This window comes from Paenibacillus sp. NPDC057934 (genome assembly GCF_042887565.1).
In the GTDB taxonomy this organism is placed as follows: domain Bacteria; phylum Bacillota; class Bacilli; order Paenibacillales; family Paenibacillaceae; genus Paenibacillus_AQ.
In genome coordinates, this window is the sequence record NZ_JBHVPB010000021.1 from 1 (window position 1) to 50,780 (window position 50,780).

A 50,780-nucleotide genomic window follows, 5' to 3' on the forward strand; every position below is an offset into this window, starting at 1 on the left:
TGTCCCTTAACCGCTGGCATAAAAATGCACCCCCTAGAATTTCATCGGTTAAACCAGGGGTTTAATCCAATGTCTATTCTAAGGGGTGCACTTCAGCCGGATTTAAGGCAAAAGGGGGTTTTTTGAGTTATCTCTCTATTGAGAGTTCACCGATAAGGATTTACATTAACTCCGAACCTATTGCTTAAACACATGATCCAGAAGCACTTTCATAAAATCAGGGTTAAATCCTTTTTCCTTAGCAATAAAATCACAAAATCTTGGTTCATCTGAATAATCATTTCTTTTAAAGAATGGATATGGATCATCTCGTGTATTCAAATCCTTGCCTTCCTCACACCCAGCAATTCCGGGGACATCCAAGTAATCCTGGACCCAGCGTATAGCTCTAATGTCATTTCCGAACAGCTGAACAATATTAGGATGCTGATTTTCCAATAATAATTCAACATTCCGAGCTACTTTCTTGTTATACATTAAGCATATTTTCAAAATGTAAATGAGTCGTATCAGCTGTATAGTCTTCGGCTCTTCTATGAGTATGCCTTTCCAAGAAGGAAATCTTCGAGTTGTCAGGACCTCATGATCTTTTTTATAACTTGCAAGTCGTTTAAAACTCTTACTATACATCCGGTTATAATAGTTGTCCAATGCGGTGCGGCCAATACTTGATATATCGAGGGTTACTCCAGGAATAGCTAATCCATTAAATGATCTTTGTAATCTAAATAGAATGACAATTCTTCATCATAAACATGTTTAGACATTTTCTCGTGTGTTTAATACTGTCATTTCTCTGAAGCTGTCGTACTCATGTAATACTTCTCGATAAGTTCTTGAATATAGGGATCTTTTCGGACTGTCGACGTGCTAACTCTTAATTTTTTTGCAATCGCTTGATTAGTGATCTTTTTTCCCGCGGCAATCAAATCGTCAATTATTAAACTTGTTTGTTCTGCACGGCGCATCGTTATATGTTCGATATACTTTATTTTATGAATTTTTAAATGTTCTTCTTCCCAACCCTTATACTCAGGATAATATTTCACAATCCATTCCCTACTCTTTCCAATTGTTTTAAAAAATTCATCCATACATAATCCTCTACTTTGATATCTTTGCTTTACATAATTCTCAGCTTTTTGATAAAACTCCTCACGGAATTCCATGTTTTGCTTATACCTATGTTCTTTTACAATTTCACTAAAGCTATTCATTCCAACCCATTGCAAATTAACATTAAGTAAGTTAGCAAGAGATGTGTTATTTATCACAGTTTTATTCTTTTTCAACTCATTAAGAGCAGCATTAACTACAGAAGTTTGTAATTGCAACTTAGCAGATGAAAAAGCAATATGTTCCATGACCTCCTTACTACCATAGTAATAAAAAAAGTCCCTCCTTGCCCATCCATAGTTTTTATTTGCTTCCCACTCTATCTTCTTGTTAAGGGCGATCAATTTTACAGAAAACTTCGGATCTGAAAATTTTGGTTTAAATTCATTTATATATGACTTTGAAATAAGTCCTCTATTAGCAAAGTACCCCAACCATCTTAGTACTTTCCGCTTTGGTATACCTTCTTCTTTTTCTATTTTATTGATACTATACCCGTCTTCCAAAAGGGGAAGTACAGTATGGTATCCTTTGGATATGTAACAATCTATTTCACTCCAAACCTTTCCTCCAATTATCCCATAAGACATGCTACAATCAAGACATATAGCAGGGTCAAAAAATGCTATACCGTTTCGATTTATTTTATTATTACATTTTTGCAAATCGACCATTGAATCATTATATTGATATGATTTACACCATGGTGCCAAACATACTTTTATACTTTCCCCTATGCGTTTTGGAACAAAGTTAGTAGAAAAATTTTGTAAGTATTCAGGTGGTATAACAAGATTTGAGAATTTATCCAGCGATATATTTTTTAACTTGATAATTTTAAATGTACGTTTTAATGATGCTACATAATTGACCAGATTTTGTTTTAATTGTTGTAGCATTAGTTTTTTTTCTTCTTCTATTAGAGATATTCCGTTCTGATTAGAAACCTCACCTTCATTTTCAATTACGTATATGAGCCTTAAGCAATATGCAAATCTGTCCTCAATGAATGCTGGAGTAGAGGAAATATCTTCTCCAAATAGATATCTCCAGGATTCATATAGATTCAATTGTTCTTCAATAGTATCTGATGATAATTTTTCACTTAGTTTTTGATTCTTAGAAGATAAGTCTTCCTCACATCTTTCACAATATCTACGCGATAATTCTTTTTGATTTATATAAGGCTGGATATGCTTACAATTATCACATTGTTTTTTTAAATTAATATGATGAACATGGCATATTTTTATATCACGTACTTGCCATATAAGAAGATGAGTAACTCCTTCAGATAAACACATTGGGCAAAAAAAACGATTTTTAGAATTTAAAAGCTTCGCAATTGAAATATCGCGAGAAAATTCTTTGAAAAGATTATAGATTGGTTGCATAGTCATTTTCATTATAACTTTTAAAGGTTGATCAACTATCTTAGAGAAAAGGCCTAAATTGGCATAAGATTTTGAAGAGAAGTCGTATGTACATAACCCCCTCCCGCGACTTAATTCCTTACGGATTAATTTCACCAACCTAAAAAATGGAACACCGTTCATATATGCAACTCTCTCTAAATATCCAGTCAGCGATTCAAACTCTATAGGCTTTGGTCGAATACCAAATTTCATTATTACACCTCTTAAATCTGATTGTTAAAATCACATAAAAAAGTTGCAGTAAGCTAAACAGCTTCGCTGCAACTTCAATACTTTATTCTTAATTCCAGCTCATCAATCTATCAGAATCATTTTCTCTAGTTCCTCTTCCCCAACCTCACCGATAACATTGATATAAGCCTCCTCCAAAACTAACCCCAGATCTAACACAGCTGTCTCCTCGTCAAAATCAGGTTCAAACACTCCCAAAAGAAGAAAAGCTTCCTGTAGAATCGGTGTAAGATATCCGACTAACCCGTAACTAATCTTGTGAAGAACTTGTGGGAGGGGCATATCTGCAGACAAATCCGATAAAAATAATGGTTTTGGTGGCATTAGTTGTTCCTCTATCGAATTTAGCAAATGAAGAAATTCATCATCACACTCTTTAAATCGCTCCAGTTTTGTAGGAGGGTTTCTGCGGAAGTACTGTGAGTCCAATTTTCTCAACTTTTCAATTTCCGGTGTACCTACACAAATAACGGATACTCCCCCGTAGTTAGAAAGATGCTTTATCGCACTCATTGCCTCTTCATTTTTAACATAGCGCGATGCCAGTATATGATCCATTTCATCCAAAACAACCATTTCAACCTTTTGTTTATCCAGTAAGGTAAAAACCTGTCTTTTAACGTCACCCATAGATGGCCGACCTGGAATTTGTGGCGCATTCAAGCTATATACAATGCTTTGGTAAAATTCCATTATGGTAAATGGATCAGGTAAATCCACGTACAAGACAGGCCGAATATCTACTTCATCCCCTATCTCATCAATATGGGTATACCCTTCATATTTCTCTGCATATCGCTCCATCATTTGAGTCTTTCCCACCCCAGAAAGTCCAATTATAAAACGATGCCTAGGAGAACTTTTTCCTCCTTGAAACGAATTGTGAAGACGTATAGAATCCAGTAGTGACCAAATTTTCTTTACCTTTGGATGCAGGATATGAAGATTTGCAACCCGTTCTGCAAAACTTGTCTGAGATTCAAAAATTGTTGATTGTTTATCCAATGTGTTCATCTCCCTTGTTTTTGAATTGCGCTAACATCTCTTTAACTGATATTTTCTTAGGTGATTTTACCGGAGCTGGCGGCCTTGAGTTTGGAAGATCCATGTTCATCCGTGCTGCCTGTGCTCTTTCTTTTCTTCTAGTTTTCGCCTTCTGCAGCACTCTTTCTGCCAGCATTTCTTTAGCTTTCTTAATACTTTTAACTCCAGGAATCTTCCGGGCTTCCAACAGTCCTTTTTCTTTCAATATTTCTAGGGCTTTTAAGAACGTGTATCGATTCATGCCCTCCGTTTCTTCTAACAGTTCCCGTTGTGGTCTTAACTCTAAATATTCTCCGGTCTCTGAATCTAGTAAATATAAAATCGATACATCGCTATGATCGTATTTAATTTTGTATTTGAACGCTCTTGGTTTTACTAAACCTTTAACCTTACTAGTACTTTTGTAAATAATATTTTCAAAGCGGACACCATCACGTGTGTATGGCCTAAAGGTTACCGGCAGCAACTCCATTCGATAAAACTCTTCATCTTCCTTATCAACCCATTCAGGAAAACCTACTTTTTGTAACCCGTCATAATATCTCTTTATGGGTACTGGTGAAAAAATCGGAAGTCCTTTGTGAACTTGATAATGGTAGACATCAGTGATATAGACAGTTAAAATCTCTCGAATATCCTCTAGAGTATAAATCGCCTCAGCTTCTGAGTCATAATCTCCTTTTGCCTGAACACTTCCTTTACGGGTACCAGCTAATCGGTGAATAAGTTGAGCATTTATGGTACCGAAAAGGCGTTCAATGGCTCCACCATACCGAGGTGTTTTGACCGGTCGATATTGAGGTTCTGATTTCAATGTTTCTTTAATCATTCGTTTAACATCTGCATTCTTGAATTCCGGGCCATTATCAGTGTAAATAATATTGGGAATTCCACATACATCCCATTCATTTATTGTGTTATACTTCCTCTTTACATTTTTAAAGAACATTCCATGCATAAGAGCTTGTCTGACTTTATTTGCTGAAGGAGGTTCAAAGGAAACATCCATGCACCATACCACTCGGCTGAACAAATCCATTCCAAGAGTTATCCAGGGTCTTCCGATAACGAGTCCGGACCTTTCATCCAACACATCAATATCCAGTTGTGTGTGATCAATTTCAACAATATGTAACGGAAACATAGCCTCTTGGTTAGAATATCCTCGGGTTACTTCGTTGTAGGCCTCGTCTCCTTTTCGTCCCTCCCTCATTCGTGAGCGAATTTCCGGACTTAGTCTCTTTAATATTTTATATACCGTGTCATAACCAGGAGCCTCAATTCCCTTTCTACTACATTTAACTTCAATCGATTCGAACACGGTTGTAGCTGTATCCTTCTTGAGGGTGAGATACTCTTTCTCAATTACCTCCTTGATAATAGGTAGTACTTCATCAAGCAGCTTAACCCTTATAGTATCAAGAACAAGATCTGGTTTTTTAGGGTGACATATCTCTAAGACTTTACAATCTTTCCGATTAGAATTTTGGTTAAATACTTTAGGTATTAATCCTTGCTCACCTTGATTAGGGAGCGAAGACTCTTCTTTTCGATATTCTTTAAGTCTTCGTTTGATAGTCCGATTAGATAAGTTGTATACTTCGGCCACTAAATCAATTAAACATTCTTGTGACATTTTAGTGTATGTCTTCTGTTCGAAGTATTGACCATATTTACTTTTAAGTTTAGTTAATGCTCGGAAATCCCCACTTTTTGCTTTTTCTAACAACAAGATCGGTTCAATTAAATCAAAGCGATCTTGAACTATTTTTTTTTGTTTTTCATCTAAAGTGTCGAGTAGTGAAACATACCTTTTCTCTTCTCTTTTTTGAAGAGCTTTATCAATCAAGGTATCAGCAGAATAAAATGTTGATTGATTGATAAGTTCAAAATAATTGAATTCTACTTCTTCAACAGATCCTGTAGCGACAGCAAACACTTTCGGCGGATCAATCTCAGTCACCTTATATCTGATCCCATCTAACTGAAACTCCATATTCTCCTTAAAACTGTGTAACTTCATCCAGATAACCTCCTGGCCGAAAAGCTAACTCAAATGGATTCATCACATTGCCTACTGAAAATCTACTTTGTTCTGAAACTTTTTCAAGGATATTAACCCCTAATTGCCCTTTAGTTATAAGGTGGAAAATAAGTGGAAGGATAATGCGATAGTCTGTTAATCCGGAGAAACTTAAGGCAAGCTCAATAATACTAGCACCTTCTAAATAACTTGCTTTATTCATCACCTGACCAATCCATTGTTTATAATACTTCCGGGATTTTCGGAATTGGGATAAGAATTTAAGGTTAATCAATACTTTCTCTGGGAGAGTCTTAGGATAAATCACTTGGTACTTCCACTCTGTTCTTTGAGCATGTAATGAACATGCTCGATTGCATCGCAAGAATGTTTTTGATTGTTCCTTAGGCGTTTCTTTGATTTGTACAAGCAGGGGTAGTTGCTTTTGCCGGAAAACAAGGGCGTCTGGTACATGCATCCAACTTTTCACTTGTCCTTCAGAATCAAGATGCTTGATTGCTATTTCAACAGGCTGGACATAGTATCGAATAACTTCTGGATCGAGCTCAAGTAAATAGTAAAACAATTTTTCATTTAAGGAATGATACCCCATATCACGATCTTCCATTTTAGTGCTTTTTATTTCACCTATAATATGCGGTCTCTGCCAGCTAATTTTATTATCGATACGTCTCTTGGGGGAGTAGAGTCGATCTTCCAAGATCCAATCTTTATGCAACCAGTCCATACTTTTTCTCTCACTCTGCTTTCGTTTAATGGGGCTTTTTAAGAGTCTGGTTCACGTCATCTAAGTTAATCATGTAAAAAACAATTTCTAATTAAGCATCATTTAATCAAAATCTAACAACTTTTCCACATTCTCATTCGTCCAAAGCTTCACTTCAAAATCCACCCCCTCGCGAGTAATGAAAATCCTGAACTCTGTTGGCGTTTGATTTCCTAGTTTTTGCGAGAAGTATATGCTAACGATTTGGGACAACTCTTTATAACTCAAAGTTATGATTGTATTCTCACGCAAATCTCTCTTCTCCTCGCTAATTGATAATTATATCATCATTTAAGCCTTTAATTTGTATTTTTATACATGTAAACCAAGATATACATTTAATGTATTTAATGAATTTATAAAGTCCACTAAAACACTGATTATTTGATGCACATGTAATTCATGATTTACAATTCTTTTTTTAAAAAAAGGACTTTCTTTCCTTCTGAGTAGCTTTAAATCGCAGTGACACTCTAAAAAATTCAATAAAAACGAAAAGACTCACAGAGTAGGATTCTGTCGATAAATCCTACTCTGTGAGTCTTTTAACTTTGTTCTTTCAGAAAAAAACCGTGTAAATTATTAGCAAACACTCAACTCAATAATACGTTTTTGTTACTCTTAATCTGTTTTATTAAATGCGGTGCATACCTTCTAAGTGATGCATAATCAGTATGGGTAGCAGCATAGAGATTTTTCATTTTCAATCTCTCGCCCTTATGTTCTTCCAGGTATCTAGTGACTTTCTGCTCTATCTTCATGCTGACTTTTCCGCGCTTCATTTCAAACTGCTTCGTTCTATAAAGTTCTACTATGTCTGAGCAGCCTTTGTTTCTGATGGTTGTGGCAGAAGCTCCCCACGCTTTAGCGACCGCCGGTAAGTTTATGACGGCATCACGTTCTAAAAGTTTCATGCAGGTATTATTAATATTCGCTCTAAAAATCGGATCACTGTCTTGTGTTTTTGGCTTTGTGTACGATTTAAACAACGCTTGAACAACCAGAGGGTGATAACGATGTACTAAAAACTGGTCATAGTTAACCCACTCTTTCGAAAAGCGAATTTTGGCTAAATCTATTCCTTTATCAAGTTCCTGAACAAACTTTTCTAACAATTCCTCATTAATAACCGGCTTTTTAATACCATCCAGTTCAAGTACGTCACGAATCTGAAAGTAAGCAAGAACACGCTGAATACGCCCTCGCTTAAGACCCATAACCTTTATTCTTTCCGGCCATTTAAGTTTACTGATATTTCGATTTAATAAGATCTCATACGCCTTTATAAAATAGGAACGCTCTACAAGATGATTGTCCTCATCTAAGGCATACTCGCATCCACAAGAAGGACAGAACATACAATAGGATAAAGATTTCCCGCCTTTCTTAGTATGAAAGATTCCTGTCGAAATTAATTCTCCTCTTACCCCATACCGTTCACACCAGGGGGCTATGCAGGCAGTACCTGCAGCTATCTCTCCAATACTTTTCTCATGAAGTGAGTGTATAAATCCCTCTGGTACATTTAATTCAAGAAAATCCCGAACATGTAAGTTCGCTGCATAAAGTACAGAAAACAGTGCAGTAATATGTACTGCGCATTTTTTAGATAATGTACCTCTAGCACACTGGATTAAATACTCCAAACATCCAGAGTATCGACTTTTCCGTATCAGTTCTTTATTATATTTTTCTTGTTGGCCATTCAATATATACACCATTTTAATTGCAATTTCGGATGGAGTAAAACTTCGACCAGTATACTCAATAAGATGTTTCCAGTTTTCAATTAACCATGCTTGTTGTTTTACATTACTTTGATCAATTATTTCTCTGCTATCTTTAACTTTGGATAGATATCCACTACAGTAGGGGCATCTGTTAATGACTCGGATATCCTGATACAAAACAGAGCAATGACAGTGTCCACACTTATTCATCAACTGTTTATTATGTTCAGTACAGACGTCTACACCTTTCAATTTCCAATGTAAAGATATAGAATTTGTATTTGCGATACATTCAGGACAATAATGTAGATCCTCACGTAACATCCCCTTTAGTACTTTACTCTGCTCGCCGTTTTCTGAGTCTGTAAAAGTTCTAATCAAATTTGTAAAACTGCTTCTATTCACATCAACTCTCGTTAACCCTGTCATCTCACAAAGCTTATCAATATTCAACATACTCGCTGGAAAAAAATCCATACGTTTTAAATCTCCAGAATGAAGCAGATAGTCCTCGTTTCTTTTAACCATTTCGAGCAAACCTACAATATCTCTTCCATTTGTACCTGCTGCTCTTGTTAGATAGCTAGACAGGGATTCGCATTTAGCTAATTTACTCCGGATTGTAAATCGTTTTATTATACTCACCTCTACCTAAATTGAGGATTACATCACTTACTCTGATGTACTAAAATACTCTTTAGAACACCACTTTATTTGCTCTGCTCTACTCTTCTCGTGAAAATTGATTAACTGGTTTAATACGAATATTCGCTGAACAATATCCTGGGTGAAATACAACTGCCTCTTGTAATAATTAATTTCCCGCTGATATGGAAATGAAGACCTCATGTTTTTTCATAGATCGAAAGTAGTTGTATGTGAAGGTCGAAAATCTCTTTATATGACACAATCAAACCCCTTTACTCTAGATTCAAAAGAACTTTTAACATTATCAACGTTTGAATCTAAAAGTATACAAAGAGTCCTACTTTATCAATTTGCAAGATAAAAAGACATCTATCAGAATTTAACTTCTGACGGATGCCTTAATTAGTATTGCGTGAATTTAATTATCTCTTTTATACTTATAGATATATCCTTCTCGCTTTTATTTCATTAATCTTTGCATTCTCAATTCATTTCTATTCTTACACTTGCGTTCATCCTGGTCTTTTTCTTTTTTCTTCTCTTTCAATGCTTCCTCTATGATATTTTTGACTAATACAATCCAACGAAATCGTCCAAAATAAGTGTAAATTATCAAAATCAAAAAGACAGCAATAAAGTAAATATTCATCTGTAGAGCGTTGAATGCTGCCTTTGTAACTTTAAAGTATTCCGAAGCCATTTCATTGGTTTGTTTTATTAAATTTTCAGTTCTTTCATCAGGTTTCATATTTTTATTTATTTCTTTATTTAATTCTTGATTAGCATTATAAATCCAATCCATCGGTTTCATTGTAAAATTGATTTGAGTATTTATAGATGTAAAAATCATAGTAAAAATTAATGCTAGAATAGCAATAATAGACGTGAGTTGCTTATAATGTTCGAATTGAGTATCAATGCTAGCCTTAATGGAGACCATTTCCGATTCTGTGTGATCCTTTACTAAATCACTTCTTAATTTATTTATATCTCCTAGTTTTAGAATACCTAACCCCCAAAAACCCATACGATACTTTTTTCTAATGTACTTACTTGCTGTTTCCATTTCATCAAGTTTAATGATTTTTGGATTTTTCTTATTCAACTGCGATTCCCCTTTTAATTCAAATTATCTACAAATAACCCAATAAAACTAACTGTATAAAAATATTAGGCCAAAATCCATCTCACATTTAAGCAGAAATATAAGATCTAAAGATCCATTTATTATATACAACCGTAATCCAGTTTTTGGAAGAAGTCAATTTGAAATTACGAACTAACGATCTTGTTTTTACATATATAGTTTTATAATCATTAAAAAATCTATGTGTTGTGTGTATTTTCTTTTTAGCGCTTCGGGACCGCTGGCTTATGTTCTCTTAATTTTTCTCCTTCGACTCCGTTTGGTAGCCATTTTTCAGGATGCAATGGCAAACGTATGTTCTGTGTACTCATTTGGATATATGATATAATAATATTGTGTAAAGGAGTAATAATGTAGAGGGGGCGGGCATCTCGCAAAACGTTGTCAACTGAAGAACCGCATTTAAGAACGGCCTGCAAGAATTAGTACACTCACATTTAAAAAATGTGACATAAGGTGTTTGTCACCAGAAAACTGTGACAAAAACGTGAAATTAATCACCTTTATGGTTTGATCATGCTGTGGATTACTTGTGGATATAACGTGAATAACTATGGGTAATCCTTGCCTGGCACGGGGTTTGAAAATATGGTTTACAAACACAAAATTATAAGTTAATTTAATAATGAGGCGGACATGCAGTACCTTGCTCTGTGTTATGGAGGGAGGGATTGCCTTGATAAATCTTATCTATCTGCTTAGTGCAGTTGTTGGGATCACAAGTGGCATAATAGAGTTAATTAAATTCGTGCATAAGATTTGTTCTCGAATATTTAATTACTTGAGCAAACGAAAAAAGCACTAGCCCACTAAGCTAAAGTGCTTTTTCGTAAGAGAAATTGTTTTGCCATCTCAACAGAGTCAAGGCTGCATTTACACTCTAGTAGGCTGCGTTCTCGCGAGGATCGCAGTCTTTTTAGTTTATAAATAAACGAGACACTTGAGTGCAGTTGAAACGACCTTTTTTGCTATTAAGTTTTGATTAATAGCATCACTGTTATATTTGAAATTATAATTGATATTTCAAAAATATTCTAGACCATTTTTTGTACCAATTTATGTAGCTTTTATCGAACAAATTATTTACCAGTTTTCGAATCAATTTCCGTTGTATATTTTATTATTAATTTTCCTTCTATTTTTTTTGTTTTATGACTCTATTCTTCGAATACAATTTAACACCTTCAGCTCTTAAAAACCTTGTTTATTCTATGTTTTATTTTACCCAATTATGATAAATCCACACAGAATACGTTAATATTCAAAACATAAACACTTAGCAAAGAATTATTCCTTTTATTATTCATTTTACAAGTATTGCATTTAGCCTCAATGCTTAAAGGAATTTATGTCAGCCAATCTTTAGGAATCAATGCATTATCTTCTGACGGATCATCGTCTCTCCATCTCTTTACAACATGTACAATATGCTCATGTGACTGCCATGTAATCTCGTCAGCATGTTCAATAAGGATTATTTGAGTTGGATTCTCTCTCCGTGGACTAAAATGATAATCAAATGCGGTAAATATTTTTTGTACCTTTAAGATATCTTCTGGCAAATAATCTATATCTGATAATTTTTGAAGTTTATCAGGAAAGTATACTTGACTGGGTTGATCAATCACTAAAAACTGCGGGACTGCATTCCAATCAAGATTTGAGAAGTGATCATGCAATGCAAGCATCGTAGCGATATGATATCCCATCCAGTTTGCTCCGCTCCCAATTTCCCAGAGAAAATCTTCTCTCCCTCCTGATTTCTTACGTAAAGTTAAATTAACAGTATCTAGTAAGATAGTGTCATCAGGGTTTTCGACACCTAGATGCTTTGCATACCGCATTATATCTTGCGAAACCCTATCGATCTGACGTTCTAATTTATCCTTGAGTTTTTTAGGATCAATTTGTTGTTTGATACTATTAACTTTCTGCTCAAGTTCAAAAATTTCTATTTGAAGTGTGTCATCCTCATTTACTAAAACATAATCTTCTAATGCCTTTTCCAATCTGCCCAGAAATCTGTATACTTCATTCTCGGTTTGCCTAATTTTACGCAGCTCCTCTGATCTGACTTGAAGCAGTTCTTTCTGCTTTCGCACAGTATTTAGTGACCCTTCAAGTTCTGAAAGCATAGTTTTTCGTTTTATAATTTCCCTATCTAAGATGCCATAGGAGCTTTCTATGAAGTTGGATGAAGCATTAATTTTCTCGAGGTGATCTTTTAAGTGCTGAAGGTCTTCATGGGCTTTATTATTTACTGCCCCACAAAATATACAGACCTCCGCCTCTCCAACCAAATCTGCCAACCATCTGACGGGTTCAATTCTTTCTTCTTGTATTTTTAGTGAACCATGGAACTGCCCTTCTGATTTATACAGATTTGTAAATTTATATAACTTATTTCTTTGTGTTCCAATCTCTCTGGAGATTTCGATCTCATTTTCAGTGAGTGCATTCAATTCATCAACTGCCCTCTCGGTAGCATTCTTTTCAACTTGTAATATTCTTCTTGTTGGTGAAGTAGAAATCTCCTTAAGATACGTGATGTATCTATACGCAGCCCAATGTTCAGAAACATCAGGTGCATTATGAAGTAAACCGTATTCTCTAGCTTTTGAATAATAATCCCTCAATTGAAGAATCCAGTTATTTGAGATACGCCTCATTTCATTGCGGATCTTTTGTTTTTTCTGCAACTCTTGTTCCAGTAATTTAAGCTCTTGTTTAAGTAGTAAGGTTTTCTTATCGATTGCGCCAAGTACCAAAGGGAAGATATTTTTTAATCGCTCTTGATGTTCAGCAGTATCCGCTTTAAAGAAAAGGGTATATGGATTAGCTACAATATGCTGGGGTTGAAATTGAAAAGCAGAAAAATCTCTAAAACTAGCCCTCTTACCAGGAGAGTCGCTGTCTGAATTATCGGAGAGTGTAAGTTGAGGCATGCCAGATATCTCATTAAGTTTGTTCTTAAGAGACTTAGTATTTGTCTTTCCATATGGTCTTGGTAGCTCATTTAAAATTGTTATTTCATCGTCTATGTATACCTCTGCACTTTGGATGTGAATCCCTGGCTCCTTACGTGCGATGAGCATTCTCTTTGAACCGACTACAATAACAAGCCCAAACCACTCTGTTTTCTCACGAATAACACCAACCGGAATTGTACACTTGCTACTTCCCAGACAATAATCAATTATTGGAATAATTGAAGATTTCCCTTTTTGGCTATCCCCCGTGATTATATTTACCTTATCCAGTTTAAAAATAAGTTTTCTCGTTTGCTTAGTAATATCTTTCGGCCAAAGAACAATTTGCTCTATTTTAAAGTTCATAATTAAAACCTCACTTTTAATAACACGCTTAATTGATTTAATTCAATTGTAGCAAACCAGTAACCCAGCCGTTTTGCAGCAGCCAACATTTTATGTATACCTTCATTATGTTTATAGTCCGGGATTTTAGTCCGTACAGGGATAAACTGAAAGTTATTCTTGTCCAGTAGAACGATTTTTGCAGAACTACAAACATTTAAAGACTTAAAAGTTATGTCGCTCATTGTTTGCATTCTATTTTGAACCCCTATAAATAGCGCCATTTCATCATTCAGAGCGTTATAAAGACCGCCTTTCTTGTTCCTTTTATAAATGTTTTCGACAAAATCTTGATTAAACAAGATTGGCAAAACTAGCATTATATGCGGAAGTATAGGGCCTTCTTGTTCCGCTGAAGACTTATAGAACTCATTAACAAAAGTCCAAAGCAACAGGGCGCCTAGGGCAGGATTTTGAACAGCATCATATTCATTTAGCATTTTTATCTGTTCCCCCTAAGAGTTGAGCATACTCTGGATGCCACCCAACCAACATCTGATTCGCTAAGTGATGATAACTACCACGTGTCAAATAGGACTGTTCAGTAGCCACCCCAGCCAAGCTCTCATTATGGTCAAGGGTCTCAGACAGCACCTCAAGTCCAATGAGTTCCCCCAATGTCTGAACATCATCACTAGTACGCTTTTTAATTTTAAATGTTTGTTTTTTTACAGAGTGGATTAATTGCCATCGCTCGCTCAATGCTTCATCAAAAAGCTCTAAGTCTTCCTTAGTCAAATTACCAGCTACGCTAAAACGCGTCCGTTCAGTTGCGTTACATAAATAATCATCAATTGCATCAATTAGTAGATCATCACTCTGTTCAAATGAAAGCAAGTAAAGTTGCCTTACAAATAGTTCATTCATATAATGATTTCTCTCACCATCTGAAACTGGCATAAGGCTTTTAGCTGTTTCAATAAATGGTCGGATTTTGTATTTTGTTAAGAGTCTATGATAATAAAGAGTAAATAATTCTCTCTGTAGCCAAGCCGGCTTTCGATTTCTCCACGCATTTAAGGCACATGAGTGTATCCAACCTAACAATCCGTTATATACTTCATCGTAAGGTACATCTGAAGGAATTAATAGAAGTGAGCGCACTTGATCTTTTAATTCACTACCATGTGCACCATCAGCACTATCAGAAACAACTATATTTTTTATTAATTTCAGTAAAACTGTGTCCTCACTCTGACAAACTTGTTTACCAATTTCAGAGATATAATCGGGTAATGTGAAGGCTTTCCTCCTCAGTTCTTCCAAACATGCCTTAGCATCAATGTCTGTTGCTGCCCTCCCCAATCTTTTAGTTATACCCTCCGGTAATATTTTATTGGTTACAAGATGAAACTGACATTGTTCTACGTTGACTTCATTTGATTGTATTGCCATGCACCATATTCTAAGGGTGTTCCAAAGGTCTTTACTGCTGTCCCCAAACGGAATGTTATCTGAGGTTGAATGCTTGTCTTGCTCCCGACCGGTAATCTCATTATTAATAGCTTTTATTACGATATCGTCTTCTGTCTCAATACCAATCTGAGATCCATCTGAGCTTTTGGCTAACCAGTACAAGGCCCTTTCTGGTTGAAATAAGTATCCAGCCATCTGGCCAGCTGCAGTGTGTTGTTTGGTACCACCCACGTCTTTCCCTCCCTTAAAACAACCTTTCTTCAACTTTCGACATTTCTCTCTCCTCCACCTTCCAAACAAATGTTCTTTTTATATAAATATACATATTATTGGCATTATTTTATTATTATGCTTATACATACAATCTAACTTTGCCTTGAATGCTTTTCCAGAATGATGTTCCGGCTCTACTTTAGTTTTGTACACCACTTTCCCTTCATCATATTGTTTAGCACAACTTGTTATAGACGACTTTTATGTGAATGGCATAACATATAGTTGAATCGTATATGTACGAAGGCTTTCATAATACATGAGAAGAGAGGTGTTTTTGATGATTACGAGGTTATCTTTCAAAGAAGGTGTTTTCATAGCTACAAAAGGGGAGTTTGGTTATCAAGATGTTCTTGATGATTTTCAATATGCAAAGCAGATCAGAATAGCGACGTTCAATATCTCTTTTTCAGAAAAAGATGACCCACTTTTTGAGGGACTTCAAAAACTCAACGAGGACGTTGATATCAAATTCGTTTCAAATATTCCTGCTCGAATGAGTTTTTATGCATCAAGCCCAAAAGGGAAGAGTTTTAAGGAAAGGGCCAGCGCGAATATTAATGCTTATCTTAAAAAGCTAAATCCCGCAGATTTTGATGCTGTAATTCTTCCATACTTCAACTTTAACAATCATTCGAAAATTATTGGTACCGAAAACATTATATATATTGGTTCAGAAAACTACTCTGTTGAAAGCAGCCAGAACTATGAATCTGGGGTATTAGTTAGCGATAAGGAGTTTATAGTAAAGCTGTATGAACTTTTTTTTGAAAAGCTTATTGATGAATCAGTTCCATACTTTAATGATGATTATGACCAGTTGCGACTCTTTACTATGAGTATTTTGACAAGAATGCTAAATCATTTTGAAAGTTATAAAGATAAGTTTTTTAGTGTAAATCGAGAAGGTATCTTCTACTTCATAGAAGACGAAACTAGTTTTACTGAAGATGATATTTACGTATTACTTCATGACCTTAATGAATTAAATAGTATACAAGGTTTAGTTGAAAGTATTGAATCTGATGACGACAAAACAATCAATATTCTGTCTTATATGGTAGACATATGCGAAAGTATGCATGCGGATTCCTTTATTGAGTTAATTGAATATGACACTAATTTCTATAATTATGTTATTTTCAATAGAGCTGATGAAACAATAGATATATTTGATAAAGAATACAGTGGTATTGCTGATGAGGAGTGGTTAGAGCATTACTTAGAAATCGCTGCAGACGAAGCTAACGATAAATTTGAAGAAATTTGTAATGAAGTCAGTGCGGATGTTTATGCAGTAAAGGATCACTTTGACGATATAATCGACAAACTTAAAGAATTAATGATAAAAATTAGAGACCTATCTGAGGATTCAGTAAATCCTGCCATTGATAATACTTCAAGATGACAATGATAGTTAAACAATAGCTCTATCATTTGTTTAACTATAGTAAACTATTAGTTAAATAACGATAGAGGCAGTCTATAAACCTGTTTAACTGGTTTTAGTCTGCCTCTCCTTTTTTTAAAAGCTCATTATCAAAAACAGATGTTTCTTCAATTCAAAAATCAAGTCAATGCCTCCAGTCTAATCTTTTTTTCAAATACAACAGGTTCATTTCCTCAGTCTAATACTTAATATTTTATTTTCTCCTGATAGCTATCCTACCCGTTAATGAAGCGATGAAAGTCTGATACTTTCTCTCCCTAAGATCACCTTCAAGAAAGTTCGTTGATAATTTTATTATGTAGGTGTTGCAACTGTTAATAATTCATGTTGCTCACTATGGGAAAGTTCTTTAATAGCTTGCACTAATTCACTGATTGTATTATTTAAATCCCCAATATTTGAATGTTCCCTCCCAGTAAAAAACCACTCATAAGAACACCTAAAAACAGTACAAATTGAAATAACAGTCTCTATTGCCGGCTTGCTTTTTCCAGATTCCAGATCACTAAGACTGCCTTGACAAATACCAATTTCATTAGCGAAATCCGTTTAATTAAGATTATAAATTTTTCGTAATCGTTTTATTTTCGACCCGATAATGTTAATAATAATCGCCTCCAACTACGAATTGTGCCAACAATTGTTCAACGAGCTTTTGCACCTGAAATCAGTTTTAGTCATTTAGAGCAGCTTTGATATTACTCAATGGAAATTTCAAAAAGTCCTGATAAATCAAGGGTTTCTTGACCATCAGGACTGAAATGCTTGTGCCAAAAATCGTTACAAACCTGTGCCAAACTACGTTCCAAACGGTGACAAGATGAATTACAACTCACAACATAAACAGGAATTATTGTTTAATTAACCCCGCTGACGCATCCCCTCAAACAGCAAAATCGTGGCCGCCATCGCTGCATTCAGCGATTCAGCCCGGCCAGCCATCGGGATGATGATGCTCTTGTCCACGAGCTGCGCGATCTGTGGCGAGATGCCCTTGCCTTCGCTGCCGATCAGCAGCCACTGGCTGCCGCGAAAATCGTGGCTATAGCACGATTCTTCGCCTTGCAGCGAAGTGCTTACCAGCAGCGCCCCGCGCTCGCGCGCTTGCGGCAGGATCTCCCCGAGATCTCCCTCTATAATCGGGAGATGGAACATTGAGCCCATCGTGGACCTGATGGTCTTCGGATTATACAGGTCGGCGCAGCCTTGACCCAGTATCACCCCATCCGCACCTGCAGCATCGGCGCTGCGGATAATGGTACCAACGTTGCCGGGGTCCTGCACGCCGTCAAGGACCACAACGAAGCTATCCTGCACAGACAGGATAGCTTCCGCCCCGTGCTGCTCCTTCCGCACAATGGCGAACACCGGCTGCGGTGTATTGGTGCTGCTGCATTTGGCGATGACCGCAGCCGATACACCGACCACCTCCATGCCTTGCACAGCCTGAAGGTGATCCTTCAGCTCGGCTGGCATCCCCTTATCGAGATCATAAGCCAAAATCTCCACATCAGCTTCCGCCAACAACGCCTCCTGTACCAAATGAACACCCTCAACGATATATTTATGAGCCTTGTCACGGTGCTTTTTCTCCTGCAGCCCGGCCCACTCTTTTACCCGCGTATTTTGCGGAGACATGATTTCCATAAGGTCTTCCTTTCATTTTCAAATCAACTAATAAAACCAATGGTAGTTGCTGAGTTAAGCCGCCACGGGCTCGGAAGGTTTTCCGACCGCTGATAACGGGAAAATATCCTGTTAATTCTTCCCTTTCCAGGCTTTGAGCATAAATAACGGGAATTTATCCTGTTAATCCACCTCCTCCATCGCTTAATTGGGACAGAATAAGGTGATTAACAGGAGTTTTTCCAGTTATTTTTAGAAAAGAAGCAGATTCAATGAAAATAACAGGAGAAATTCCCGTTATCCCAATGTCCTATAGAGTAAATTTGAGCCTTCCGGTGCATTTTGTCTCCTGGATGGATGAACTCATAATGACCAAGAGGCCATTTTGTACCTCAGGATACAAGAACGCCGTTATTTACATGTCTGAGTCATTAGTGGGGAATTATGTTCTGTTCTGTCTCTATATTCCCCCACAATCGGTTAATCATAAAGTCCTGAGACAACAACGACCGCAAGTCCAAACCTTCCTCAGAATAGACCGCCAACGGTTCTAAGTTTCTAATGTTCTTAATGTTCTTAATGTTCTTAATGTTCTTAATGTTCTTAATGTTCTTAATGTCTCCCTAGGTTCTACGGTTCTACGGCCCCAGTTCCCCTACAAATAAGCCATTTCCAACTTCGCCAGATTGTCCTTCCGGCCCACGATAACAAGAATATCGCCTTCAGCCAGACGATCCTCCGCGCGAGGCGAAATATTCATTTCCTCACCCTTGCGAATCGCCATGACGTTACAACCATATTTTGCCCGGATGTCGAGTTCCAGCAGGTTTTTGCCCAGCATCGGCCCGGATACCTTCATATCCAGAATGCTGTAATCCGGCGACAGCTCAATATAATCCAAAATATTCGGGGAAGCTAGATGATGCGCCACACGCATCCCCATATCCCGCTCCGGATAAATGACCTTGTCCGCTCCAATCTTACTGAGCACCTTACCGTGCAGCTCGCTTTTCGCTTTAACCAGAATCGCCGGAACCCCCAGATCCTTCAGGATCAGTGTCGTCAAAATACTCGACTGGATATCCTCCCCAATCGCGACCACCACCACATCAAAATTACGAATGCCGAGCGCCCGCAGCGCCTCTTCGTCAGTGGAATCCGCGGTTACCGCGTGGGTCACGATGGTCGATATTTCCTGTGTCCGCTGCTCGTCCGCATCAATTGCCAGCACATCAAACCCCATGCCGCTAAGAGCCTTGGCTACACTTGAGCCGAAACGCCCCATGCCGATGATGGCATATTGTTTTTTGGCCATATCCATGTACCTCCCGTTGCTGTCTGCATCTCCCCACAGTATAGCATAAGGCCTTAAAAACTTGAATTTTCAGCTCCAAGACAGGGTACATTATATCCTGTAACCCTTTGCTCAATTATTAAGGAGGTTGTATGATGCCAGTTACACTTGATTTGCGGCAGGCGGTTATTCATAAAGTGCATGGGCAGTCCGAAGGTGATCTCCGCAGCATGATCGAAGGTTCCATCGACGGTCCTGAAGCTGCGCTCCCCGGCCTCGGTGTGATGTTCGAGATCACTTGGAAGCACCTCGACGCCGCCAAGCAGGATAAGGTCATCGAACTGCTGCACGAAAATCTTAAGTCGATGACTCCCGGATCTCTGACCACTTCTTGATCTGGAGTGCCATCAGCCAAAAACCTCCGCAACATCAGGATGCTAGCCAGCAACCTGAGTGCGGAGGTTTTTCATCAATATCACAACAGATAATTATGGGAAATACAGTTTCTTGCTAAAAGTTAAGGAGCGGTCTCCAAGAACTTCGCTGTCGGATTCTTTTCCATAGCTGTACGCATCGCATACTCGTTCTCAAACAACACCACGTAGTTACCCTTCTTGTCTTTGACCAGTGTTGAGTTGATCCGGAATTTACTTGGGTCCGGCTCATTCTCGTCCACGATCCAGCGAGCGAACTGATAAGTCATTCGCTGCAGCTGTACGTCCACGCCATACTCACCCTTCATGCGGTAATCGAACACCTCGAACTGCAGTTGTCCAACTACGCCCAGAATGATATCGTCGAAGCTAACCGTACGGAACACTTGAATCATGCCCTCTTCGGTCAATTGGTCGACACCCTTCTGGAATTGCTTCGATTTAAGGGCATTCTTAATGCTCACCTTGGCAAAAATCTCCGGCGAGAACGTCGGCAGCTCATCGAACTCAATATCACCGGCTTGGCTCAGCGAATCCCCGATCCGGAAAATCCCTGGGTCGAACAAACCAATGATATCGCCCGGATAGGCTTCTTCGACAATATCACGATCCTGTGCTAAGAATTGCTGCGGCTGGGACAACTTGATATCCTTACCTGCCCGCACATGCTTCACACTCATACCACGCTCAAATTTACCGGACACAATACGTAGGAAGGCAATCCGGTCACGGTGAGCCGGGTTCATATTAGCTTGAATTTTGAATACATATCCCGTGAACTTCTCACTGGTTGGCTCAATGGTACCTGCAGTACTCCGGCGTGGTTCCGGCTTTGGTGCGAGCTCAAGGAAGTTATCCAGGAAGGTCTGTACCCCGAAATTGTTGATCGCACTACCGAAAAATACAGGTGTAAGCTCTCCCCGCAGTACTTTCTCATAGTCAAAAGCGTCGCCCGCTATGTCCAGCAGCTCGAGATCCTGGCACAGTTGATCATGCAAATATTCTCCGGCCATTTCGCGAATAATCGGATCACGGTAACTCTCAACCTTCTGCACCTTAATCACAGAGTGATCATCGCCTTGGAACAGTTCGACCTGATTCTTCATCCGGTCATATACTCCGCACAGCTCGCGTCCGGAACCAATCGGCCAGTTCATCGGCACAGAACGGATACCCAGCACTTGCTCCAGCTCTTCCATAAGGTCAAACGGGCTGCGGCCTTCACGGTCCAGCTTATTGATGAAGGTGAAGATCGGAATGCCACGTTTGGCGCAGACTTGGAACAGCTTGATCGTCTGTGCCTCCACACCCTTCGCCACGTCCATCAGCATGACCGCACTATCCGCCGCAGTCAGGGTACGATAGGTGTCCTCACTGAAATCTTGGTGACCCGGGGTATCCAGAATGTTCACCCGATGATCCATATAATCAAACTGCATAACAGAGGAAGTAACGGAAATTCCCCGCTGCTTCTCGATTTCCATCCAGTCACTCGTCGCATGTTTGCTGGCCTTGCGTGCTTTAACCGTTCCTGCCAGCCGGATCGCGCCGCCGAACAACAGCAGTTTCTCCGTCAAAGTCGTTTTACCGGCATCCGGGTGGGAGATAATCGCAAACGTTCTACGCTTATCCACTTCCTTCTGCAGATCCTGATTCGTAGCTTTACTCATTACACATATCCCTTCATATATAAAATTCATGGTGCTTTTTCAATTGCCCCAGGTTTGCATCAAATCGGTGATTTGCTCATTTTACATTTCCCTTCACTTGGAGAATTAATGAAATGCAAGCATCCTTTAAAGTATAACAAAATCGGGCAGAGATTATCTACATAAAAGCCCTCTTTGTAAAAAGAAACGGCTAACTCAGCCTTTGAACAAGGACAAGTATCCGTTTCTTGTAAAATATGCGTCTGATGTAACGCGCTAAGTCGATGTACTCTGTTATTCAAGTAGAAACGGCTTTGTCATCCTCTAAGGGATGGTATCCGTTTCAGCGAGAAATATAAAGATGATTCATAGCGTAAAACCTATAAATTCTTATATTTTCAAAAAATCTCCCTGCGATCTTCCGCAGGGAGATTTATACACACATGTACAGCTTCGTTGCTTAGTTATTCAACCGCCATACTACATTATCTTCTTCTTGGCCGTTCACCGGCCACCAGTGGAAACCTTCCTTTTCCAGCAGTTTATCCGCTTCAACAGGACCCCATGAGCCGGCAGGGTAGGAGGCCAGATCGCTGGAATCTTCCTTCCAAGCCTTCGCGATACGGTCCACGAACGACCACGCCGACGATACTTCGTCCCAGCGCGTGAAGTAAGTGGAATCGCCGCGAGCGGCATCATGCAGCAGACGCTCATAGGCTTCCGGCGAGTTGATGCCCACCATACAGCTTTGGCAGAAATCCATAGCCAGAGGCTGAATCTCGGATTCCGAGCCCGGTTTCTTGGCATTGATCTTCACATAGATGCCTTCCATCGGATTCACCCGAATCACGAGCAGGTTCGGTTCCAGCTTATGCTTTTGACCCAGATAGACATTGGTCGGCATGCCCTTGAACTCTACAACCACTTCCGTCGTCTTCACCGGAAGGTGTTTGCCTGTACGGATATAGAACGGAACTCCGGCCCAGCGGAAATTGTCCACGAATACGCGAGCAGCGAAATACGTTTCCGTGTTGGATTCCGGATCTACCTTATCTTCCTGCCGGTAGGCCGGCAGCGTCTTACCTTTATGCGAGCCTTCTGTGTACTGGCCACGCACAACGTTCTCGCGTACTTCTTCAGCGTTAGCGTAAGGACGGAGTGAACGCAGTACCTTGACCTTCTCATCACGGATATCCTCAGCCAGCAGACGGCTAGGCGGTTCCATGGCAATCATCGTCAGTAGTTGCAATATGTGATTCTGCCCCATATCCCGCAAAGCTCCGGCATGATCATAATATCCGCCGCGCTCTTCGACACCTACGGTCTCGCCGAGTGTAATCTGGATATTGGCAATATGCTTATTGTTCCAAAGCGGTTCGAAAAAGGCATTCGCAAAACGGATAACTTCAATGTTCTGCACCATTTCCTTACCGAGATAATGGTCGATCCGGTAGATTTCTTCTTCTTTGAAGACCTGACGAATCTGCTCGTTCAGTTGCTCTGCTGATTCCAGATCATACCCGAACGGCTTTTCGATCACAAGTCGGTTCCAGCCTCTGCTATCCAGCATACCGCCGGCTTTCAGGTTGCCCGACACGCTGCCGAACAGCTCAGGTGCAAGCGCAAGGTAGAAAATACGGTTGCCCGGAATCTCAAACTTGCCTTCAAGCACTTCAGTCTGGGCACTCAGCTCACGGAACCCGTCAATATTATTGATGTCCAGAGATTTGTATTCAAAATGCTGAACGAAGCCGTTCCATTCACTCTCGTCTTCTGCCTGGTAGCGACAGAATTCACGGATGGATTCCTTCACGTCTTCTCTAAATTCATCTTGAGTACGCGGACGACGCGCCACGCCAATTACCGCAAAATCATGTGCCAGCTTGCCTTCACGGTACAAGCTGTAAATAGCCGGGAACAGCTTACGCCGGGCTAAGTCTCCGGTAGCCCCAAAGATAAAAAATACAGCACCGGGTGTGTGCAGTGCATCAAGGGTTTGATTTTCAGCCATGGCTCCTCATCTCTCTGTATGTAATTTAGTTGACAATCATTCTCAACGCCGGGTACATGCATTAGCACTTTAACGGCGTGATGCCATTTTATCATATTCCGAAAAAGGATGCCATTACATTCCTGACAATTACCCTCGGAATATCGACAAAAGCGATCACCTTTTCTTATTATGGACTATATTTCAACTTATATGAATATCGTCTTAATATTCAATCGTAATCAGGGGAAGACCGATGGTTATTCTGTTCTCGTTATTGATATCATCTCTATGGACAGCCGCCTGCATACCCAGCTTATGACTGCCACTGACGACAAAGCGCTCCAGACCCGGCACTGTATAGGAGCGGTTGTAGGTAGCCTCGTCTTCATAGCTCTCTGCTTCAGCCAGCCCCGGAACCTGAGCAGCAAAGTTCTTTTCAGTCACTAGCAACGCCTCTTTAGGCTGCCCTTGCTCCTTGGCCGTTCCTTGCAGGGAGGCATTCCATTCAGCGTCAATCTCACTCTTCAGCATAAGCCTACCCAACTGTATAGCTTGATCCTGCCAATCCTCTGACTTAGCCAAATCTGCTGTCTCCAAAGTGGCTATCACATAGCTATGACCCTCGCCCAGTTCACTCCAAAAGAACGAAATCGAGGTATCCTCTGTCAGATGGGATGTAGAACGGTAGGTCAGATGACCATGCTCTTGAACAGCTGTAGGAATGTTTAGCCCAAGGTTTTCAGCCAGCTCCACAGCATTCAAAGGACCAGAAGCACGAACGACATCTTTCCCACTGTACTCACCCTGCCACTTCAGAACAAGACGCATGGGTGTTCCGGGTTGCGTAGCCCGCTGCCCTAGCAATGCCAGTAGAGAAAGGGACTCTTTCATACCGCTAACTCCGCCAATGTCTCTCGTATCAGCACCTTCAACAGCAACACCTACTGAGGCCACTTCCTTGAGCGATTGAGCTTCAGCTTCATTAAGGAATCCTACCACCAGAATCAGCGCAAGACTCAAACACAATACCAGCAGCGTTGCTTTCCCTGTCCCTTTATACCCGTTTCCCATCGTCCATCTCCCTTTCCATCCGATCTAGCAATCTACTAAACAGGATGGCCGGGGATGAGAGATTTTAAACCTGAATCCATTTCATAATTCGGATTTCAATCCGAATAGGTACAATATCAAGTTATACCTAAACCATGTACAACTTGATATTGATGATTAGACGCTCACTTATGGATTTATGAAATTGTTTCACCTGCAATAAAAAAAACCTGCGGATTACTCCGCAAGTCCGTTTTTATATGCATAAATGGCCGCCTGGGTGCGGTCCTCCACATCCAGCTTGGCGAGAATATTCGTCACATGGAATTTCACAGTCTTGATCCCAATAATTAGCTGGTCGGCGATATCCTGATTGGATTTACCCTGAGCCAGCAGACGTAGCACTTCCATCTCACGTTCCGTCAGCTCTTTATACGCCGGTGCTTCTACTTTCGCATCGTTGCGGAAGCGATTCATCATCTTGGAAGCCACCTGGGATTCCAGTACAGACTGTCCCCGGGCCGCAGCGCGGATAGCATCCGCGACTTCAGTTGCCCGTGAGGTTTTGAGCAGATAGCTGAAGGCTCCTGCCTCGATTACAGGGTACATTTTTTCATCATCCAAATAGCTGGTGAGTACAATGACTTTACAATCGGGAAATGTCTTCATCAACTGCCTCGTCGTTTCAATACCATCCATACCGTCCATGACAAGATCCATCAACACAACATCAGGATTATATTCATGGGCAAGGCGTATGCCTTCCTCCCCGCTCCCTGCTTCTCCCACTACTTCAATACCGTCTTCGGTACCCAGGACCGCAGCCAATCCGATCCGGACCATCTCATGATCATCGACTAGCAGTACCTTGATGGATGTCTCCATTTCCTCCATTGCTACCCTTCCCTCCTATTCATTGACTACCGGTACAGTAATCTCAATGCGTGTTCCTTTGCCCGGCGCGGTGATGAACTGAATGGAACCTCCAGTCTCTATAATACGCTCCTGCATATTCGACAGACCATAAGAGGTCTGCTTGTTCTCATCCAACTCAAAGCCCACACCATCATCTCGCAGCGTTAACCGCACCGTATCTCCGCGGCGGTGTAATCGAATCTCCATCTTGGAAGCTTTGGCATGCCGCAGCGTGTTGGAGATGGCTTCCTGCACAATGCGGAACAAATGGTTCTCGATCCCCTTCATCAGATGCACATCAGGGTCCATCTCGAACACAATCTCGATGGGCATTTTCTCTTGCAGCTCACGGACTAGCTCCCGCAGGCCCTGCTCCAATCCCTTGCCCTCCAGATATACTGGCCTTAAGTGCAGCAGCAAAGCCCGCATTTCCGACTGGGCCACTGCCGACATCTCTTCGATCAAGGCAATCTGACGCTGAGCTTTATCAAAATCTTTCTCGAGCGTCCGCCCCACCGCAGTAGCCGTCATAGAGATGGCAAAAAGCTGCTGCGAAACCGCATCATGCAGCTCACGTGCAAGCCGCTGCCGCTCCTCGATAATCGCTGAGACACGCGCCTGCTCAGCAAGCTGCGCATTGTTGGTGGACAGCCGCTGGAGGGTGTTCACCTGATTTTCCCATTTGACGCTGATCCGGCTCAGCTGTTCACCGAGCCTGCCGAGTTCATCGTCGCCAAGTTGCGGCATGGACAGCGTCAGGTTGCCTTTTTCCCACAGGACCAAGGTCTCCCGAAGGCGCTCAAGCTTACGCTTCACGCGAAAACCTTGATAGAACCCGAAGCCCATACCGAAACCTACAGGGAGCAGAACCATCGTAATCGCCGTTCGTACCCCAACCGTCCAATTCTCGAACGGCTTCAAATAACCATATGTATACATGATATACAGAATAACGAGCAGCATGACGAGGGAGAACAGAGCCCCCTCACCCATGCTGCGCGAAATCATATTCGTGTTCTTCTTTCCCACCCGGGGGCCCCCTTCCTTATGATCAAGACAGTCTGATATCCAAATCCCCTATTAAATAGGATACGTTAAATTTCACTTTATGTTCGCTGGTCTCATAATTGGGTGATTTCCAGTTCAGCCGGTTGAGCATGCCCGTATCCCGCTGAAGGCCAAGGTCTATCGATCCGAACAGGACAAAGGCCTCAATCTCCACCCCATAGCCTTCTGACAGATGAAGGTCAATATCGCCGAAAATCCCGTGAAAGAGCATGATCGTCTCCCGGTCATCCGCCATAGCAAGAGAAAGATCCAGATCCGCCTCTCCTAGCACATGCCAGGCACTAACACTCTGCATCACCCAAGGCACACGATCCCATTCAAATCTGGAGGAAAAGTTTTGCTTCTGCATAAACCTTGTCTGGTGCTGGAGCTTCTTGGATTTTCTAAAAAAGATGACCAGCGAGATCAGGCATATGCCGAGCACCAATACCAGATGATCCAGTAGCAGCATGACCGCGCCGATGCCAAGCAAGGTATAGCCTTGCTTCACTTTGCCTGTCGTCGTGCGGTAAATACCCAGCAGCAGGAACAGGAGGGCCACAATGGAGAAAAAGCCAATCCATCTGCCAAATATCATTATACAGCCAACGCCGATGAGACCTATGGCAATCAAACGGCTCCGCTTATCCATTTTTGCACCTCCTAAAAGTTTTGCGAAGCAAAACTAGCTTCGTAAGCATTGGCTTTAAGTTTTGCGAAGCAAAACTGACTGAGTAAAAAAATTCTCCAGAGTACCTCCGAAGTATAAATAAAGGCATTTTTGTACCTTAAATTGGCTGTAACTGAGGATCAGCTTAGATTAAGGGCAATTTTGTACGTTAATTCTTCTGATTTACGCCCTGCAGCGTATTTCTCAACAAATAAGGTACAAAATTGCACTTATTTGCTCAATTTCCCCAAAAACGAGGAATATAAGGTACAAAAATGCCACTAATTCCAAATAGAATACAAAATACAATCCAATGTACAGTGCCAAGCACAGTACCAAAAATCGTGCCAACTATAGTGCAATTCATCATCTTTGAAAAATCCGCGGCAATCTGCGGCAGAAAGTATAATTGCATCGAGAATGAAAGCCTTCAATTCCTTCTGCCAGTAACCAAATTTCTTAAGCGGATAACCGCTACAAAAGCCATACCGGTATGGGGACTCCATACCGTATGGCTTTTCCTAGTTCAGCATATCATATCCGCCTATATTTGGGGAACAGGCTTTAATCTTCTTTTTTGCTGATGGAAGGCGCCGAGGATGGGCCATTCAGCTTGTTTTTAAGTGCGGCGAGTTGTTCTTCAACCTTCAGTTGCTTCTCAGCGTCAACCGGACTGTAGGCTGTAGAAGGGCTGTATGGTGCACGCAGGACATCTGCTTCCGCTTCGAGTTGCATGATCTTCTCTTCCATGCGGTGGAATCCAAGGGATGCGCTGCCGCTCTCGATGGAATGCACACTGCTGATTTGCGACATTTGCTTCTTGGCTTTGGCCATTTGGGCACGGGATACCAGTTCATTGCGTTTGTTGCGCAGCTTGTAGAACTCATCCTTCATGTCATGCAACTGACGTACAAGATCTTTGGCTTGAACTTCAGCTTGACCGTGAAGCTGGCTGTACTCGGCTTCTTTTTGATCGAAGTAGATTTTTTCTTCCAACAGCTTGCGGGCCACTTCCTCTTGGCCGTTCTTCAGCGCCAGTTCAGCTTGGGCTCCACGTTGTGCGGACATTTTAGCGGCTTCCTCTACACGTTGTTTCATGCGGCGCTCATTGGCCATTTGTTTGGCGACCGTTACTTCCGCCTCGTGAATCTCAGCCTCCATATCGCGCAGATATTGATTGAGCATTACGATTGGGTCCTCTACCTTATCCAACAAGTCGTTTACCGACGCCTTAGTCATATCCTTAATTCTTTGAAATACTCCCATGATTACACTTCTCCCTTCTCATATTTAGACAGTTTTTGTTTAAGCTCTTCCACTTCTTTTTGCAGGGCTTTCTTCTCAATATCCTTCATCATGGCATCCAGGCCGGAGTCTGGAGCAGAATACGCTTGGCTTTTTTCAAAATTAGGGTTGTAGTTCGACTGACTTCCGTAGTGGCCGTATCCGCCGTTCCCACCATTTCCACCTTGGCCTCCATGACCACCATATCCTCCATGTCCGTGCGGGCCATGTTCTGGTCTGCCGGAGTGTGGTCCGCCGTATGGACCTCCGAATGGGCCACCAGGACCGAATGGACTCTGGTAATGCTCTTTCGGAATGATCAGTGCAGCGATGATATATACCGGAATGACCGTTCCGCCTGTGAACGGAATGCTGATCAGCAGCAGAATTCGGAATAAAGTGGAGTCAATACCTATGGTTTCCGATAAACCGCCGGCTAGCCCGGTTACGACTTTGTCTCTTCTTGAACGATACAATCGGGTCATAGTACTACTCCTTTCCGTCATTGTTCAGCTTCTCCTTTAAGCGGGCCATTTCCCTTTCGAGCACAGTGGCTACCGTCTCACCGGCTTGCACTGCATATTCCTGACCCATGCGCCGGAGATCACGCAGGCTTTTGGCTTCCAGCTCCCAATCGGTCAACCGGTCATCCAGACGTCCGAACATCTTGGGAACATCACCGCCATTGCCATAAGCACTGGCTCTTTGGTTCATCCGTTGCTGCAAGCGCAGCGACTCCATCCGTGCAGAGTAATATTGACGTTTGCTATATACGGTCTGATATTCCAGTTTCAATTCATTCAGCTGCGCTTCAAGCTCATACAGGGATTCCTTGCTTTGCTCCAAAAGTCCGCTGTATTGCTCCAGCTTTTCTTCGTGAATGATCTTTTCCTGCAAAGCGAGCTTCGCGAGGTGGTCCTCACCGGCTTTGAGTGCCAGAAGTGCTTGTTCCTCACGTTTGTCTCTCATGCCAGTCGCCTGATTTACCTGATTCTGCAGTTGCTTCGTGTGCGAGGCATATTGCTGGTAAAGTCTTTCCGCTTCGCTGATTTCCTCCCGGGTTGAATGTAGAAATTGATCAATCAGCTTCACGGGATCCTGGCTTTGCTCCAGACGTTCATTTAAGTTAGCTACAGTGATATCTCTCATGCGGCGAAAAACACTCATGATCTCCTGCTCCCTCCCTGCTTATATTCATTAAGTAAACTTATTTATTAGTAGGTACCAGATCTCTTTCCCTTCAATACCGAGATGCCCCAGACTACCAAAGCGATTCCCAGAAGCGGTCCAATGATCCAGGAAAGCTTCGCGATCAGAGACATAACACCGACGAACAATACTACCCAACCAATAAGCTTGTGACCTCTCTTGATTCCGTAGTACCCGAGAACAACCAGCAATACCGGGAACAACAATCTGAACATCCCGTGAATCAGAGGAAGCGCAATTCCCATCAGCATGAGGGCACCAATTACGATCAGTACAATCGCCAGCCCGTTTCCTTGTCTTCTTTGCATTTTTTCTCACCGCCTTTCGTTCTCCTTAACCTTATGCTCTTATTCTAGGGCAATCTGCGTTCTTTCAAAACAGACCGGGGACGGTTTTTGGTACTGGACCTTAGTCGGGGAAGGTATGGGACTGCAGGCTGTTAGAGGGCTGGACAGGCTCAAAAGTGCACTCATTTACGCGGAAAAATGCGGGTTTGGGGTAGTTTCCGCACAAAAAGGCAAACCCGGTACCATCACCGGATTTGCCCTTTTTCACATCATCTTTTTAATATACAGATCTTATTTAAAAGCAGGCAGCGCGATATCCGCGTAATTGTCCTCAAGGAATTTCTTCACCTCAGGGCCGCTGATCGCCTTGGCCAGCTTCTGGATGGCTTCGGAGTCCTTGTTGTCCTCACGTGCTACCAAGGTAATTGCGAACTCGGAATCCTCGCTCTCTGTAATCAGCGCATCCTTTGTCGGCGTTAATCCCAGCGGTTTGGCATAGGCAGGAGTCATCGCTACCAGATCGGCATCATCCAGCATACGGGACAGCATCAGAAGATCTACTTCCTTGAACTTGAAGTTCTTCGGATTCTCGGTAATATCAGCTTGTGTAGCTTGAATGCCTACGCCTTCTTTCAGTTTAATCAGTCCGGCAGCTTCGAACATCACCAGGGAGCGGCCGATGTTGGACGGGTCATTCGCCATGACGAGTGTAGCACCTTCAGGCAGATCAGCGATGTTCTTGTACCGTTTGGAATAACCGCCATAGATTGCGTTATACACCGGTTGAACAGCTACCAGATGTGCACCCTTGCTGTCATTGAACTGCTTCATGTAAGGAACGTGCTGGAAGAAGTTCGCATCCACTTCCTTGTTCGCCAGGGCTTCGTTCGGTTGTACGTTATCCGATAGTACCACAACTTCCATGTCCACGCCTTCTTCTTTCAACAGCGGTTTAACGATATCCAGAATATCCGTCATCGGTGGAATAAGCAAAGCCACTTTAATGTTTACAGGCTCGGCGCTTGTCGGTGCCGGTGCTGCATCATTCACGGATGTATTTTTGTTACCACAACCTGCCACGATCAATACCATTACTGCAAACAGCGCAATTATAGACTTCTTCATTAGTTTCGTTACCCCCAGTTTAATATTTGTATATAGATCCAAGCTTTATTTCTTGTCCAGCAGTCGCGCTATAGTGCTTCCACTGAACTGGACGATCTGTACCAGTACAATCATGACCACGATCGCGTAGGCCATCACTTCGGTCTCATAACGTTGGTAGCCGTAACGGATCGCAAAGTCGCCAACCCCGCCGCCGCCAACCACACCCATCACCGTGGAGAACGAGATGAAGCTAATAGTTGAGGTCGTTAATCCCAGCACGAGCCCTGAACGGGCCTCGACATACAGAAATTTAAAAATCAGTCCTAGCTTGGAAGCTCCCATCGATAACGCCGCCTCCGTAGTTCCGCGCGGAATCTCCAGCAATGCCTGCTCCACCAGACGGGAGTAATAGGCAATGGCGACAATGGACAACGGAACTGTGGCCGCAATCGTTCCAATAGCCGTTCCCACAATCAGACGAGTCACAGGAATCATTGCAACAACGAGCAGCAAGAATGGGAAGGAGCGCACGATGTTCACCAGCGTGTTCAGCACCAGAGACAACTTCTTATTCTCATACAGCTGACCCTTGCGGCAAAAATAGAGCAGCGTTCCCAGCGGAAGGCCCAGCAGCACCGCCGCTCCCACGGAAATGCCGACCATGACGAAGGTCTCCCCGATAGACTGCCACATTTGTTCCTGGTATTTGAAGGCATTCTCAAGCATGATCTTCCCTCGCTTTGCCAAGAATCTGCTCCCGGTAGGAACCGGAGCTGCTTGCCGCAGGAAGGAACTCTCCGTCCGCCCGGGAGAAGGTATCTACTATTCGTCCATCCTCCATCACGGAGACATGGCTGCACAGTCTTTTGACGACATCCATCTCATGCGTGACGATGACAATCGTGACCCCAAGCTTCTCGTTGATATGCTTCAGCACTCCAAGAATCTCCGTAGTCGTTGCCGGATCAAGCGATGATGTTGGCTCATCGCATAGCAGCAGCCCCGGATGATTCGCCAGTGCACGGGCAATGGCTACCCGCTGCCGCTGTCCACCACTGAGCTGGGCAGGATACTGCCCGGCTTTATCTGCCAGTCCAACAAAGCGCAAGCATTCCTCCACCCGCTCCGTTCGCTCACGCTTCGGGACACCAGCCAGTTCCAGAGGGATGGAGACATTCCGGCTGACCGACACATTCGCTACAAGATTGAACTGTTGAAAAATCATCCCGATCTTCTGTCGTTCCTGGCGCAGCAGCTTCTCCGGCAGCACGGTCATCTCTCGGCCATTGAGGCTAACGCTACCTTCATCCGGCCTTTCCAGTAGGTTGATCAACCGTAGCAAAGTGGACTTTCCCGCCCCGCTTGCCCCGATAATTCCGTGTATAGATCCCTTTTCAACTTCAAGCGTCACCGAATCTACCGCCTGATACACGCCATCCTTGACTTCAAAGCTCTTGCTTATACGGCTCAGTGACAGCATATGAATCCCCTCCTTCCCATGCCTTACGGCAGCAGCAAGTGATCAGGTAAATATTGTACTATAAATATTCAAAAACTGTTTTATTCAAAATCTCCTTAAATAATAAGGTATTTTATCGTCTGTGTCATTAATTTTCTTAAAATGATATATCCTCTTTTGGAAAAGCACCACGAATACAAAAAAATCCCCGCCGCGAGAATGAATCGCGAAGAGGATTTTACTGATTATAACCCGAACTGCTTACTGATATACCACATACTTAAACAACGTCTGCATAATTACACATCTGCACAGCTTGTAGATCTACACATCATAGTCAGCTACATAGCTCTGCAATTCCGTATTATAATAACCGATGCTCCATTCCATAGCTGTTCCCTGCTCGTTAAAGGAATAACGCGTTCTCTTCAATACATGGCTATTGCCTAGCAGACGCAGATTCTGCTCCACCTCTGGCGGGGCGAGGGCAACAGAGAATTCATCCCGAAGTCTGTCGGGTGAAATACCCTGCTCTTCAAGCCATTCATAGAGAGATCGTCCGCTAAAGCTGGATAGCTCTAAGTCCTCCACGGTCATGCTCAGATAATGCGTATAATAAATGTAGGGAGCATCGTTAAGGAAAAAAATACGTTCCAGCTTCAGACAACGCTCACCGAACAGCCGATAAGGCTCAGTGCCCTCTACACATGGGTGCACCTCTGCACGCAACCACTCCTTGCGGATGGTATGTCCTGCTTCCACGAGAATTTCCGTGAAGTGCTTCCACTTAGACAGCCGGGAGGTCTCCTTGTTGCGGATGACCTTAGTGCCTCTCCCGCTGCCTTTTTCCAGAAACCCTTCCTGAACCAGCTCTTGAACGGCGCCCCGGACAGTAATCTTACTGACGGCAAACTCCTTTTCCAGCTTCGGCTCGGAAGGAATGATGGACCCCAGCGGGTACACGCCGTAAAGAATCCGTTCTTTTAAAATATGCTTGATTTGCAGGTACAACGGTCTGTCTTGCCTCGACAAACTCATGACAAATTCCACTACCTTTCCACATCGCCTACGGCTTCCGTCATCGCACGGAAAATATCCCCTTCCGAAGCCTTCGGCGTATCGCCGGAGATCGTATGAGCGAGCATGCCCGCCACCGCTGCGAACCGGACGGTTTGCTCTGCAGGCCAGCCCTCTAATTCCCCATGGATAATTCCACTCGCGTAGGCATCTCCTGCACCGATTCTATCATATACAGAGAACCTTAGGGGATCAGCGAACACCAAACTTTGATCCTTGTATATGTAGCCGAGCAATGAATGGGAATTGTCGCCGTGAATTTCCCGGTGGGTTCCAGCAATGACCTTAATGCCATACTCGCCGGCTACAACCGGAATGAGTTCTTCGAGCTGTGCCTTACGTCCCTCTTTGTCCGTGCTCATCCCTAGGGTCCACAAGGCGTCTTTTTCAGTCATCATAACGATGTCCGCCAGCTTTAGCATGTCCTCATAGTATGGCTTAGCCCGGGTATGACCTTCCGCTCCCCAGAGCGAAGCGCGATAGTTAGAATCGAAAATCACCAGTCCCCCCTGCGCTTTCACCGCCAAGGCCAGTGCCTTCATATGGCTTCGGACTGCATCGTTCATGGCCAGCGTAATGCCGCAGAAATGAATGGCAGCGATGGACTGGGCCATCCCTTTATAATCATAGGTGGCTTCAGGTGCCGTATTGAAGCTGCTCTCTAAACGATTAGTATAGGTTACCCGGCCGGGGCGTACACCGAACCCATTTTCGAGAAAATACATCCCCAGATAATCTCCTCCGCGCTGAAGGAATTCCGTGCTGATTCCGAGTCCCCGCAATTCGGTGGCCGCAGCGTCTCCGACCGGGTTCTGTGGCAAGCGTGAGATCAGGGAGCCCGTATGCCCGAAGTTGGCCAGCGCTGACAGCACATTCACACCGGTTCCTGAAAAAGAGTAGCGAAGCATATTGCTCTGGGACAGCAGATCATGGCCCGGCACCTGCAGGCGCATCATGACCTCGCCGAAGGCGGCAATCTTTTTAGGCATAGGCATTAGCCAGCTTTTTCATGATTTGCACCAAAGTCCGCACGTCGTCTATATTCGTCTTGCCAGATGCCTTGTCGATAATCGAAGAATACACATGGGGGATAATCTGCTGCACTCCGGCTTCCAGAGCGATGCGCAAAATGGCTTCAAAATTCCCCATATCAATGCCGCCGGTTGGCTCCAGCGCAAAGTTTTCCTCGGCGCAGGCCTTGGCTACAGCACGATATTCCTCTTTAAGCTCCAGGCCTTGCATTGGGAAATACTTGATCGCATTCCCGCCCATATCCCGGATCAACGCAATCGCTGCCTTAACCGGTACAATGGCGTGTTCCTCTCCCGCTGCGCTCAGCGGACCTGTCGAAATATTCACATAACCCGGACGACCAGTAGGAGACACCAGACTGTTAATCCAGCTGTCCGTGCCCCCAAGATTGGCCCGGGTAGCTCCCACGGCAGGAAACACCTGATTGATATGGCTTCCCCCGTAATGCTTAGCAATCTCGGCCACCACGGCTGCCTGACGGTTATCTCCGGCACCAAGCCCAATCGACACGGCATCGTCAATCTCCTTACCGTACTCGCGCATTGCGGTCACGGCTTCTTCTGCTGTCTTATAGCTTTTAGAAAGAACGCCTACCAGAACATATCCTTCTGCCGCTTCATAAATATCTTTGGCGTTCTCAATATCCTTAGCTAGTACATTTAAAGCCACCCGATTGTTGTAGAAACGCTTTGCAATGTTGGGCATGTTATTTTCCTCCTGCTAATTTATAAATTTCTGATTGGATAACCTGTATGTCATCGCCAAGCAACGGACGCGGATCAATGTCAAAATAGCCCTGTCTTGCGCCGTAGTCCCGTGTATATATGGCGATATCGCCTTCTCTGAGCTTCTCTACAGCTGTTATAGCGTTAATTCCAGTCTGCCCTTGATCCAAATGCACACGCCCCCGATAGATCGCGCGTCCCGCCTCGTCCTGCGCAATCGTTACCTTCACACCAGGCACTTCGTTCAGCGTGAGCAAGGTTTGGAGCATCTCTTTTTCCTGTTCGCTGCGGTCTTCCTTAACGATGTATTCGTCCAGCGCCTGTAGCAGTCCAAAGGCTGTCTCCTTGCCCACCTTCATGCTCCGCCCTATGCCATGCAGCTGTACCTTCAGCCATTCGACATACGTTCGCCGCCCGGCAACGATGCCGGAGGTCGGACCTTCAATCGCTTTAGAGCCGCTATAGATGGCTAGGTCAGAACATTTCACGTACTTGTGGAGATCTTCCTCGGCTGCAGCATCGACAATGAGAGGAACCCCCCGCCGCTGGGCGATTTCCCAGGCTTCTTCGACAGAAATCATATTTTTTTGAACCGCATGATGTGATTTCACATAGAGAATCGCTGCGGTGGTATCGCTGATAGCATCCTCAATATGCTCGCTTCGACCTTCGTTGGCATAGCCAACCTCGACCAGTTTGCCTCCGCCCAGGTACACCATCGTCTCTACAGGCGCACCGTATTGCACATTGTGACCTTTGAGGATAATGATCTCATTTCGCAGAATCTTATCCTGATGCAGACGCTCGCTGATGCGGCGGTTGCCTTGCGTCACCAAGGCGGCTACCGACAGCGCGATTCCGCTGGAAGCTGAGTTTACGATCACAGCCGCTTCGGAGCCAAGAATACGTGCAATATAATCTCCGCCCTTGTCGACCAGATCGGCAATTTCCACATACCTCTGCCCGCCTTTTTTCATAGCCTCCATAACGGTATTGCTGGGTGCCGATACGCCTAGTATGCTCATGCGTCCGCTGGCATTAATAACACGCTTAAGTCCGTACTTCGCATTCAATGAATTCTCCATGTGTAACAGCTCCTTTAACCTGGATGAGTTGATCTGTATTTCTTTGCTCTCCTTCAGAATCCACCAGTACGGCTGGCCCGTTCTCTACGGTGAACAATGTAAGGTTGGCAGGTTCTCCGATCACTATCCGCCCCAGCTCCGGCTTGCCCAGCCAATCCGCTGCCCGTGTAGTGACTGCTGCAAGTGTATCCTCTAGTGAATAGCCCAGATACAAAAACTTAGATAACACGTTCGCCAAGCTGTAGACCGGACCGTTCAGCCGGTTGTTGCGATAAATATCGGTGCTGATGGTATCCGGCGGAATGCCGTAACGCTTCGCCGCTTCAGCGATTTTGAAGGAAAAGCTTGCTGTCCCATGGCCTACATCCAGATGAACACCCCGCGCAATCGCCTCTTGCAGCACCTTCAGGGGTTGACCTTCTTCGTCGAACAGATTATTGCTCTTGCCATTCAGATAATGAGTGATGATATCTCCGCGCTCGAGCAGCGGCACCACCTCCTCGATCTCCGGGGGACCGGAGCCGATATGCACCATGAGTGGTAATCCTGTCTCGTCAGACAATTCTCTGGCTCTGCGCAGCGGTTCAATGCCCTGCTCTCCCACTACGCTTTGGCTGATTCTTGCCTTTAATCCGACGATGAACGCGCGGTTCTTCTGCACGGCTTCCTGAACTCTAATCTTGTCGATCCATTCCAGTTGAGACAATTCATCCACCCGCTGCAATCCGATCCGGGAAATGTTCAGAAAAGCAAACAGATGAGTCTTGGCGGTACTTGCGCTGGCAGCCAGTTCAGCGATCCGGTCACCCCCACAGCTCCCGGCATCGACAATCGTGGTGACACCCTGTCTCACGCCTATTGCGTCAATCTCGTCACCATAAGGATGAAATTCGGGAAAAGCATGCACGTGCATATCAATCCATCCACTGGTCACAAATGCTCCAGCCCCACCCCACTCTTGCTGTCCACGACCTGCCCCAGGCTCCGTAATGTCTACAATTAGGCCATTTTCTATGACGATATCCAGGGCCTGCCCATTAATGCTTTTTAAATTACGAAGCACGAGCCTTTCTTCCAACTCTCCCACCTCATTCATTATAACGTTATAATGTTTAATGACAGTATGAACCTGCGGATCAACGGTTTTCTTACTCCTATCATATTCAAGTTACCGGTACCTGGCAAGTACTTTACAAGAGACCGTCCATTCCAATCATTTGCTATAAAAAAAGGAAGATTTCTAGCGTCTGAACTTGAGCAATTGACTCTACGCCGAGGACTGCACAATTTACATTAGTCTATTTCTAGTTTGGAAATGTAAAACAAATAATGATAATCATTAATTCCCCCTATTTCATTATTAATCGGATTCTCCCATGATATTCCTCTGCATAAATCAACCAATTTCCGAACGATATGGACAATCGGATTGCGAATATTCGTTTTAACTGATACGATCATAACAAATATCATTACAAATAATGATATAGTTTCGATTATATTTTTGTGTGATTCGGCTAAAAGAGTCAAGAAGGAGGAGCAACATGGTACGTGTTCTATATATTGTAAGTGCAGAGCGAGAATCTGGAACTTATATTCCCCCGCTTCAGCATAAATGCTACGAATTGGTTTACTATATAAAGGGATTGGGAACCAGTAATGTCGGAGCGCGCAGTTATCATTTTCGCAACTCATCCTTCTCACTGATCCCGCCGAATACCAACCATGACGAGAGCCATCAACCTGAAGCCGACATTTTATTTGTAGGTTTTCATTGCGATAACCCGCAGATGAATGCGCTGGCCGGGGTTTATGAAGATGATAAAGAACAGACTGTATTGCACCACTTGCTGCGAATGAAAGAAGAGTTTAGCCGGAAACGTGATGGTTTTGTGGAACTGCTGAATCTTCAGATGAGCGAAATCACTGTTCACTTGCTCCGCTTGCTGGGAGCTCCAGGATCTCCATCGCTTTCAGAGGACCGTGTACAATATGTTATGAATTATATGGACGAGCATTATCGGCAAAAACTGCCGATCGGCTCCCTGGCAGAGATGTCCGGCTATAGCTATGACCGGTTCCGCCATTTATTCAAAGAACGCTACGGCTGCTCGCCGCTGCGTTATCTTCTTCTAAAGCGTTTGGACTATGCCAAATCGCTGCTTAAGCACACACAAATGCATATCTCTGAAGTCTCCGAAGCTTCAGGCTTTGTGAACGATGCCCAGTTCTGCAACATGTTCAAGCGGGAGATCGGCCTGACCCCACGAACTTTCCGTATCAACCATAGAGCCTAACTAGTGCTATTATTCATGTATTCAGCCATCTTCTTTCTTGCTTCTGTATGCTAGCACGCCAAAAGCCGTGAGACTTCCCTCACGGCTTCTTCTCTATCTTTCTTAATAACCATATTTCATTATAGCTGGTCGTTTTTCTTTCTTTGCAAAGTAAGCTTATACGTTTGTGTTGCCAGTAACTTTCGCTGCCCTTGGAATTCATCGTACACATTCAACCGGATGGCTCCTCCGTCCAACGTCTTATATCCATCACTAGTTAACGTCAGCGCATATCGTTTGAAGCTCCCTACCTGAAGGTCCGTACCGAAATTCAGCGTCTGAGACATGGACTGCCCAAGAGGATCAATGAGTTCCAGCACAAGCTTGTGCTCATATGGTCCTGCTTCATACAGATTGCTAATTTCCAGATTATATTTCAATACCGCATTCAGCGTATCACTGCCTATAGTGACTGTGGCATCTGCATCCGTAATGGAAAGCGTGTATGGAGACATATTTACGCCCAGCAGATTGTTTTGCGGCTCCGCAGTAACCATGTTCAGCCCCAGCGACACTGTGTTGATATAACCTGTAGGTTTGCCACCAGGTGAAGTTAGCTTGCCATCAGCGACCCCTGCCCCCAGATACAGTACCAGCTTTGTGGGGTCCACATTCGCGGGAATCTTGCTCCAGATTGTCACTAAGCTTTTCCCAGTGGGACCCGGGGATGTTTCCGACTGACTGACCTTTGCCTCATAGTAGTAATTGTCCTGCGTCTTATAGTACGCCACAAGCTGCGCCTGATCGGCTCTGCGCTTCTCCTCATTGGTCATAATCAGCTCTGTATACATGACGCCCGACCCCACACCTGGATAGACAGTGGTAAGAAGCTCAACGACCTCTGCTTTCTTCCCTACTAACTCTAGCTTAAAGGGGCTGAGAGGTTCGATCTCTTTTACCTGGTTATACAGTTGGGTAGTGTTCAATGTCAGGAAGTTCTGCTTCTCCTCCCCTACCGTTTCCTGGAGTTCAATCTTTAAATGATTGAATGTATACGCATAAGGAACTGTGAACAGAACATAGACGGCAGCAGTCTCATTCGGAGCCAGAATCGTTTGGGTATCTTCCGTCACCACCTGCGAAGTGTTGCTGACATTGTTGTCCTCAGCCATGACCATCCCTTTAAGGGTAGGGAGCTGTACGGAAGTGGATTGCAGATTACGAATGTTGATTTTGACCACCATTTGATCTTTATCAAGCCACGGCAGCCGTTGAATATTTGCGAGCTTCACACCGAACTTGCCATGGTTGTTATCTACCATATATTCTGAGTCCTGCCACTGGTTACTTTGTAGGGAATAAGGAATCTGATAGTAAGCAGTCGGGAAAATAATCTTCCCCTCCGCAGTAGGCTCTACCAACTGTAACTGTAGCTTGGCCTGATCGACCGATAATGGAACCTCAGCAGTCAGGTCGATGGTTTTCTCTTCTAACGGCTTAAGGGTTAGACTCGAGAACGCCTTGGAATCTACCGGGAAGCTAAAGCCTTCCGACGCTTTCACTTCAAGCTTATACGCAGGTAGCGTAACGGATTTATTGCCGCTATTTTTCACCCGGAATTTCAGCTCCCACTTGGCCGAATTGCCGCTTGCAGCTACCTTTGCACTTTTCAGCTCAGTTTCTACAGTGTTATTGCTGATCAGAATCTTCTTCACCACAGTACTTGGGACCACGAGATTGGGCGTAGTAGCTGCCGGAAGATTATAGGTGGCCACTGGTAGCTCAATCTTTAGCGTACTGTCCTCCTGGGAGAACTGTAGGCGCATTTTATCTGTTTTAATATAGGAAGGAATTTCAGTCAGGAAAAAAATGGTTTTCTTCTCCTTGGGCTGCACTTTATGATTCGCTCCTGCTGTATCATCCAAAGACAGCTTGAAGATCGAGCCTCCCGCTGAGGTAAGGTATCCTTTTAAATTCAAGTCCTCAAGCACTTTCGTGCCGAGATTGGAGAAGCTGATGCCTACTTTTACATATACTTTTCCATTATATTTGTAGATTTGTAGGCTTTCGGCCTTGGTGCTAACCGGCTGGTTGTTCAGTATAAGATTTTTGCTCTGATCTTGGGGAACGATGATGGAATAGGCAGCAGGGACGGTAAAGGTACCGAGCTGTCTGCGGAAATCCGCACTGTTGAAATCCCAGGTATATAGGGAAAGCTGCATTCCACTGATCTTGTTAGCCTTGCCGATATTCACATAATAAGTGACGCTCTGAGTAGATTTAGCAGGAATAGATTTGGCATATGTACTGCTGGTCACTGTATTTCCCTGAACAACGGTACCTCCCGGTGTAGTCACTTTATTGAAATAGTCTTTTAAAAGAATACTGCTATTGGTACCATTCGTATAGCTGAACGAGTACGTCAGTATATTACCGTTATCCTGCTCCATCAGATTGACATCGGTCAATTTGACGCTAACCCCATTCTTCAGAGCGATTGTCCCCAATTGGTCCAGTGTAAAACTTTGAGGTGCAGTTGGAGCAGCACTTGCAGTAGTCGTGTACCCCCCATAGCCTGCTGTCTGAATGAAAAGCGCTGTACAGAGCAGTATGGCTGCACCAGTCGTTCTAAGTTTGTTCATTACACTCCCTCCCGCTTTCAGTCTTTCTCATTTTAGTCTTATCCGATTGCCCTCCTGCAAGGGCTCACTTGATTCTGCAATCAATTGCTCATCCTTTAAAAGCCCGCCCAAAATAATCGTTTCTTTATCCACGGTATCACCTTGGACAACATACGCCTTTTGAACCCTATAGGTCGTTCCAAGTGTGCCTCTATTTTCACGGACCACCCATACATAGCTGCTCTCTTCATCACTCTTGATCAGCTCACTCCGGATCACCAGTCCTTGCTCTGCGGGCTCCTTCTGAACAACTACCGCTGCCTCCTCATCTCCCTCCGTTCCTTCCGCCGGCAGCGATATAACAATTTTTCGCTTATCCGAGCTCTCAGAGGCGTTTTGCTCGCCTTCTCCCTTGTCATTTGGGCCTGGAGCTGAAGTGGCAATCGTGATCTTGGATATCATGCCGGTGAACTTTTCCTTTTCTTTTCCTTTCAATTGAACAGGGATCTTCTCACCTTGCTGCAGCAGCGCTGCCGCATCCTTGTCTAACGTGAAAGAAAATTCATATCCTTCACTTAACTGGACGATTGTCATAAGCTTTTGCCCCTGTCCAATCATCATTCCCCGCTCTGCTGGTAGTTCAATAATTCTTCCATCAAACGGCGCGCGGACCATCCGGCTTTTGCCTAGCTCACGCTTTAGCCGTTCAATATTGCGCTGAAGACTGTCCCGATCCAAGGTGTTAATATCCAGTTCCCGCTTGGCACTGATCATCCCTTCTTCGTCTTCGGCATTGCCAGCGGCAATATACTGCTCTTTCAGCTTTTCCCGGTTCAAGTCGTGTTTCTTGAGTTGGTATTCTGCCTCCACCAGCTCTTCTTGCGACTTGGTGCTGTCGAAAGACACTAACAGCTGTCCTTTTTTTACGCGATCCTTCTCCTTCACATGCACTTCGCTAATCAACCAGCCGTTATCACTGTTGAGTGTCTTCAGCTTCTTCGGTGTGAGGATGCCGCTGCCTTTAATATGATGCACCAGACGCTTACTTGAAGGTTTCTCGGTGGTCACTTTCGGCAGCATTGCCGTCTCTAGGGTATTACTGAATAATGTTAGACCGGCCAGCAGCACAAAGAATAGGATTAGCCCTATACTTGCCCAGCGTTGTTTTCCCTGCAGTAACATCTGCTGCTCCTCCATTTCTTCCCTGCCTCTAAAACTCATGATAGGGAAAGATCGACTAACGATCTCCCCCTCTTCCGTTACTCATTCAAATACGTTTTCGCTCGGTTTTGGATAAGTTTACTTACTTCTTCTGCCGATTTCTGTCCGCTCATGAAGCTGCTGAACTCTTCCATGACGATCGTTATCACTTTCATATCGCTAGATCTTCGAAAATTGGTTTCCGAGATCAGCTGCTCTACCACTCCAATCCGTTTTTTTACCGTTTCGCTATCCGGCAGCATGTCTAGTGGTATCATGGTTTCCAGCGTTCCGTTCTCGATTTTTTGGAGGGTTTCCTTGAATTTTTTATCGGTGATCCCTTTATTCAGTGGTATTCCCGTGAGATTCGGGGAAGCCTGCATTTCATCAGAAAGCAAAAACTTGATGAATGCCCATGCTTCCTGTTGAACGTCGGATTTGCTGTTTATCCCCAAACTGTACGTAGGCTGGAACGGTGTACCAACCTTTTGCCCGCTCACGTTCGGCTTCTGGTAATAATCCATACCCCGAGGCTTCGTCAGTGCTTGCTCGGGGCTGAATACATTCAGCATTTGAAATGCCGCATTACCGTTATCGAACGACATTCCATCGCTGAGCAAGCCTTCGTCATACATCAATTTGATTTCTGTCATCATATTGCGGAATAAATCCGAGTCGAAGTTCGGCTGGCCCTGCCCTACGAGCTGAGTGTAATTGTCATCAATAGAATCGAAGAGCAGCGACATTGGATCCAGGCTAATAAGCTTTTCGGCATCATCTTGCTTCTTCAGTTTTTGGGCAACATCCTTGAACTGGCTCCAGTTCCACGATTTATTGACGTCCACTGAAATATTCGCCTTCTTCAATAACTCTGTATTTCCCTGGAACAGGGAGAGTGAAAAAGAGAGCGGCATGGCATACAAACCTTCTCCGTCTTGGGATGCCTGCAAAATATTAGAGAATAGCGCGTTTCGATCGAACGAACTGTCTTTGGACAATAGATCGTTCAAGTTCACCAGCAGTTTTTTGGCGACGAATTTGTCCTGGGGTAATTCACTCATGAGAATAAGATCGGCCCCTTTGCCAGAAATGACTTGCGTCGTCACCGATTGCACGTACTTTTCTACGTCTCCCAGCGAGATGGACTCTACCGCCATGCCACCTTCTGCAACTGGATCCGACGCTTTATATTCCTTCATTTCAATATGAATATCCTTATGCTGCTCCTCAAATTGTCGCGCTGCAGTTTCCAAGAAACGATCTTTCCTCATAACAGAGAGGACGACAGTTTTCTGGCCACCCTCTTTCTCGACTTTGGAATCGCCTCCCTCATTGCCAGAACAGGCCGATAACAGCAGCGCGCTAGATAACATGACGATTAACCCTATTTTTTTCAAAAGAATCATCCTCTCAATTTAATCAAATTTGATTGTTGTCGGAGAAATACAGCCACTGCAAAGCCAGCAATCCTTTCTCTTACAGGATCACGTTGCCAATTCTCTTCGCTCAGCCTTTCACGCCGGAAAGCTGGATTCCTTCGATAAAATACCGTTCGGCACTTAAGAATAGAAGCACCATTGGCATCATGTAAATAACCGAAGCGGCAAAAGAGACGCCAAGCGCATCTTCCTGTATGCGGGAGAGAAACACAGAGAGTGGCTGCAACGCAGCATCCTGCAGAAAAATAAGCGGCTGCTCGACCATGTTCCAATAGTCTACGAATAGGAGTACGACAAGTGCGGCAACGCCCGGTTTCACCATTGGAAGTGCGATCGATATGAATATGCGTAAGTATCCCGCCCCATCGATTTTAGCTGCTTCAATAAAAGCCGAATGGATCTGGAGCATGAATTGTCGTAGCAGAAACACGCCAAAGGCGCCGAATATACCGGGTAATATGATGGAGCTAGGGTGATTCAGGAGGCCCAGCCGATCAGCCATCAAGTAATTGGGCACGAGCGTTACCTGGAACGGCATCAGCATCGTCATCAAATAAAGTAAGAACAGTCCATCCCTGCCCGGAAAATACAGCTTGCCGAACGCGAACGCAGCGAGCGTTGCCACAAACGCTTGTCCGATAATGATAGGAATCACTAGCATTACTGAATTCCAGAACAGGTACAGAAATTGCGGAGTAGCGATTAGTACTTTGTTATATTGCTGGAACGACACCCAGTCGGGAATCCATTGTAGATTTACGAATACGCTCGTATCGGTTTTGCCTAGCATGCTGTAATTCGACGTAATTTCCCGCTCTGTCATGAAGGAACTGACAATGTTCAAGACAACGGGCATAAGCAGCAGGACGGCGATGGAGATCAGTAACAACGATCGCAACAGCGGTGCCACCCATTGCTTCATCACCTCATTCACCTCCTTTACCTTTTTCTTGCGTTTATTCCATATAAGAGCGGAAAACCTGCTCCGTACGAAACAGAATCAACATAAGCACCATAATGCAAAGCGCCATCAACACCGCCGCGGACGATACCTTCTGGATATCAAGGGACAGGAACATATTGTTCATGTAATGCTGCATCATATAGATGCGATCATGCGGGTATGCACCGGCGACAAGATACGTCTCGCGGAACACCTTGAATGAATTCAGCACAGACATGAGTACAACCAGAAATGTCGTCGGTGTCAAATACGTGAGTGTAATTCCGAACAGCCTGCGAATCGGACCTGCGCCTTCCAGATTTGCAATTTCATAATATTGATCCGGAATGTTCTGCAAGCCAGCCAAGAACAAAATGACGTTGTATCCGATGTTCTTCCATACATAGACCAACACAATCACAAATCCAGCCCAATCGGATTTCATCCAATCATGACGGCTATAGCCGAAATGCTGCAAAACAGCGTTTAATGTGCCGTTCCAATCGAATAAGATTTGCCAGACTAGCACAATCGAAGCAACAGGTACAACAAGCGGCAGTACATAAGCTGTGCGTATCCAGTTCCGAATGAGTACCCGTTGATTCAAGAGTAATGCCAGCAAGAGAGATACAACGACGAGAATCGGTACGCTGATCGTAGTGAACCAGAACGTATTAGTCATCGCTTTCTGAAATGAAGTACTGAAGAACAGTTCCTTGTAGTTGGACAACGTGAAGCTTCCTCCGATTCGATCCTGGAATGAGTTCATGACACTCTGACCGAACGGAATGAGATAGAATAAGGAAAATCCACATAAGCTTGGAGCTAGAAAACCTACGGCAGCTAGAAGCTCCCTGCGTGCCAGACGGCGCAACTTCACGAAGAAACCTCCAATCAAGAGCCGTTCAATGCTTTGTGCGGAACGGCTGTACATCGATTAGTTTACAAACAAATTTGGGAGTAAATATGTAAGCAATGTGGAAAACGTGTGGAATCGGGCCTTATCTGAATTTTTTATGGTAGAATTGTCCTCGGGTAAATGTTGAGGAGGTTACTGCATGAAGTCCTATCAAATCGCCATAGTCGACGACGATGCCCAGATCCAGGAAATCGTTGCGGCTTATTTGTATAAAGAGGGATACCGTACGATGACGTTATCTACTGCTGAAGACGCTTGGGAGCTATGGAAGAATGATCCGCCAGATATGTGGATTCTCGATATCATGCTTCCGGGGATGAACGGCTTCGAGTTATGCAGGAAAATTCGCAAAGAGGCGGAAGTGCCAATCATCATGATTTCAGCGCGCGATGAAGAAGTTGATCGCATCTTAGGGATTGAACTAGGCAGCGACGATTACTTGACGAAACCGTTCAGCCCAAGAGAATTGGTAGCGCGCGTGAACCGCTTGTTCCACCGGATTAGCTCGATTTCCCAAACTCAGGGCAACCCTGTCCCTTCTCAGCCAGGACATGCAGAGTTGGAAGTTGGTGAACTGCGGCTCGTTCTGGAAGAGCGGCGCGTTTTCTGGCGAGGGGAAGAAATCGAAATGACACTGAAGGAATTTGAATTGCTGCAAACGTTGTCTGAGCAACCAAATCGGGCGTTCACCCGAGACGCGTTGCTTACCTTGATTTGGGGAGATAATTATTACGGCTATGACCGGGCAATCGACGATCTGGTGAAACGGCTGCGTAGAAAAATAAAGGAACTTCCTGTCGACACCATAAGGGGGCACGGCTATCGTCTGCGGACGGAAAGGACGGAGCAATAAAATGAGAATGATTTATCGGCTTCATCTTTCATTTGCATTTCTGCTGCTATGCATTCTGGCGATTACCGCCGTTCTGATTCATCCGCTACTGCTCGACACCTTAGTGGATAGCCAGCGAAAAGAGCTGCGGGATCAAGCCAGTTGGCTGATGAATTTAAGTCCAGTCATGCCGCTTACGTCGGTTCAGCAAACAGATGCGCTCAAAAATTCCAATACGACTACATGGCCCGGGAATACTAGTGCGATATTGATTGCACCTGGAGAGAAAGTAGTTTACAGTACGCTGACCGGTGAAGCAACGACGGAATTGATGGAATTATCAAAGCAAAGCCCCACCGGGTCAGGGGAAATCTGGCAAAGAACAAATGATCAATATATTGTCGAAACGTTAACGTCAGACCAAGACAGTGATCTGCACTGGCAGGGTGTCACGGCAGTGATGGCAGCTCCGCTAAGTAAGATTAAAGCAATGCAGCTCGCCTTGTTTGAACGGCTAATGATCATCTTGTCCGTTGGCGGGGTCGTTTCTTTCTTACTGAGCATGCTCATTACGAGAAGACTCGTCAAACCGCTCGAGGAGCTTAGAAAGGAATTACACAAGGTGAAAAAGCGCCGTTTCTCCGAAGTTCGATTGATTGAAACGGGTGGCGAAATCGGAGAAGTTGCCAAAGCCGTCTACGATCTCGCCAGCGAATTAGAGAAGTATCAGCGTACGCAGAAGCAGTTTTTCCAAAACACCTCACACGAGTTAAAGACGCCGCTCATGTCTATTCAAGGATACGCCGAAGGCATCAAAGATGGCATCTTTACGGGGGACCATGCCAATAAAGGTCTGGATGTCATCGTCAAGGAATCTGAACGGCTCAAAAAAATCGTGACAGAATTGATTCTTCTCGGCAAGCTGGAAAGCGAAGCAGGCATATTCCATTTGGACCACGTCCCGGTACGAGAGTTAATCGCCGAGACGTTAGAACGCATCAATCCGCTGCTCGTCAAGAACCGCTTACGGGTCGAATTTAACGGGTTAGGTAGCGAACAAGAGCACTCGATTTATGTTGACCGCGAGAAAGTACTCCAAGCGCTGATTAACATTATGGGCAACGCAGCTCGATATGCCAAGGAAACGATCCGTATCCAAACTTCTGCCAATGCTGAAGGGATTGCTATCAGAATCACCGACGACGGTGAAGGCATTCCTGAGCCGTTATTATCCCAGCTTTTTGAGCGGTTTGCGAAAGGAAAGAACGGGGAAACGGGACTAGGCCTAGCGATTTCCCGCGCCATTGTCGAGCGATGCCGTGGCCGTATTTCAGCCCATAACGAGCCGGATAGCGGCGCAGCATTTGTTTTGCATTTTCCGGCCTGTTTCTAGATTCCATCAGAATTCCATCCAAATTCCATCGGAATTCCAGATAACTAAGCTAAACTTCTAAAGTGTAAGACAAATACACATATAGGAGTTTGATTAGAATGAAAAAGAAATTAACATTGCTAAGTGCAGTGCTGGCCATCTCCCTTGTTTCCGCTCAATCTGCTTTCGCTGCCAATACAACACCAGCGACTGGCCAAAAAGCCGATACTACCTTTACCAAGACCAATCCTGGTACTGCTCCAATGGGACAACTCACCGATACAACGAAAGCTACTCCCGTGAAAGAAGAGCCCCCCAAGCCAACAGCTACTCCAACAAAAAAAGACAAAGCTAAAACACCAGCCAAGGCGCCGGCTAAGGCCAAAGCACCAGCTAAAACAGACAAGAAGAAAAGCAAATAAGATTGCTATAAGTTATAGGAGGAGCCAGGAGTAGTTCCCTGGCTCCTCCTTATTTTAATTCTCCAGTTGCTAACCCCCTTTGTCGCTTCCGAAGTCCCCCTGCCATTAGCCAGCCTCTATCAGATATCATGATCTGCGCCTTAGCTGCTCAAGTTTACTTTTAGAAAATAGTGTCGGGATGAAGGTTCAAGAGTGGCTTGGTCAGAGTGATTATTTAATTACAACCAATATTTATTCTCACTTGAAGCACATGAAAAAAGGTACATTAGATTTAATATCTAATGTACCTTTTGTTCTTTTAATACCGGTGAGAGGACTCGAACCTCCACGGTTTCCCACTCGATTTTGAGTCGAGCGCGTCTGCCATTCCGCCACACCGGCATATTCAATTATTAAACTTCAATAAATAATGGAGGCGCCACCCAGATTTGAACTGGGGATAAAGCTTTTGCAGAGCTTTGCCTTACCACTTGGCTATGGCGCCGTAAAATAATGGAGCGGACGACGGGAATCGAACCCGCGACCCTCGCCTTGGCAAGGCGATGCTCTACCGCTGAGCCACGTCCGCATAAATGGCTGGGGATATAGGATTTGAACCTATGCATGACGGAGTCAAAGTCCGTTGCCTTACCGCTTGGCTAATCCCCAACAATCATTTTAAAAAATGGGGCGACTGATGGGTCTCGAACCCACGAATGCCGGAACCACAATCCGGTGCGTTAACCCCTTCGCCACAGTCGCCATATGAAACTAAATTAATTAAGCCTATTATTTTCAGTAAAGTGAATGGGGCGACTGATGGGTCTCGAACCCACGAATGCCGGAACCACAATCCGGTGCGTTAACCCCTTCGCCACAGTCGCCACATGAATCTGACTTAATTAAGCCTATTATTCTTAGTAAAGTGAATGGGGCGACCGATGGGTCTCGAACCCACGAATGCCGGAACCACAATCCGGTGCGTTAACCCCTTCGCCACGATCGCCATATTAAACTTTAATAAAAAATTGGCAGGGGCAGCAGGAATTGAACCCACACCAACGGTTTTGGAGACCGTTGTTCTACCTTTAAACTATGCCCCTAAAAAATGGTGGGGGATGATGGATTCGAACCACCGAACACGTACGTGAGCAGATTTACAGTCTGATGCGTTTGGCCACTTCGCTAATCCCCCAAAGATGGTGCCGGCGAGAGGACTTGAACCCCCAACCTACTGATTACAAGTCAGTTGCTCTACCAATTGAGCTACACCGGCATATTAAGTTGTATACTTCATGGTGGCTCGGGACGGAATCGAACCGCCGACACGAGGATTTTCAGTCCTCTGCTCTACCGACTGAGCTACCGAGCCATAAAGTCTAAATGGCGGAACCGACGGGATTCGAACCCGCGATCTCCTGCGTGACAGGCAGGCATGTTAGGCCAACTACACCACGGTTCCAAATTGGTTGCGGGGGCAGGATTTGAACCTGCGGCCTTCGGGTTATGAGCCCGACGAGCTACCGGGCTGCTCCACCCCGCGTCATTAAAAGCATATCTGATTCTCTCCCGAAGGAGGTTACATGGTGGAGGCTGAGGGGATCGAACCCCCGACCCTCTGCTTGTAAGGCAGATGCTCTCCCAGCTGAGCTAAGCCTCCATAACGAACAATTGTTATCATACCAAATTTCACTATGTAAAATCAAGTATAAAATTGGTGACCCGTAGGGGATTCGAACCCCTGTTACCTCCGTGAAAGGGAGGTGTCTTAACCCCTTGACCAACGGGCCATGCTGTAATAATAGTGGCGGAGAGAGAGGGATTCGAACCCTCGAGACGCTTGTGGCGCCTACACGATTTCCAATCGTGCTCCTTCGGCCAAACTCGGACACCTCTCCATATGGCTCCCCGAACAGGGCTCGAACCTGTGACAACTCGATTAACAGTCGAGTGCTCTACCAACTGAGCTATCAGGGAATATTCATATCAGGCTTGATCGCCTGAAAACTGAATCCGAATTGAATTTGCGTTCGCCCTTCTTACGGGGCCCCCGGAAAGTACTCAGAATCGGCTTCGTCAGCCTCTTCTTCACTTTTTGGGGTAGTTTTAGGATAAGCCCTCGACCGATTAGTATTGGTCAGCTCCATGCATTACTGCAC

41 protein-coding genes, 17 tRNA genes and 2 pseudogenes are annotated in these 50,780 nt (G+C 44.0%); 6 read left to right on the top strand and 54 right to left on the bottom strand.

Translation table 11 applies throughout. The features are described 5' to 3' along the window. Nucleotides 1–177 precede the first annotated feature (177 nt). The 11 genes from ACFVRY_RS28710 to ACFVRY_RS28760 all read right to left on the bottom strand — a co-directional run bounded on the left by ACFVRY_RS28710 (nt 178) and on the right by ACFVRY_RS28760 (nt 15,183). A complete protein-coding gene (locus tag ACFVRY_RS28710; protein WP_387503666.1) occupies nt 178–477 on the bottom strand; it encodes a hypothetical protein in 300 nt (99 codons plus the stop codon). A gap of 311 nt (nt 478–788) precedes the next feature. Further along, nucleotides 789–2,744 carry a TniQ family protein gene (locus tag ACFVRY_RS28715; RefSeq protein ID WP_387503667.1) on the bottom strand — a complete coding sequence of 652 codons (1,956 nt, stop codon included), beginning with the start codon at nt 2,742–2,744 and terminating at the stop codon, nt 789–791. A 102-nt stretch (nt 2,745–2,846) separates the two neighbouring features. Then, entirely contained in the window at nt 2,847–3,788 is a 942-nt protein-coding gene (locus ACFVRY_RS28720; RefSeq protein ID WP_387503668.1) for a TniB family NTP-binding protein, read from the bottom strand. Beyond that, entirely contained in the window at nt 3,781–5,850 is a 2,070-nt protein-coding gene (locus ACFVRY_RS28725) for a hypothetical protein (RefSeq protein WP_387503669.1), read from the bottom strand. The genes ACFVRY_RS28720 and ACFVRY_RS28725 overlap by 8 nt, the downstream gene beginning before the upstream one ends. Next, complete coding sequence (locus tag ACFVRY_RS28730; RefSeq protein WP_387503670.1) at nt 5,831–6,598, bottom strand: hypothetical protein; 768 nt, start codon at nt 6,596–6,598, stop codon at nt 5,831–5,833. The genes ACFVRY_RS28725 and ACFVRY_RS28730 overlap by 20 nt, the downstream gene beginning before the upstream one ends. 102 nt (nt 6,599–6,700) lie before the next feature. After that, nucleotides 6,701–6,889 (bottom strand): hypothetical protein, encoded by a 189-nt coding sequence (locus ACFVRY_RS28735; protein ID WP_387503671.1) that lies wholly within the window; start codon nt 6,887–6,889, stop codon nt 6,701–6,703. A 341-nt stretch (nt 6,890–7,230) separates the two neighbouring features. Continuing rightward, complete coding sequence (locus tag ACFVRY_RS28740) at nt 7,231–9,012, bottom strand: TniQ family protein (protein WP_387503672.1); 1,782 nt, start codon at nt 9,010–9,012, stop codon at nt 7,231–7,233. A gap of 463 nt (nt 9,013–9,475) precedes the next feature. After that, nucleotides 9,476–10,120, bottom strand: a complete 645-nt coding sequence (locus ACFVRY_RS28745) for a hypothetical protein (RefSeq protein WP_387503673.1) — start codon at nt 10,118–10,120, stop codon at nt 9,476–9,478. Nucleotides 10,121–11,508: 1,388 nt separating this feature from the next. Continuing rightward, nucleotides 11,509–13,497, bottom strand: a complete 1,989-nt coding sequence (locus ACFVRY_RS28750; RefSeq protein WP_387503674.1) for a DUF3732 domain-containing protein — start codon at nt 13,495–13,497, stop codon at nt 11,509–11,511. A 2-nt stretch (nt 13,498–13,499) separates the two neighbouring features. Continuing rightward, on the bottom strand, nt 13,500–13,976 hold the full coding sequence (locus ACFVRY_RS28755; protein WP_171721100.1) for a three component ABC system middle component: 477 nt from the start codon (nt 13,974–13,976) through the stop codon (nt 13,500–13,502). Beyond that, nucleotides 13,966–15,183 (bottom strand): ABC-three component system protein, encoded by a 1,218-nt coding sequence (locus ACFVRY_RS28760; RefSeq protein WP_387503675.1) that lies wholly within the window; start codon nt 15,181–15,183, stop codon nt 13,966–13,968. Before ACFVRY_RS28760 ends, ACFVRY_RS28755 begins: the two co-directional genes overlap by 11 nt. 322 nt (nt 15,184–15,505) lie before the next feature. Here ACFVRY_RS28760 and ACFVRY_RS28765 point away from each other — a divergent pair, with 322 nt between their 5' ends. Further along, nucleotides 15,506–16,633 carry a hypothetical protein gene (locus tag ACFVRY_RS28765; protein WP_387503676.1) on the top strand — a complete coding sequence of 376 codons (1,128 nt, stop codon included), beginning with the start codon at nt 15,506–15,508 and terminating at the stop codon, nt 16,631–16,633. A 336-nt stretch (nt 16,634–16,969) separates the two neighbouring features. On the opposite strand, the pseudogene ACFVRY_RS28770 reads toward ACFVRY_RS28765, so the two are convergent. From ACFVRY_RS28770 to ACFVRY_RS28780, 3 genes and pseudogenes are all read right to left on the bottom strand, one after another. Further along, a pseudogene (locus ACFVRY_RS28770) lies at nt 16,970–17,209 on the bottom strand (helix-turn-helix domain-containing protein); the annotation flags it as partial. Nucleotides 17,210–17,536: 327 nt separating this feature from the next. Continuing rightward, nucleotides 17,537–18,322 (bottom strand): TrmH family RNA methyltransferase, encoded by a 786-nt coding sequence (locus ACFVRY_RS28775; RefSeq protein WP_387503677.1) that lies wholly within the window; start codon nt 18,320–18,322, stop codon nt 17,537–17,539. 634 nt (nt 18,323–18,956) lie between these two features. Beyond that, nucleotides 18,957–19,655, bottom strand: coding sequence for a potassium channel family protein (locus tag ACFVRY_RS28780; protein ID WP_286155114.1), 699 nt, complete (start codon nt 19,653–19,655; stop codon nt 18,957–18,959). Between the two features lie 95 nt (nt 19,656–19,750). On the opposite strand from ACFVRY_RS28780, the gene ACFVRY_RS28785 reads away from it, so the two are divergent. Then, a complete protein-coding gene (locus ACFVRY_RS28785) occupies nt 19,751–19,990 on the top strand; it encodes a small acid-soluble spore protein SspI (protein ID WP_387503702.1) in 240 nt (79 codons plus the stop codon). Nucleotides 19,991–20,112: 122 nt separating this feature from the next. Here ACFVRY_RS28785 and ACFVRY_RS28790 read toward each other — a convergent pair whose 3' ends face one another. The 18 genes and pseudogenes from ACFVRY_RS28790 to ACFVRY_RS28875 form a co-directional block, all read right to left on the bottom strand. Further along, nucleotides 20,113–21,699, bottom strand: coding sequence for a peptide chain release factor 3 (locus ACFVRY_RS28790; RefSeq protein WP_387503678.1), 1,587 nt, complete (start codon nt 21,697–21,699; stop codon nt 20,113–20,115). A gap of 439 nt (nt 21,700–22,138) precedes the next feature. Then, the gene (gene zwf, locus ACFVRY_RS28795) at nt 22,139–23,689 is read right to left on the bottom strand and encodes a glucose-6-phosphate dehydrogenase (protein ID WP_387503679.1); all 1,551 of its coding nucleotides are present in this window, start codon (nt 23,687–23,689) and stop codon (nt 22,139–22,141) included. Nucleotides 23,690–23,893: 204 nt separating this feature from the next. After that, entirely contained in the window at nt 23,894–24,742 is an 849-nt protein-coding gene (locus ACFVRY_RS28800; protein WP_387503680.1) for a YwmB family TATA-box binding protein, read from the bottom strand. A 216-nt stretch (nt 24,743–24,958) separates the two neighbouring features. Beyond that, the gene (locus ACFVRY_RS28805) at nt 24,959–25,606 is read right to left on the bottom strand and encodes a response regulator (RefSeq protein WP_175369894.1); all 648 of its coding nucleotides are present in this window, start codon (nt 25,604–25,606) and stop codon (nt 24,959–24,961) included. Beyond that, nucleotides 25,572–26,644 (bottom strand): annotated as a pseudogene (locus ACFVRY_RS28810) (sensor histidine kinase). Before ACFVRY_RS28810 ends, ACFVRY_RS28805 begins: the two are co-directional and overlap by 35 nt. A gap of 43 nt (nt 26,645–26,687) precedes the next feature. Then, nucleotides 26,688–27,335: a cell wall-active antibiotics response protein LiaF gene (gene liaF / locus ACFVRY_RS28815; protein WP_387503681.1), complete on the bottom strand. Its 648-nt coding sequence runs from the start codon at nt 27,333–27,335 to the stop codon at nt 26,688–26,690. A gap of 582 nt (nt 27,336–27,917) precedes the next feature. After that, nucleotides 27,918–28,619 carry a PspA/IM30 family protein gene (locus ACFVRY_RS28820; protein ID WP_066376094.1) on the bottom strand — a complete coding sequence of 234 codons (702 nt, stop codon included), beginning with the start codon at nt 28,617–28,619 and terminating at the stop codon, nt 27,918–27,920. Between the two features lie 2 nt (nt 28,620–28,621). Further along, entirely contained in the window at nt 28,622–29,143 is a 522-nt protein-coding gene (locus ACFVRY_RS28825; RefSeq protein WP_387503682.1) for a PspC domain-containing protein, read from the bottom strand. Next, the gene (locus ACFVRY_RS28830; RefSeq protein WP_387503683.1) at nt 29,127–29,804 is read right to left on the bottom strand and encodes a PspA/IM30 family protein; all 678 of its coding nucleotides are present in this window, start codon (nt 29,802–29,804) and stop codon (nt 29,127–29,129) included. The genes ACFVRY_RS28825 and ACFVRY_RS28830 overlap by 17 nt, the downstream gene beginning before the upstream one ends. A gap of 47 nt (nt 29,805–29,851) precedes the next feature. Beyond that, complete coding sequence (locus ACFVRY_RS28835; RefSeq protein WP_175369873.1) at nt 29,852–30,154, bottom strand: hypothetical protein; 303 nt, start codon at nt 30,152–30,154, stop codon at nt 29,852–29,854. Nucleotides 30,155–30,424: 270 nt separating this feature from the next. Beyond that, entirely contained in the window at nt 30,425–31,258 is an 834-nt protein-coding gene (locus ACFVRY_RS28840; protein WP_387503684.1) for a MetQ/NlpA family ABC transporter substrate-binding protein, read from the bottom strand. A 45-nt stretch (nt 31,259–31,303) separates the two neighbouring features. Further along, nucleotides 31,304–31,966 (bottom strand): methionine ABC transporter permease, encoded by a 663-nt coding sequence (locus ACFVRY_RS28845; protein ID WP_387503703.1) that lies wholly within the window; start codon nt 31,964–31,966, stop codon nt 31,304–31,306. Then, complete coding sequence (locus ACFVRY_RS28850) at nt 31,959–32,720, bottom strand: methionine ABC transporter ATP-binding protein (protein WP_387503685.1); 762 nt, start codon at nt 32,718–32,720, stop codon at nt 31,959–31,961. Before ACFVRY_RS28850 ends, ACFVRY_RS28845 begins: the two co-directional genes overlap by 8 nt. Nucleotides 32,721–33,023: 303 nt before the next feature. Then, a complete protein-coding gene (locus ACFVRY_RS28855; protein WP_387503686.1) occupies nt 33,024–33,737 on the bottom strand; it encodes a GntR family transcriptional regulator in 714 nt (237 codons plus the stop codon). A gap of 11 nt (nt 33,738–33,748) precedes the next feature. Beyond that, the gene (locus ACFVRY_RS28860) at nt 33,749–34,765 is read right to left on the bottom strand and encodes a sugar kinase (protein ID WP_387503687.1); all 1,017 of its coding nucleotides are present in this window, start codon (nt 34,763–34,765) and stop codon (nt 33,749–33,751) included. Then, the gene (dagF, locus tag ACFVRY_RS28865) at nt 34,758–35,513 is read right to left on the bottom strand and encodes a 2-dehydro-3-deoxy-phosphogluconate aldolase (RefSeq protein ID WP_387503689.1); all 756 of its coding nucleotides are present in this window, start codon (nt 35,511–35,513) and stop codon (nt 34,758–34,760) included. Before dagF ends, ACFVRY_RS28860 begins: the two co-directional genes overlap by 8 nt. A 1-nt stretch (nt 35,514) precedes the next feature. Next, the gene (locus ACFVRY_RS28870; RefSeq protein ID WP_387503690.1) at nt 35,515–36,618 is read right to left on the bottom strand and encodes a DgaE family pyridoxal phosphate-dependent ammonia lyase; all 1,104 of its coding nucleotides are present in this window, start codon (nt 36,616–36,618) and stop codon (nt 35,515–35,517) included. Beyond that, entirely contained in the window at nt 36,584–37,696 is a 1,113-nt protein-coding gene (locus tag ACFVRY_RS28875; protein ID WP_387503691.1) for an amidohydrolase/deacetylase family metallohydrolase, read from the bottom strand. Before ACFVRY_RS28875 ends, ACFVRY_RS28870 begins: the two co-directional genes overlap by 35 nt. Before the next feature lie 466 nt (nt 37,697–38,162). On the opposite strand from ACFVRY_RS28875, the gene ACFVRY_RS28880 reads away from it, so the two are divergent. Then, entirely contained in the window at nt 38,163–38,915 is a 753-nt protein-coding gene (locus ACFVRY_RS28880) for a helix-turn-helix domain-containing protein (protein WP_387503692.1), read from the top strand. 119 nt (nt 38,916–39,034) lie between these two features. On the opposite strand, the gene ACFVRY_RS28885 is transcribed toward ACFVRY_RS28880, so the two are convergent. The 5 genes from ACFVRY_RS28885 to ACFVRY_RS28905 all read right to left on the bottom strand — a co-directional run bounded on the left by ACFVRY_RS28885 (nt 39,035) and on the right by ACFVRY_RS28905 (nt 46,031). After that, nucleotides 39,035–41,536 (bottom strand): hypothetical protein, encoded by a 2,502-nt coding sequence (locus ACFVRY_RS28885; protein ID WP_387503693.1) that lies wholly within the window; start codon nt 41,534–41,536, stop codon nt 39,035–39,037. Nucleotides 41,537–41,563: 27 nt separating this feature from the next. Beyond that, nucleotides 41,564–42,736, bottom strand: coding sequence for an efflux RND transporter periplasmic adaptor subunit (locus tag ACFVRY_RS28890; RefSeq protein WP_387503694.1), 1,173 nt, complete (start codon nt 42,734–42,736; stop codon nt 41,564–41,566). A 38-nt stretch (nt 42,737–42,774) separates the two neighbouring features. Beyond that, the gene (locus ACFVRY_RS28895; RefSeq protein ID WP_387503695.1) at nt 42,775–44,112 is read right to left on the bottom strand and encodes an ABC transporter substrate-binding protein; all 1,338 of its coding nucleotides are present in this window, start codon (nt 44,110–44,112) and stop codon (nt 42,775–42,777) included. Nucleotides 44,113–44,221: 109 nt separating this feature from the next. Continuing rightward, entirely contained in the window at nt 44,222–45,076 is an 855-nt protein-coding gene (locus ACFVRY_RS28900) for a carbohydrate ABC transporter permease (protein ID WP_387503704.1), read from the bottom strand. 34 nt (nt 45,077–45,110) lie between these two features. Beyond that, nucleotides 45,111–46,031, bottom strand: coding sequence for a carbohydrate ABC transporter permease (locus tag ACFVRY_RS28905; protein WP_387503697.1), 921 nt, complete (start codon nt 46,029–46,031; stop codon nt 45,111–45,113). Nucleotides 46,032–46,155: 124 nt separating this feature from the next. Between ACFVRY_RS28905 and ACFVRY_RS28910 the strand changes: the two genes are divergently transcribed. The 3 genes from ACFVRY_RS28910 (at nt 46,156) to ACFVRY_RS28920 (ending at nt 48,642) form a co-directional block, all read left to right on the top strand. After that, on the top strand, nt 46,156–46,869 hold the full coding sequence (locus ACFVRY_RS28910; RefSeq protein ID WP_387503699.1) for a response regulator transcription factor: 714 nt from the start codon (nt 46,156–46,158) through the stop codon (nt 46,867–46,869). Between the two features lies 1 nt (nt 46,870). Next, nucleotides 46,871–48,241, top strand: coding sequence for a sensor histidine kinase (locus ACFVRY_RS28915; protein ID WP_387503700.1), 1,371 nt, complete (start codon nt 46,871–46,873; stop codon nt 48,239–48,241). Between the two features lie 98 nt (nt 48,242–48,339). After that, nucleotides 48,340–48,642: a hypothetical protein gene (locus tag ACFVRY_RS28920; protein WP_387503701.1), complete on the top strand. Its 303-nt coding sequence runs from the start codon at nt 48,340–48,342 to the stop codon at nt 48,640–48,642. 302 nt (nt 48,643–48,944) lie between these two features. Here ACFVRY_RS28920 and ACFVRY_RS28925 read toward each other — a convergent pair. The 17 genes from ACFVRY_RS28925 to ACFVRY_RS29005 all read right to left on the bottom strand — a co-directional run bounded on the left by ACFVRY_RS28925 (nt 48,945) and on the right by ACFVRY_RS29005 (nt 50,598). After that, nucleotides 48,945–49,023, bottom strand: a tRNA-Leu gene (locus tag ACFVRY_RS28925). 29 nt (nt 49,024–49,052) lie between these two features. Further along, a tRNA-Cys gene (locus tag ACFVRY_RS28930) sits at nt 49,053–49,126 on the bottom strand. Nucleotides 49,127–49,135: 9 nt separating this feature from the next. Beyond that, nucleotides 49,136–49,210, bottom strand: a tRNA-Gly gene (locus ACFVRY_RS28935). 5 nt (nt 49,211–49,215) lie between these two features. Continuing rightward, a tRNA-Gln gene (locus ACFVRY_RS28940) sits at nt 49,216–49,290 on the bottom strand. 17 nt (nt 49,291–49,307) lie between these two features. Next, nucleotides 49,308–49,383 (bottom strand) — tRNA-His (locus tag ACFVRY_RS28945). 46 nt (nt 49,384–49,429) lie between these two features. Next, nucleotides 49,430–49,505 (bottom strand) — tRNA-His (locus ACFVRY_RS28950). 46 nt (nt 49,506–49,551) lie between these two features. Then, nucleotides 49,552–49,627 (bottom strand) — tRNA-His (locus ACFVRY_RS28955). Nucleotides 49,628–49,650: 23 nt separating this feature from the next. After that, nucleotides 49,651–49,724, bottom strand: a tRNA-Trp gene (locus tag ACFVRY_RS28960). Nucleotides 49,725–49,730: 6 nt separating this feature from the next. Continuing rightward, a tRNA-Tyr gene (locus tag ACFVRY_RS28965) sits at nt 49,731–49,816 on the bottom strand. 5 nt (nt 49,817–49,821) lie between these two features. Next, nucleotides 49,822–49,897 (bottom strand) — tRNA-Thr (locus ACFVRY_RS28970). Between the two features lie 20 nt (nt 49,898–49,917). Continuing rightward, a tRNA-Phe gene (locus ACFVRY_RS28975) sits at nt 49,918–49,993 on the bottom strand. 12 nt (nt 49,994–50,005) lie between these two features. After that, a tRNA-Asp gene (locus tag ACFVRY_RS28980) sits at nt 50,006–50,083 on the bottom strand. A gap of 4 nt (nt 50,084–50,087) precedes the next feature. Continuing rightward, nucleotides 50,088–50,164, bottom strand: a tRNA-Met gene (locus tag ACFVRY_RS28985). Nucleotides 50,165–50,205: 41 nt separating this feature from the next. Next, nucleotides 50,206–50,281, bottom strand: a tRNA-Val gene (locus ACFVRY_RS28990). A 55-nt stretch (nt 50,282–50,336) separates the two neighbouring features. Further along, nucleotides 50,337–50,411, bottom strand: a tRNA-Glu gene (locus ACFVRY_RS28995). Nucleotides 50,412–50,426: 15 nt separating this feature from the next. Next, nucleotides 50,427–50,519, bottom strand: a tRNA-Ser gene (locus ACFVRY_RS29000). A gap of 3 nt (nt 50,520–50,522) precedes the next feature. After that, nucleotides 50,523–50,598: transfer RNA gene (locus ACFVRY_RS29005), tRNA-Asn, on the bottom strand. Between the last annotated feature and the right edge of the window lie 182 nt (nt 50,599–50,780).

What these genes read in the sequence shown, in the direction of transcription:
- ACFVRY_RS28710 (WP_387503666.1), bottom strand. Translation starts at nt 477, where the DNA reads ATGTATAACAAGAAAGTAGCTCGGAATGTTGAATTATTATTGGAAAAT.
- ACFVRY_RS28715 (WP_387503667.1), bottom strand. Translation starts at nt 2,744, where the DNA reads ATGAAATTTGGTATTCGACCAAAGCCTATAGAGTTTGAATCGCTGACT.
- ACFVRY_RS28725 (WP_387503669.1), bottom strand. Translation starts at nt 5,850, where the DNA reads ATGAAGTTACACAGTTTTAAGGAGAATATGGAGTTTCAGTTAGATGGG.
- ACFVRY_RS28730 (WP_387503670.1), bottom strand. Translation starts at nt 6,598, where the DNA reads ATGGACTGGTTGCATAAAGATTGGATCTTGGAAGATCGACTCTACTCC.
- ACFVRY_RS28750 (WP_387503674.1), bottom strand. Translation starts at nt 13,497, where the DNA reads ATGAACTTTAAAATAGAGCAAATTGTTCTTTGGCCGAAAGATATTACT.
- ACFVRY_RS28755 (WP_171721100.1), bottom strand. Translation starts at nt 13,976, where the DNA reads ATGCTAAATGAATATGATGCTGTTCAAAATCCTGCCCTAGGCGCCCTG.
- ACFVRY_RS28765 (WP_387503676.1), top strand. Translation starts at nt 15,506, where the DNA reads ATGATTACGAGGTTATCTTTCAAAGAAGGTGTTTTCATAGCTACAAAA.
- ACFVRY_RS28775 (WP_387503677.1), bottom strand. Translation starts at nt 18,322, where the DNA reads ATGGAAATCATGTCTCCGCAAAATACGCGGGTAAAAGAGTGGGCCGGG.
- ACFVRY_RS28785 (WP_387503702.1), top strand. Translation starts at nt 19,751, where the DNA reads ATGCCAGTTACACTTGATTTGCGGCAGGCGGTTATTCATAAAGTGCAT.
- ACFVRY_RS28790 (WP_387503678.1), bottom strand. Translation starts at nt 21,699, where the DNA reads ATGAGTAAAGCTACGAATCAGGATCTGCAGAAGGAAGTGGATAAGCGT.
- zwf (WP_387503679.1), bottom strand. Translation starts at nt 23,689, where the DNA reads ATGGCTGAAAATCAAACCCTTGATGCACTGCACACACCCGGTGCTGTA.
- ACFVRY_RS28800 (WP_387503680.1), bottom strand. Translation starts at nt 24,742, where the DNA reads ATGGGAAACGGGTATAAAGGGACAGGGAAAGCAACGCTGCTGGTATTG.
- ACFVRY_RS28805 (WP_175369894.1), bottom strand. Translation starts at nt 25,606, where the DNA reads ATGGAGACATCCATCAAGGTACTGCTAGTCGATGATCATGAGATGGTC.
- liaF (WP_387503681.1), bottom strand. Translation starts at nt 27,335, where the DNA reads ATGGATAAGCGGAGCCGTTTGATTGCCATAGGTCTCATCGGCGTTGGC.
- ACFVRY_RS28820 (WP_066376094.1), bottom strand. Translation starts at nt 28,619, where the DNA reads ATGGGAGTATTTCAAAGAATTAAGGATATGACTAAGGCGTCGGTAAAC.
- ACFVRY_RS28825 (WP_387503682.1), bottom strand. Translation starts at nt 29,143, where the DNA reads ATGACGGAAAGGAGTAGTACTATGACCCGATTGTATCGTTCAAGAAGA.
- ACFVRY_RS28830 (WP_387503683.1), bottom strand. Translation starts at nt 29,804, where the DNA reads ATGAGTGTTTTTCGCCGCATGAGAGATATCACTGTAGCTAACTTAAAT.
- ACFVRY_RS28835 (WP_175369873.1), bottom strand. Translation starts at nt 30,154, where the DNA reads ATGCAAAGAAGACAAGGAAACGGGCTGGCGATTGTACTGATCGTAATT.
- ACFVRY_RS28840 (WP_387503684.1), bottom strand. Translation starts at nt 31,258, where the DNA reads ATGAAGAAGTCTATAATTGCGCTGTTTGCAGTAATGGTATTGATCGTG.
- ACFVRY_RS28845 (WP_387503703.1), bottom strand. Translation starts at nt 31,966, where the DNA reads ATGCTTGAGAATGCCTTCAAATACCAGGAACAAATGTGGCAGTCTATC.
- ACFVRY_RS28850 (WP_387503685.1), bottom strand. Translation starts at nt 32,720, where the DNA reads ATGCTGTCACTGAGCCGTATAAGCAAGAGCTTTGAAGTCAAGGATGGC.
- ACFVRY_RS28855 (WP_387503686.1), bottom strand. Translation starts at nt 33,737, where the DNA reads ATGAGTTTGTCGAGGCAAGACAGACCGTTGTACCTGCAAATCAAGCAT.
- ACFVRY_RS28860 (WP_387503687.1), bottom strand. Translation starts at nt 34,765, where the DNA reads ATGCCTAAAAAGATTGCCGCCTTCGGCGAGGTCATGATGCGCCTGCAG.
- dagF (WP_387503689.1), bottom strand. Translation starts at nt 35,513, where the DNA reads ATGCCCAACATTGCAAAGCGTTTCTACAACAATCGGGTGGCTTTAAAT.
- ACFVRY_RS28870 (WP_387503690.1), bottom strand. Translation starts at nt 36,618, where the DNA reads ATGGAGAATTCATTGAATGCGAAGTACGGACTTAAGCGTGTTATTAAT.
- ACFVRY_RS28880 (WP_387503692.1), top strand. Translation starts at nt 38,163, where the DNA reads ATGGTACGTGTTCTATATATTGTAAGTGCAGAGCGAGAATCTGGAACT.
- ACFVRY_RS28885 (WP_387503693.1), bottom strand. Translation starts at nt 41,536, where the DNA reads ATGAACAAACTTAGAACGACTGGTGCAGCCATACTGCTCTGTACAGCG.
- ACFVRY_RS28890 (WP_387503694.1), bottom strand. Translation starts at nt 42,736, where the DNA reads ATGAGTTTTAGAGGCAGGGAAGAAATGGAGGAGCAGCAGATGTTACTG.
- ACFVRY_RS28900 (WP_387503704.1), bottom strand. Translation starts at nt 45,076, where the DNA reads ATGAAGCAATGGGTGGCACCGCTGTTGCGATCGTTGTTACTGATCTCC.
- ACFVRY_RS28905 (WP_387503697.1), bottom strand. Translation starts at nt 46,031, where the DNA reads ATGTACAGCCGTTCCGCACAAAGCATTGAACGGCTCTTGATTGGAGGT.
- ACFVRY_RS28910 (WP_387503699.1), top strand. Translation starts at nt 46,156, where the DNA reads ATGAAGTCCTATCAAATCGCCATAGTCGACGACGATGCCCAGATCCAG.
- ACFVRY_RS28915 (WP_387503700.1), top strand. Translation starts at nt 46,871, where the DNA reads ATGAGAATGATTTATCGGCTTCATCTTTCATTTGCATTTCTGCTGCTA.
- ACFVRY_RS28920 (WP_387503701.1), top strand. Translation starts at nt 48,340, where the DNA reads ATGAAAAAGAAATTAACATTGCTAAGTGCAGTGCTGGCCATCTCCCTT.